Below are 57,671 nucleotides of genomic sequence, written 5' to 3' on the forward strand. Positions count from 1 at the left end.
ATGGTGGGCGATACTGGGTTCGAACCAGTGACCCTCGCCTTGTAAGGGCGATGCTCTCCCAACTGAGCTAATCGCCCACTTCAAGCTTCATAATTTCAGTTCCTATGAAGAACCAGTAATATGGTGGGCGATACTGGGTTCGAACCAGTGACCCTCGCCTTGTAAGGGCGATGCTCTCCCAACTGAGCTAATCGCCCATATTACTTAAAACAACCACTTAACTGCTCTGCCGTTGTTTGTGGGGCGTATTATAGGGATAGCCTTTTTTCAGTCAAGGTCTTTTTTAATAAAATTGTAGTTTTTTGTCTGAACGGTCAAAGGGTAAGCAACAAATGCTTAATATTTGTATTTTGCAACGTTTTAGCAAAGCTAAATTAGTTTGTTAGTAAATAGTTAATGTAATTAGATAGCTTTCCGTTAAAATATGCGCACTACTCTTCAAGCTGTATTATAAGGAAGCTTTTTAATGACTGTTAAAACTCGTTTTGCCCCAAGCCCTACCGGCTACTTGCACGTTGGTGGCGCACGTACCGCGCTATATTCTTGGTTACATGCTAAAAGTAAAGGTGGTCAATTTGTATTACGTATTGAAGATACGGATATCGAGCGCTCTACTCAAGAAGCTGTTGATGCAATATTAGAAGGAATGAAATGGTTGGGTTTAGATTGGGATGAAGGTCCTTACTATCAGACTAAACGTTTCGATCGCTACAATGAGATGGTTGAAAAATTATTAGCGGAAGACAAAGCTTACAAATGTTACGCGCCTAAAACACTATTAGACGAAATTCGTGCTGAACAAGAAGCTAATAAAGAAATGGCACGTTACGATGCCAACCATCCAAAAATTGTTGCAGTAAATGCAGCAGCAACAGAAGATCAAGATTGTGTTATTCGTTTCCGCAATCCAAAACAAGGGACTGTTGTTTTTGAAGATGAGATCCGTGGCAAGATTGAAATTGCTAATGACCAACTAGATGATTTAATTATTCGTCGTAGTGACGGCTCACCGACTTACAACTTCTGTGTAGTCGTTGATGATTGGGATATGGGCATTACAAACGTAGTTCGTGGTGAAGATCATATTAATAACACTCCTCGTCAAATCAACATTTATGAAGCATTGGGTGCACCAGTCCCTTCATTTGCACATTGTTCAATGATTTTAGGTGATGACGGTGCAAAACTATCAAAACGTCATGGTGCGGTTTCAGTAATGCAATATCGCGATGAAGGCTTTTTACCTAATGCACTTAACAATTACTTAGTACGCCTTGGCTGGTCTCACGGTGATCAAGAAGTATTCTCTGAGCAAGAAATGATCGATCTGTTTAGCTTAGACGGTGTCAGCAAATCAGCATCTGCCTTCAATACTGACAAACTATTATGGTTAAACAACCATTATATCAAAACATCAGATCCAGCTTATGTAGTCGAGCACCTTCAATGGCACATGGACCAACAAAATATTGATACAAGCAATGGCCCAGCATTGACTGAAGTTGTTACTGCATTAGCTGAGCGAGCAAAAACATTGGTTGAATTAGCAAGCTCAAGCCGTTATTTCTATGAAGATTATGAAGATTTTGATGCAACAGCTGCGAAAAAACACCTTCGCCCAGTTGCAAAAGAAGCATTAGTACTTGTGCAAAGCAAACTACAAGCTACTGATGACTGGTCAATGGAAAATTTACATAAAATCATTGAAGACACGGCAAGCGAATTAGAAGTAGGTATGGGTAAAGTCGGTATGCCTCTACGTGTTGCAATCACTGGAGCAGGTCAATCACCTTCTCTTGATGTCACATTGGCATTGATTGGACAAGAACGAAGCGTTACTCGTATTTCACGTGCTATTGAATTTATCGAAGCAAGAGAAAATGCTGCTTAAAACAATTTAGAAGCTTAAAGTACAAAGCCCATTGATACTCTGATATCAATGGGCTTTTTATTAGCTATCAGTTTATTTTTGATTAATTAGCTGAGTAATTTTTAAATAAGAATCTTGCCAATTGTCATAATTAATTGCAATAGGGAAGACCTCTCCTCCTACTGTCAAAACTAAAGATGGGAAGCCTTGAATTGGCATCGCCCTACTCACTGATATTTCTTCCATTAATTGCGCATTAATTTCTTGGCTAGTTAACTGAGTAGTAAAGTGCTCGCGATCCAAACCTATTTGTTCTGCTAATTCAATTAACGTACTGCTCAAAGAAGGGTTTTTAGCCTGCAAATAGTAAGCTTGTTGTATAGCGAGAAGCATCTCTTGTTCTTTGCCCTCTTCTCTAGCAATTAAACAAGCACGACATGCAGGGTAAGTTGAACGCTGAGGTTGGCATTCAGTCCAAAAATCAAAATTAAATTCAGTGCCTAACTTCGCATGAATCGTACGCCAAATGCCTTGTAAAGTTTGCTGTAACTCCATTGGCATAATTTGATCACTATCAGGGGCTAAACCTCCTAAGTGATATTTTATCTGAACACCATCTTCAGTTAATGCTTCTGATAGTTGTAACCAGGTTTTCTTAAACCCCCAACACCAACTACACATAGGGTCATAAACATAATGTAAAACAGCTTGATTCATAGTTGCTCCTTATTAACCAATGCAACTTGAAAAAAGCACATCGATCATATTTTTGTGTAAAAGATGAAGCACATAAAAATGATTAGAATAAAAATTCATTTGCTAATGTTATCATGAGCTATTCCCCCTACTATCCATAAAAAACTGTTATTAATCAATCAAGGGGCGAATTTAATTACCTATAGGATCATGTTTTGGCTCAACTATATTTTTATTATTCTGCAATGAATGCAGGGAAATCAACCTCTTTGCTCCAATCTTCTTATAACTATCGCGAGCGAGGAATGAATACCTATGTATTGACTGCTGCCATTGATGACCGGTCTGGTATTGGTAAAATATCGTCGCGGATTGGCATCGAAAGTGATGCACATATTTTTAACGAGAATGACGACCTAGCCGAAATGATAGGTAAAGTACATCAACAAAATAAACAACACTGTATTTTAATAGACGAATCTCAATTCCTGAGTAAAGAACAAGTTAAACAACTAACGTATGTAGTCGATATATTAGATATTCCGGTGTTATGCTACGGCATTAAAACCGACTTTAAAGGAGAGCTATTTCCGGGCAGTCAATACCTACTAGCGTGGGCAGATAAATTAATCGAGTTAAAAACTATTTGTCACTGCGGTCGCAAAGCTAATATGATTTTACGTATGGATGGAAATGGTAACGTATTACATGAAGGAGCACAGGTAGAAATAGGCGGCAATGAAAGCTATGTATCTGTATGTCGTAAACACTTTAGGAAAGAGTTTTGGGATAATAATTCCAATAACTAGCTTATCTATCTTATACCTACAACAATAATTAACTGTTCTATTTTACTTGTTAAAATAACTTATTTCTTCGTTGTAATTTTCGCAAATAGAAAAACTATTTAACTTAATTTACGCCTTGAACTCAGTCATTTTTCCTGCACAAAATTTAGATCAGTTATTTAATGTAATTGGTATTAATTGTTAAAACAGCCTCCCTTCAATATAAATAAAATACCTAACTCCAAGCATAAAAAAAGCGGCTTATGAAAGCCGCTTCTAAATTACTTATTACTATAACTTAGTAATATTACTTATTGACCTGCGTAAGTAATATCAGCCTTATTCAGTAATGAAGTAATTAATGCCTGATAAGTCGCCTCTGATGTACTACGTTGTAACATAGTCGCTAACTGTGTTTCAGTTTCTTCTTCAACTTTACTCTCATCTTGTTCAATCACATCAGATAACTCAACCAGTGCAAAATCACCTTGCGCTGTTGCAACATAGTCACGCGTTACTTGACCAGCTTCAGGTTTTGCTAATTGGAATAAGCGTTGAATGATTTGAGTATCATAATCACGGCTATAACGCGCTAACGTCAATGGTGCAGTGAAAGTTAGGCCTTTGCTAGCTAACTCACTATCGATTGACTCTCCAGCATCTAGCTTGACCATTAGAGATTCTACAAATTGCTGAGCTGCTTCTGCAGATTTTTGCTCTTCTAATTGCATAGTAATTTGTTCAGTTACTTCAGCAAGCGGTTTTGTTGCAGCTTCTTGGTAATCTTTAACACGAACAACAATAGCTTTAGAGTCAGTTAGGTCAATGACTTCAGAGTTAAGACCTTCTGCACGGAAGTTTTCATCAAATACTTGGCTCAATACATCACGAGAATCTAAGTCACTAGGCACATTAGCACTTGAGAATAAACCACTCTCTTGTACTTCAACACCAACTTCAGCAGATGCTTCTTCTAAGCTGTCAGGAGACTCAAAAGCTACTTCGCTTAAGCGTTGATATAAATCATCAAAAATGCCACGCACTTTGTCGTTTTTCAAAGCGACTTCAATTTGTGATTTCACTTCGTTTAATGGGCGAGGTGTATTCTCTTGAGCATCAATTAACTTAATGATGTGGTAACCAAATTCAGATTTCACAACATCAGAAACAGGCGACGCTTTAGTTAAAGAAAAGGCACTTGAATCAAATGCTGGATCCATTACTCCACGTTCAAACCAATCTAACTCGCCATCATTTTTAGCAGAGTAAACATCTTCTGATTTTGTTTTTGCTAGCTCAGCAAAATCAGCACCTGATTTAACTTCTTCTAGAATAGATTCAGCTTTTGCTTTCGCTTCATCAGAATCACCTTCAATAAAGATGTGCGCTACTTTACGGCGCTCTACTTGCTGATAATCAGATTGATGTTGGTCATAGTAATCTTGAATATCTTGCTCTGTTACGTTTACTTCATCAGTTAATGTTGCTGCATCTAATACAAGATATTCTACATCCACTTGCTCAGGACTTTGGAATGCTTGGCTATTATCAGCATAATACGCTTCAATATCTTCGTCAGTTACATTTGCTTCTGCAGTAAAATCAGCACTATCAACATTTAAAATACGCGCCACACGTTGTTGGCCTTGTAATTTGCTTGTTTGTGTTACTTCTGAAGGCAAAACAAACTCACTACCAACTAATGTTTCTAATAACTGAACACGCACTAAATCATTCTTATAATTCGCGCTGAATTGTGCAGGCGAAAGATTGTTATTACGTAACAAAGATAAGTATAAGTTGTTATCAAATTTACCATCAACTTGGAACTCAGGAGTGTTACGAATTGCTTCTTTAACTTGCTCATCGCCAACACGTAATCCCATATCAGCAACTGCTTGTGCAACTAAACGCTCAGTAATCAGAGTTTGTGTTGCTTGAGCACGCACTTGCTGTGCAAAGCTAGGATTAGAAGCTAATAGTTCAAATTGCTCGCCGTATTGTTGTTGTAAACGCGCTCTTTCGTTTTGATAAGCTTGTTCAACACTTTGTTGTGAAATTTCTTCACCATTGACGGTCACAGCCGCATTCACTGATGATGTACCTAAATAGCTACTCACACCAGCTAAAGCAAAAGAGAGGATGATCACAATCAAAATACTTTTTGCGACGACTCCCTGCGAACCTTCGCGCATTCTTTCTAACATAATAATTTACTCTTTAAGACTAAAAACAAAAAAAGCGCATCATAGGACGCGCTTAACACATGGAAAAACTAATAAACGCTTAAGCGTTGATAGCATCTTTCAATGATTTACCCGCTTTGAATGCAGGTACTTTTGCAGCTGCGATTTGGATTGGTTCGTTAGTTTGTGGATTACGACCTGTACGAGCAGCACGTTCTTTAACTGAGAAAGCACCAAAACCGATTAGAGATACGCTGTCGCCTTCAACTAAAGCAGTAGTTACACTTTCGATAAATGCATCTAATGCACGACCAGCAGCCGCTTTAGAAATGTCTGCGCTTTCAGCGATGTTATCGATTAATTGTCCTTTATTCATTTGTAAATCCCCTGTTTATAATAATTGGTGCTATCTTCATCTTGAGTGGCACATTGTAAAAAACTTGAGCTAGGCTACTTCTCTATTCAAATTCAAGCAAGTAAATTTCAATAAAATTAGCGAACTAGCCCGTATTGTATGCGATTAGTCACCTATTTGTCGTTTTTTTCAACAGAAAAGCCGGTGATACTATCTTGTAAGGCAACTTCTAATACTTCATCAATCCAGCGTACAGGCTTGATTTCAAGTTGGTCTTTAATATTATCAGGGATTTCCTCTAAGTCACGCGTATTTTCAAACGGAATTAATACCGTTTTAATACCACCGCGACGTGCCGCTAATAATTTCTCTTTAAGTCCACCAATTGGAAGTACTTCGCCACGTAATGTAATTTCACCTGTCATCGCCACATCAGCACGCACAGGAATACCCGTTAAGCTTGAAATAAGCACAGTACACATTGCTGCACCAGCACTTGGACCATCTTTTGGTGTTGCGCCTTCAGGAACGTGAACATGGATATCACGCTTCTCATGGAAGTCGCTATTAATACGCCACTCTTCTGATTTAGCACGTACAACCGTCATAGCAGCTTGAATCGACTCTTTCATTACATCGCCTAATGAACCGGTATAGGTTAACTTACCTTTACCCGGTACAGACGTTGCTTCAATCGTCAATAAATCACCGCCAACTGATGTCCATGCTAAGCCAGTTACTTGGCCTACTTGGTTAGCAGAGTCTGCTTTACCAAAGTCATAGCGACGCACACCTAAATAATCTTTCAAATTATCAATAGTGACATCTATCTTTTTCAAACTCTTGTCTAATAAGATATCTTTCACTACTTTACGACAGATTTTAGAGATTTCACGCTCTAATGCACGCACACCAGCTTCACGCGTGTAATAACGAACAATGCCAATGATTGCGCTGTCATCAATCGTAATTTCACTTTCTTTTAAGCCATTACGTTTAATCTGCTTGCTTAAAAGATGTTGATTAGCAATATTTAACTTTTCATCTTCTGTGTAACCAGAAAGATTAATAACTTCCATACGGTCCAATAATGGGCCAGGAATATTCATTGAGTTAGAGGTTGCCACAAACATTACGTCAGACAAATCATAATCAACTTCAAGGTAATGGTCATTAAAACTATTATTTTGCTCAGGATCTAACACTTCCAATAATGCTGATGCAGGATCGCCTCGCATATCTGAAGCCATCTTATCGATTTCATCTAATAGGAATAACGGGTTTTTAACACCCACTTTAGTCATTTTTTGAATCAATTTGCCAGGCAATGAACCAATGTATGTACGGCGATGTCCACGGATTTCCGCTTCATCACGTACACCACCTAATGCCATACGCACATACTTACGTCCAGTAGAGCGAGCAATAGATTGGCCTAGTGATGTTTTACCTACACCAGGGGGACCAACAAGGCATAAAATAGGCCCTTTTAGCTTATTAATACGTGTTTGTACTGCCAAGTACTCTAAGATGCGCTCTTTGACCTTCTCAAGCCCATGATGGTCTTGATCTAGGATTTCTTGCGCCTTAGCTAAGTTCTTCTTAACTGGGCTGCGCTTCTTCCAAGGCACATTGACTAAACTTTCGATGTAAGTACGGATCACGCTTGCTTCAGAAGACATTGGTGACATCATTTTTAACTTTTTAAGTTCAGATAATGCCTTTTCTTTTGCTTCTGCTGACATTCCAGCTGATTCAATTTTTTCTGCAAGTTGGTCAAGGTCACTTTGCCCTTCTTCATTGTCACCCAACTCTTTTTGAATCGCTTTCATCTGCTCGTTAAGGTAATACTCACGTTGACTACGTTCCATTTGCTTTTTAACACGGCTACGGATACGTTTTTCAACTTTTAAAATATCTTCTTCGTTTTCCATCATACCCATTAGGTATTCAAAACGTTCAGTGACATTAGTTAACTCTAACGCAGCCTGTTTATCTTCTAAGCTTAATGGCATATGTGCAGCAATCGTATCTGCAAGACGCTCAGGCTCATCAATCCCGTTTACCGACGCTAACACTTCAGGCGGAATTTTTTTGTTTAATTTAATGTATGACTCAAACTGACCAAGTACGCTTCTAACTAGCGCCTCTTCCTCTTTTTCGTCAACACCTTCGCTTTCCAACAGTTCAATTTCAGAAAAGAAGTATTCTTCATTATCGATATTGCGAACGATGTTAGCGCGTTGCACCCCTTCCACTAAAACCTTTACCGTACCGTCAGGTAGTTTTAGTAATTGTAAAATATTCGCCACTGTACCGACTGGGTACAAGTCTTCAATTTTAGGGTCATCTAAGGTTGCTTCAGTTTGTGCAACTAATAGGACTTTTTTGCCCTGTTCCATAGCCGCTTCCAAGCAGCTGATTGATTTTTTTCTACCGACAAATAATGGGATAACCATGTGCGGATAAACGACAACATCACGAAGTGGTAAGACAGGTAATGTCAACAGCTGATCTGTTTCTAATTTCATATTGTCCCCGGAAAAAGTATTGAAAATGGATAGATAAATAATGACAAGTCGAAAATGATGCAGCTCAACTCGCTATAAAAAATCGTAAGTAAGAATAATATTGGGGATGAATTGTTTTTTTTCAAGCATATAAACAAAAAAAGAGAGCTAAAAGCTCTCTTTTTTTAATTTACAGTTACTAACTGCTTATTTATCAGACGAAACGCGTTTAGTTTCATCTTCTGAATAGATTAATAATGGTGCTGAATCACCAACTATCACACCTTCATCAACTACAACTTTAGTAACATTTTCAACCGATGGTAAATCATACATGGTATCTAATAACACAGCTTCTACGATAGAGCGTAAACCACGTGCGCCAGTTTTACGACTCATCGCTTTCTTAGCCATTGCAGTTAATGCTTCAGGACGGAACTCAAGTTCAACATCTTCTAAACCAAATAAAGCAGCGTATTGTTTAGTAATTGCATTTTTAGGTGCAGTTAAAATTTCAACTAATGCTTCTTCATCTAACTCTGTTAACGTTGCTACTACTGGTAAACGACCGATGAACTCAGGAATAAGACCGTATTTCGCTAAATCTTGAGGCTCAACTTTCTTGAAAGTATCGCTTAATGATTCTCTGTTGTCTTTATCTTTAACAGTTGCACCAAAACCAATGCCAGCACCCGTATCCATACGTTGCTCGATAATGCCATCTAAACCAGAGAATGCACCACCACAGATGAACAGGATCTTAGAAGTATCCACTTGGATAAATTCTTGGTTTGGATGCTTACGACCGCCTTGAGGAGGAATAGAAGCTACCGTACCTTCAATCAATTTCAATAACGCTTGCTGAACACCTTCACCAGACACATCACGTGTGATTGATGGGTTCTCAGATTTACGAGTGATCTTATCGATTTCATCGATGTAAATAATACCGCGCTGCGCTTTCTCAGGGTCGTAATCACATTTCTGTAATAACTTCTGAATAATGTTTTCAACATCTTCACCAACATAACCCGCTTCAGTTAATGTTGTTGCATCAGCCATAGTGAAAGGTACATCTAATAAACGCGCCATGGTTTCAGCCAATAGTGTTTTACCACTACCAGTTGGACCAATTAGCAAAATATTTGATTTACTTAATTCAACACCATCTGCAATATCACCGTGTTTTAAACGTTTGTAATGGTTGTAAACAGCCACAGAAAGTACTTTCTTAGCTAGGTCTTGACCAATAACATAATCGTCTAAAGAGGCACGAATTTCATGCGGTGTTGGTAATTTTTTATTACTGTTATCTGTATTAGTAGTACTTGTTAACTCTGCAATCTCTTCCTTAATGATGTCATCACAAAGGTCAACACATTCATTACAGATGTACACAGAAGGTCCAGCAATCAGTTTTTTAACTTCATGTTGGCTTTTACCACAGAACGAACAATACAATAGACTGCTATTGTTAGCGTCATTGTTATTTTTATCCGACATAGTTATCAATACCTCTCAATTATTTTCTACGCGTTAAAACAGAGTCTACGATACCGTAGTCCACTGCTTCTTGTGCGCGCATAAAGTTATCACGGTCTGTATCACGCGCAATAACTTCAATATCTTTACCAGTATGGAATGCTAATAATTCATTCATACGTTGTTTAGTTGCAATGATCTCTTTTGCATGGATTTCAAAATCAGATGCTTGACCTTGGAAACCACCTAAAGGCTGATGGATCATTACTTTAGCGTTAGGTAATACATGACGCTTACCTTCTGCACCACTTGCTAATAGGAATGCGCCCATACTTGCCGCCATACCCATACAAATAGTACTTACGTCAGGCTTTATAAATTGCATCGTATCGTAAATCGCCATACCTGCACTAATTGAACCACCTGGAGAATTAATGTAGATGTAAATATCTTTCTCTGTGCTTTCTGACTCTAAAAATAGTAACTGTGCAGAGATCAAGTTTGCCATGTGATCTTCAACAGGGCCTGTTAAAAAGATAACACGCTCTTTTAATAGTCGAGAATAGATATCATATGAACGCTCACCTTTTGCCGTTTGTTCAACAACCATAGGGATAAGTGCGTTACTAATTTGTTCCGTATTTCCAGCAAATGGGTTAGTCATATTCCATCCTAAATTATTTTTATTTATTGTGTCTACCAAAATGAAAATGGCCCGAGTGAAATCACTCGAGCCATTGAAATTCATAACCAATTGAAATAATAGTTTAAACTATTAAGCAGCAGGTTTGTTCATCACTTCATCAAACGATTTTTTCACTTCGCTTACTTTAGCTTTTTCAATGATAAAATCAACTGCTTGCTCTTCTAATGCTACATTTTCCATGTTTTGCATTAGCTCTTTGTTGTTTTTGTAGTACTCAACAACTTCAGCAGGGTTTTCGTAAGCAGATGCTGCGTTTTCAATTAATGCAGAAACTTTATCTTGGTCAACTTTTAATTCGTTAACTTTGATTACTTCACCTAGTAATAAACCAACTTTAACACGCTTCTCAGCTTGCTCAGCAAATAATTCTGCTGGTAGTTCAGGTAAGTTGTTTGGATCCATTTCTTTACCGTAACGCTCCATAGCTTGCTTACGTAATACGTTAACTTCGCTATCGATTAATGCTTTTGGCACTTCAACTTCGTTATTTTCAACTAATGCAGTTAATACGTTGTCTTTAGCAGTATTTTTAACTACTTGGTCAAGTTCACGTTGCATGTTTTTCTTAACGTCAGCTTTTAGAACTTCTAAGTCACCGCTCTCAACGCCAAATTTCTTAACGAATTCTTCAGTTAGTTCTGGAAGAATTTGCTCTTCAACTTTAGTTAGGTTGATTGCGAATTGTGCAACTTTACCTTTTAACTGTTCAGCGTGGTAATCTTCTGGGAAAGTTACGTCGATTGAGAACTCTTCACCAGCTTTGTGGCCAAGAATACCAGACTCAAAACCAGGGATCATACGGTCACTACCTAGTACGATTTGGAAACCTTCAGCTTTACCGCCTTCGAATAATTCACCGTCGATAGAACCTTCAAAGTCAACCGTTACTTGGTCATCTTTCTTAGATTTACGTTTAACTTCTTTCCACTCAGCGTGTTGCTTTTGTAGCGTTACTAGCATGTTATCTAGATCAGCATCTTCGATTGAAGTAGATACAGTTTCAACTGCTAGCTCTTCCAATGCATTAAGTGCTACTTCTGGGTAAACTTCGAATGTAGCAGTGAAAACAAAGTCTTCGCCTTTTTTACGAGGTTGTGGTGCAACAGCAGGTGCGCCAGCTGGGTTTAATTTTTCAGCTACGATTGCTTCGTAAAAGTTACGTTGCATTACTTCGCCACCAACTTCTTGCTCGATAGCAGCACCGAAACGCTTAGCGATTACTGATGCAGGTACTTTACCTGGGCGGAAGCCATCAACACGTTGTGTTTTAGATAGGTGACGGATACGACCATCAAACTCTTTATCATATGCTTCAGCGGCAACAGTAATTGTTAATACGCGCTCTAGACCTTGTGTAGATTCAACAGAAACTTGCATTGTATTTCCTTTATCTTTTACATTAAAAATTGTTTTTACTGACGAAAATTTTAACTGGCTTTCATCACTAAGGTGTATTTGCGTGGACTACCGCATTATAAAAATGACACCTTAATTAAAAATTAGTTTGTAATTTCTATGGTGAAATTTAAGACGCGCCATTATAGACACTGTTATAGCGATAGTCGATAGGCAGTCCATAGGAAAAATGACATGCACCCCCTATTTTTCGTAGATCCGCACTTATTTCACACAATTTTAAATGATTTAATAAGATTAACGGATTAAATTGATGTTTATCAGCACTTAACAACTGTTCAATAGTTATACAGAGCCGCTCATTTTGACGTTAGTAAAACGGGAAAATGCTAGCTAAAACAGTTCGAATATTGATGATAAGAAAGGTTTTTAAAGAGAATTGATAAGTACTGTTTAACCAATAAAAAAGATGTGATTATCGCGCAGTGATATATTAATAAAATAAACAAGATTTAATCGATTTAGATTAAATCTTGTTAAGACTCAATAAAAGTGAAGAGCTTAGTGTAATAAAAGCGAATCAACAAAGAAGCCTTTTACACCAGAAAAGACAATTTGAGCCCCGATTGCAGATACAAATAACCCAGTGATTTTAGGCAATACTTCTAAGCCTTGTTGACCTAATATTCGTTGAATTTTATTAGAAAAAAGCAACACAGCAGCAATGGATAACACAGCAGCAATAAGTGAAGCAGTGACGCTCACGAAGTCCATAAAGCTTTCTAACTCTGCGCCAATAACCATTAAAATACCAATCACACCAGGGCCAATAGCAACCGGAATAGCTAATGGCACTATCGCGAAATCACCACCACGTTTGTTGGTTCCTTCTGGCATTTCAGTATCACCTTTAATCATTTCCAAGGCACTTAAAAACAACACAGTACCCGCACCAATTTTAAAGGCATCCAAGGTAATACCAAATAAGCTGAATATATATTGACCAAAGATTAAAAAGACTAGGCTGATCACCAATACCGTAATACTCAGTTTTAAAATTACCCGCTTCTTCTCACTTGAGTTAAGACTCTTACTCAAGATCAAAAATACCGACAACACAAAGAAAGGTGTCATCATAAAAAATAGTTTTAAATATAGGGTAATAAACTGTTCCATTTCGGCTCTCATTAACAAATAAACAATAGATCAAGACTTTTCAGCGCGATGCTAACACAGAGTGATTTAGAAGATCTTTAACTATTTAAAAGAAAGTGAATAGAAGTGATTAAACCCAAGTTGAAGGCACAGATTGCAAAAACAGCAATGATTAAGCGAAGCTTGATTTTGGGGCGAAGACTTTAGCCTTCACCGTATGCGAGTCATCGCATGCAAGTATGAGCCAGGATGGGTAAAGCGAACCAGCATGTTACACAAAACATAAAAATTCAAAACAAGCAGGCTGAAGCCAGCGCCCCGTAAAAGATGTTTCGTTTAATTGTATTGAGTTAACTGAAACAGGCTGAGAGGAAACCACAGAGTACTTCCGTTCATTACATTAGTCTGTCGGCTAATTTTACCCAGCGTCCCTTAAAAACTATTTCTTTTAATTACATTGAGTTAACTATGTTAAAGCGACAAAACTAGCTGATAGTATCGATGCTAGGTCTTCTGCGTTTAATTGGATCTCTAAACCGCGTTTTCCTGCACTGACATAAATATCAGAATACGACTTTGCTGTTTCGTCGATCACTGTGGTGAGTTGTTTCTTCTGTCCTAAAGGGCTTACGCCTCCCAGTACATACCCTGATGAGCGTAAGACATCATTTTTATTCGCCATTTGTGCCTTCTTGCCTTTTAAAGCATTAGCAACGGCTTTTAGATTCAACTGTTCAGTCACAGGCAAGATAGCAACCACCAGCTGCTTATCCAAATCCACCACTAGCGTTTTAAATACTTGTTTAGGATCGACATTCATCTTCTCTGCGGCTTCTAATCCATAAGACTCATGCTTCTTATCATGTTTGTATTGGTGAACTTGAAAGGCTATTTTATGTTTTTCTGCCACTTTAATTGCTGGAGTCATGTTGTTTCCTATCTATATTTCATTTTACTGTACCAATAAACCCCGTTTGATTGGCACATTACGTGATTAGTTTGCAGATAACCTTTCTGTTAGGCGACTGTTTCGACTTGCTCGGTTTCTGACTGAACTAGCGACTAAAGCCAGATCGGCAATCAAGGTTAATCGCTTTTTAGCACGCGTGATCCCAGTATAAATTAACTCTCGATTCATCACGGGTAGCGCATAATCGGGTAAGGCTAACAGCGTATGTTTAAATTCAGACCCTTGACTCTTATGAACTGTCATCGCAAATACCGTTTGATGAGCAGGTAAACGACTAGGTTGAAAATCAGAAATACTGCCATCTGGCATCACAAAATAAACTCTTAATTGCCCATGTTCATCCTCTAAACATAAACCAATATCTCCATTGAATAAACCAAGGTGATAACTGTTTTCAGTCACCATGACTGGGCGGCCCACATACCAAGTTTGTGTCATATCAAAACGACGTACCAATAAACCTGCTTTTTGTAATAGCTTTTCACAGCGATGATTTAATGCATCAACGCCCCACTCTTGTTCCCGTGTGGCGCACAATATTTTGAAATCATTAAATGCACTTAGAAGTGATTTAGCCTTATCACGGTTGCCTTGATTAATCACACATAATTGAGATAAATACGGAGCATACCCCTCTACCACTAAACGATCAAAATCAGCAGCATTATCTGCATCATTCGCATAATAAGCAAGGTCATCATATTGTTCACATAATGCTGATAATTTAGCGGCGGTGACACCACCTTTATTCACTGCGCTGGCTAAATACCCAATACCAGAAAATTGATCGAAGCGATAACTCTTCCTCAATAAACATAAATTATCAGACATAGTCGCTTGTGAATGCGTACCTTGTGATAATAAACAATCAAACCCTGTTAACTCAGCTAACTGCTGTGCTTTTTGCTGACTGTAACCAGATTCAATAAATGAACAAATATCCCCCAGTACCGCACCAGCTTCAACTGAGGCGAGTTGGTCTTTATCACCTAATAAAATTAAGCGCGCATGGTCGGGTAACGCACTCAGCAATTTAGCCATTAGCGGTAAATCAACCATAGAAGCTTCATCCACCAGCAATAAATCTAAAGTTAATTGATTCCTAGCATGGTGACGAAAATGTGCACTGTTATTTCTCACACCTAATAAGCGATGAATAGTACTCGCATCAGTTGGAATGTTTGGTGCTGCTTGCTCCTCTGCCGAATGGCCTAAATCTAACTCATCTAATGCATTGGTAATTGACTCAGTAAGTCGTGCTGCAGCCTTACCCGTAGGAGCCACCATCTTGATAATCAAATCAGGTTGAGCATTTAATAACAACGCTAAAAGTTTAACCACTGTTGTTGTTTTACCTGTTCCAGGACCACCTGAAATAATACAACGAGCAGAAGTTAACGCTAAAGCAGCACTGATTTTTTGCCAGTCACAGCGTACTTTATTCGGTATTAATGATTCTAATAACACTAAATCTTTTGATGAACCTGCATGATGAAAGCATTGTGTAACCGCAGACCAATCAACAGATGCGCTATCAATAACATCCAAGTATTTTTCACATAACATTTGAATGGATTGATGGGTATCGGTTTGCCATGCATCCCATATAAATCCATATTGTGGCGTAAATAGTTTTTCTAAATAACCTTTACTTGCGACATCCATTTGAACAGGAATTGGTTGCAGTAATTTATCGGAAATTAATTGTTCAAATTCTGCATAACGTGCCATGAATAATGCTGAATATTGCAACCTTAATGGCGCGTCATCTCCACAACACAGACTCTCGTTTAATTGATAATGGGCTTGTTGTTGATCATGAAAAATACAGGACACATTTAAACGCTCACTTTCTTGTTGCGAGTCCAAACCTAATTGCAAACAGTGTTGATGAAATAAGCCACCAATCTTATCAATAGGTAGGCAGATATGACCGCCACCAAGTTGTTGGCTGGTTAATGCTGCCGCTAATTGCATCAAATTATCAGCGCCTAATTCGGCCATAAATTTTGCAAAATGAAAATCGATTGGTCGAATTTGTTGATTCAACTGACATTGCTTTAACAGTGTTAACATACTGTTTTCTGTTGAGTTAGCGATTATTGACTCCGGGCTCAATGGTATTGATTTATCTAACATGAGAACGCCTCCTGCAACATTTCAGCCGTTAATTCGCCGCTTAATAACTTATCCAACTTATCAATTAACTCGAATTTAGGTTTAGTGAAATAAACGCCTGCTTCTTTAGTACCTTGCATGCCACGTAAGAAAGTATAAAACACCCCACCCACATGTTGCTCATAATCGTAATCAGCTAAACGTGAACGTAATAATCGATGTAATGCTAAGGTGTAAAGCTGATATTGGAAGTCATAGCGATGTTCGATAATCGCTTCTGACATAGCTTGTTGACTATAATCAGCCAACTCATCACCTAAATAATTAGATTTATAATCCAGTACAAAATATTGGCCTTGGTATTCGAAAGTTAAATCGATAAACCCTTTTAACATCCCTTGTACTTGATTAAATTGTAATGAACCTGCTTGCGCAGACAAGGGATCATAATAGGCAATTAAACGATTAACCGATGTGGCTTCGATGGGTTGCATTGGAATAAAGAACTGCATCTCGACCTTTTTCTGCGCTTCACTCAACTGAGATAAGGATAAATCTGGGTAAAGATCCGGCGTTAAAGGATGCGCTAAAATATCATTTATCCATTCATTGACAATGGGCGCCCACTCATCAGGATCTTCGTAATTATTCACAGTCAGCCGATCAAGTAGCCATGGAATCAACTGCTCAGATGGACTGTCTTGAAAATCAATTTCTTCAAACAGTTCATGCAAAAACGTACCGTGTTTTGCGCCTCTTGGGAAACTGAACACACTTTTTGTTGGTACTTCATGACTTAACAATTGCGGTTCATTACTGACGACAGCTAATTCAGCGCTATCTTCTGGAATCTTCTTGGTTTGCTTATCTTCCAAGGTTGGTGCCGTATGAAAACGTGATAAAGCAGAGTAACTGGTTACCCACCAATTTTTTTCAATCACACCTGAAAACTGTTTCGGCGCGATTAATTGATCCGGCGAAGGTGTTGCAACTTGATAAGTCTCACTTGGTAAATCAGGTGCATGACGAATACCAATATTATCGGATTGCTCACACACACCTTGTAATAAACGTACTAAATTTTGGTCATCGCCAGCTTGTAACTCCTCGCCTGCTTTAATGGTTAAATAACCTAAAGCACTTTTAGTTAATGGTGTGGCTTTGGCACGGCCTTTTTTATAAGGTCCAATTCCCAAGTAACAACGATACACACTGCGTGTTAAGCCTACATATAACAAACGAATATCTTCTGCTAATAACTCTTTCTCAGTTTTCTCTTTACTAGTATCACTACCATCAAGGTCAAACACTAAACGCTGTTTTGTGTCATGAAATAAGTATTCTTTGGGTTCACGATATAAGCCACTGAAAGGAATAAATACAATATCGTATTCCAAGCCTTTAGATTTATGCAACGTACTCACTTGCACCAAAGACTTTTCACTCTCTAAACGTTGTTTCTGTTCACCCTGCTCATTTTTAGCATGGCTAATTTGTTCACTAAACCAACGTACTAACGCAAAAGCACCTTCAAAAACCATGCTATTTTTTTGTAATAGCTCAGCGAGATGTAATAGATCCGTTAACGATCGTTCACCTTGGCTTTGTGTTAGCAGGTGCGCACTAATCCCTTGCTCATGAAAACATTGTTGCAGCATCACCAATATGCCACTTTCTTCCCAAATAGTTTTATAACGTGCAAAATCTGCAATTTTACTTTCCCAACTCGCAGTATCAGAAAAGGTATTATGTACTTCTAAAGGTGTCAGTGAAAAAAGCTTACAAGCAATTGCTGAACGAAGATAACGTTCATTGCTCGGATGTAAACAAGCATTCAACAATCGCAATAAATCCTGCGCTAAAATGCTGGCAAACACACTCTCTTTAAGCGATAAATACACGCTATTTATATTTTCTTCTAACAACGCTTTACGAATAATATTCGCTTCATTACCGGTTCTCACTAGCACTGAAATATTGTTAGCATGAATAGGATGATGGTTACCGTCGGTGTCTTCTAAATACGCTTCATTTTGTTGAGATAACAACAATAGTGTTTTAATTTCATTTACCGTCGCTTGCGCGCTTTCATGACGAAAAGCATCACTACTTAACGCACCTTTCACATGCAAAAACTGTAAAGCAGTTTGTTGCTCATCTTCAGGATTATTCACCACTAACTTTTTACGTTTAATCGGCGGCGCTTGTACTGGGTGAAAAGGAATATCCTGATCATAAATAAACGGCGCAATTTTATGTTTGAAAAAGCCATTAACGGCATCAATCATTTCTGCGCTAGAACGGTAGTTATTATCCAAGCTATAGTGAGCTGATACTGCATTACGCGCCTTCATATAAGTAAATATATCTGCACCACGGAAACTGTAAATCGCCTGTTTTGGATCACCAATCATAAATAAACCAGAGGCAGTTGATGAGCTAGTTACCTCAGACGCTTCATCACTCTCAGATTCACCTTGCTGATAAATAGTATCAAAAATTCGGTACTGTACTGGGTCGGTATCTTGGAACTCATCAATCAACGCAATCGGATATTGCTGTTTGATTTGCTCACCTAAATGCCCTTCAGGCGAATGCTGTAAGGCAATATCCAATCGCGTCAGCAAGTCATCAAAGCCTAATAACATATGCTGCTGTTTAGTTTTTTGAAGGTTGTCTCTCACCCAATGCGTTGCTTTAATCAACAGCGTATTTTTAAGGGAAATATCCTTTGCTAACAAAGACTCTATTAAGGCAAAAGTTGAGTGTGTCGGTGGCTCACCTTTTTTAGTTTTAGTTATCAATTCTGATTGAGAAAACTTCAATAGGTTTTTAGGTAAGGTTAAATCTAAACTATCCGAAGCTGCCCATGCACAAACGTCCTCAAACCATTTCGGTAAATAACGTTTACTGTAACTGCGTTTATCAATACCTGAATACTCAATAATATCTAAGTAATCATCTTTATCGGCATTCCAAGCTTGTTTAACGTCATTAATCGCTTGTAAACCTTGTTCATATTTTGTTTCAAAATCAAAGTCAGTGATTTCTGGTATAAAAGTTAAGTCGGGACGAGACAACCACTGCTGTAGCTCTTTTTTAAGCGCTTCAGGATGCGCCCAATAACTGTAAATAATAGCGGTTAATGGCGTTGATAATTGATAAAAATGCGCACGCCAAAAATCATTACAAGCTTGACTCAAAATTTCCCCATCGTCTTCTAGTAACGTCTGCTGGAATAAGCTACCGGACTCAAAAGCATTTTGTTGCAACATACGCTGACAAAAACCATGAATCGTAAAAATAGATGCTTCATCCATTTGTAGCTCAGCAAAGCGTAATAAACGGATATCATGCTCAAGGTTGCTACTATCATCAATTAATTGCTGGCAATACTCATCTTTACTACTACCGCGCACAAAAGCTAAACGCGTTTCCCGAATACGGTCGCGAATACGACTTCTCAACTCTGCTGTGGCAGCTTCAGTAAAAGTCACCACTAAGATCTTATCTACCGTTAAGGGAATTTGGTGCGCTGTTTGCCCAGTTAAATCTGCATCATTAGCATCAGCCTGTATGCCATGACCTAATAACAAACGGATAAATAGACTGGCAATCGTATAGGTTTTGCCCGTTCCCGCAGAGGCCTCTATTAAACGACGCCCAAACAACGGAAAAGTCAGTGCTTGTAACGGGGTAACAGCAATCTCTCCAACAGGTGAACTGGTATTATCCTGTAATGACATGGGTGCTGATAGGTTATTAGCTTCAATCAATGATAATTGTGTTTCTTCGGTCATGATTATGCCTCTCCCCATTGTTCGTAAATTAAGTCATTTAAATTGCACAATAATGGCATAAATACTTGTAATGCAGTGCTCTCAAACTGTTGCCAGTGATCTTCAATATTCTCATAGACACGATTAATATACGGATCACTCGCTTCTGAATAGCCTCGATTATTATTGAAGGTTTTTAACGCCGCTTGTTGACCCGCTGCACGCGTTTCAAAATTCAGCTCTTCTAACAAGTAAACTCTTGGTTGTAATTTACACACTGCTTCACACCATTGAAATGCACTTTCAATAAAGAAAGGTAAAGCTTGTTGTAAGCCTTGTTGGTATAGAGCAATCAATTCCGATAAACGTTGATGTGCATAATCCGCAGGTATTTCTTCAAAATAATGGCCTTTGGTTTGTCCAAATAATGTGGCATTCAGATGTTGTCCGTGGACAATACAATAACTCAAATGCTCGACCCATAATTTCAGGAGATCTTTGCCTTTGATGTTACCTGGTTTAATGCGTACCAATCCATTTTCACAATGGTCATCTAATGCACCTACTAAGCGTTTATCGTCAAAGGGAATATCCACTGCAATTTGTTCAATGTCACCAATAAAGTAACTACTGTAAATGCTCGCTAAATCCACCATCACTTGTAAATCTTTATTGAAAATAAGTGTCGCAAACTCACCAACAGGTAATTTACCTTGCGCTTGTAAATCAACATATAAACGAGTGAGAGCTTGGTCGTCTAAACCATGTTTGAACTGCTCAGCTTTTAATAAATACTGCTGTAGGTTATCTAACGCAAAAGGTTCATCATTCTCTTGCTCAAATTCATCCATTTCAAAATAAACATTTAAACCTTGATTGAAAAAAGCACGGCAAGGATTTTGTAAAAAACGAATTAAAGCAGTTAATTCTATCTGCTCACTTTGGATCAAAGGCAATGGCGTAAACTGTTCATCTTCACTGCTCACAGGTTTGTTAATCGCCTCCCACCAGCCTTGCTGATAAGTGACTTGCTTACCTTGAAAGTATTGTTCACTGAAACTTTGCATTGGGTAATGATGAGTAAAGGCTGACAATAGATCCTTCTCTAATTGCCCATCATCTAAAGCCAAATCCAACTGACTGGTTAACCTAAAGCTTTGCTGAATATAATTAAGTAACTCACTGACTAGTACACTGGGCATTTTTTCACTGTTATCACTGATATCTTTACCAATGTAACTAATATAAAACTGCGACTGCGCTGATAGCATGGCCTCTAAGAATAAATAACGATCTTCATCTCGGCGCGAACGGTCACCACGTTTTCGATGACCGACCATTAAATCAAAGCCCATTGGCAACAATGAACGAGGATACAAACCATCATTCATGCCTAACAAACAGACCACTTTAAATGGAATAGAACGCATCGGCATTAAGGTACAAAAATTCACCTGTCCCGCTAAAAAGCGTTGGCTATTAGACTGACTTGATAAATGCTCCTGTAAATATTCAACCAACACCAATAATGATAAAGGTTGCTCAAATTTAGCTTGTTCAGTTTGCTCCACCAGCGTTTGCATTTGTTGACGAATTTGACTGAACAACACACTGTTATCTTCATCTTCTAAATAAAAATCATCAATCAGTTGATTGATAAACAGTTGCCAATCCGCACAGCTTAAATCTTGTTGTAAGTTAGACTCTAAAATAATCAGCGTATCGATAAACTCAATAAACCGCCCTAGCAAATCACCTTGCAAACCTTGCACTTCATCATAAGGCGCAATCCCTTCAAACAATTCATCATTCATGGCATAACCAAGCAACATACGTTTCAAACCAAACAACCAGTTATTTTGGGTTAACTTAGGTAGCTCCCACTTTGTCGCAGACTCATTATTTAATCCCCAACGAATGCCACTTTCAGTGATCCAATGTTGTAACAAATCAAACTCAACTTGTTTAATACCAAAACGATTTAAAATCGCAGGTACTTCTAACAAGGCGAGAATATCTTCACGGGTATAGCGGCTTTGATGTAAATTTAATAACTGCAAAAAGCTCGCTAAAATAGGATTCTCTTGCTGCGCACTCACATCGGAAATAGAAAATGGAATCGACACATGACTGCCAGTGCGACTAAATACCGCTTCAACATAAGGAGCGTAGGCATCAATATTCGGCACCATCACAATAATATCTTTCGGTGTTAAGCTAGGATCTTGCTCAAACATCCCTAACAAATTATCGTGCAGCACCTCTACTTCACGCATCACACTGTGGCATACATGCAAGCTAATCGAATTATCATCATTCATTACTTCAATACGCTGCGACACATCATTCAAGGTGCTTAGCGAGCTATCACTTAACTCTAAAATATCGGCTTGAATATTATGCAACAAACTATCGCGGTCAATATCCACAAAGGCATCAATCTCTTGCTGCTCTAAACTGTATAATTGATATAAAAAGTCACGCCCCATTTTCCCCATGGACGCCAATAACGGATTACCGACTTCACTTTCCACATCCCCACTACTCGCCCAAGCTAGATGCTGCTCATCCTTCTGCCAACTCGTTGGGTTTAATGTATTCACTTCACCAGCCAGTACATTTACTTTAGGGCGAGACTGTGCAAAACGTTTCGCCAATAGTTTAGGGTCAACAATATCACCCCAATAAAAACGACAAGGATTAGTTAATAGAAAATGCACGTCACAATGTTCGCCTAAGCCTTGTAACGCCTGTAAATAAGACTCAGGTAACGAGGAAATGCCAAACACAAAAATACGTTTAGGTAAGTGAGTTAATTGGTCAGTGGTTTTAGTCGCTAACGTACTTAAAAAGTCTTGGTATAAGCCCGCACGGTGATAAGCCTTACCCTGCGATTGAAAACCTTGTTTAATGCTCGCCACCAATAAGCGCCAAAGCTTGGCCTGCCAAAGGTGTGTATTTAGCCATTCTGGTTGTAAGTTTTCTAAGCTCACTTGACTGTCTTGCAGGGTTTCCCAGTTGTCAATCCACTCTGGGCGATATACTAAATATTGGTCAAAAATATCGGCAATTTTTCCGCTTAGCTGAAAGCGCTTTCGCAAGTGCGTGTCATCCTGCAGATAATCTTTTAAGGCACTAAAGTCTTCATCTTCCAAACAATCTGGCAATAACTTCATAATCTGCCAAGTCATCGACAGCTTATTGAATGGGCTATTATCCGGTACATCATCTAAAACATGTTTGAATTGCTGCCAAATAAAACTCGCCGGCAATGGGAAATCAATATTCGCCGCAATACCTGTAGATTGTGCAATCTCTAACTGCAGCCATTGCGCCATACCAGGGCTTTGTACTAATACCGTTTCATTTTCAAAAGGATTACTTAATGGAGATTGATTGATCAGCGCCAGCAATAAGTCTTTAAGCAAGCTAATTTGATTAGAGTGATAAACTTGAAACACACGCACCACCTTTTGAGAAAGTTGTTTTTATTTGTTCTTCTAAACTGATATTTCTTAATCTGGTTTTTCTTAATACCCCTAAAATAGCATAACTATGATTAGAGTAATTAATAGAGTGATGAAAAAAGTAAATTTAATCATTGGGTTGGGGTTATAGCCAGCCTTACAATGCACTCTACAATATGAATTAATGCTCAATATATTTATAGAGTGAACCAGTCTGATTTAAACATCATAGAGATGTGGCATTAATTAAATTCTTGAAAGTTCTATTTTGAATAAAATATCAAAAAATATGGAAATGCCTTTTGCAAAGTATATTTATGTTGAGTGTTAGCAAAATATTTATTGGGTAGTGCTTCTGATTTTTCTAAAATCCTTACCTGTTAAGAAAGATAGGTAAGATTTCTACATTAGCGGGTAACATTAAGACTTTTCATGTAATCGATTAGTTACTTCCAAGTCTATTTTTCTAAACCCTGAAACTCTACATAATGTTAAATGCAATAGAGCAAGTGCAGTTTCATCGACTTTTCTTTATCAGGATCCAAAACAAACTATCGAAAAATCAATGCCATCAACTATATTTACTTGTTAAGTGGCTATGATTCGATACTCTGTTTTAGACATTTTAGCTCTTACTACTTCTATATTTTTACCATTTTTATGGTTTAATTGTTTCACCAGCTTCTTAAGCTCATCAAAACTGGCTTTTGGCATCTTCACACCAGCTATTACCCTAGAAATTAGTTGCTGATCAAATTTATGAATTCCTGGACCTTTATACATCGATAAAACCCGATACTCAGCTTCGTATTTCCAGTCAGGAGACTTCATCAGAAAAACATCTTTAACTGCATTGAAATCTCTTTCTTCAGTACTGATTACAGGCATACTTTCAGTATATTCGACATCCCAACCAAATAGTTTATTTTCAACATTGCCCATGTGTATATTTTCAGAGTTATTATCAATTGTAAATTCAATTACAAGGCCTTTATGGTTATCAGCATAATGCGACCACATTAATATATTGTCTGGTTTTTTCGTTAAACAGCATATTCCAACCTCTCCGATCATTCCTGTGTGAAATTCCCCACTCTCCAATGAACGTCTAAGACCATGCTCCATTTGTTTTCTTTTACTTACCCTTTGAGCTGGAGATAGTTTTAGTTGCCTGCCAGCTTCCTTAAATAAATCAGAACAAGATTTTAGGTACGTCATAGATTTTTCAATATCGTATGCAGTTTTACAGTCAAATGGATCGTTAAATTCAGAGTGGTGACTAAATTTCATAGTTCCATCAGTAAGAATACATTTGGAACCATCTGTGAACGGTAGATACTTATAAATCTTCAATACGGATATCCTAATAATTACAAGATCGGCTTAACTAGACTGTAGAATCTTTCATTCTCAGACCACACTTTAATTATAACAATGACTAAATAGCTGAGAATATATGGTGTTAGCGGCCCAAAATATTTGCTTTATTATAGCCGTTTCTCCATAGCTATCAGCTGCCAAACCTTCCCTTCAAACTCCAGTTCTCTCACGTGATTTGAAGTAGTTTTGAACCCAAGTTTTTCATAGCATTTTAATGCGGGTTTGTTATGACTAAAAACATTTAGTGTCAATAAGTTAGCATTAAACTCAATTTTAGCTTTTTGCATTGCTAATAACACCATCTCTTGCGCCTTACCTTGTCCACGAAACTCGTTTGAAATGAACACACGACACACTCGAAACTCTGATGCTGAAACCTCATATAGCTCAATGAAACCAACAAGCTGTCCTTCATCTTTTACAAGAAAAGGAAATACCGACTCTTGCGCACAATGATATTTGATTTTTTTATGTGAAAGTGGAAATTCATAAGCTGGACCACCCCATAAGTAGTTCAGTTCCTTCGAATCAATCCAGTCGATCAACTGATCATAGTCAGGTTCTTCAAATGCGGTAAATTCCATTATCCCTCGTTAAGCTGTAGCCACCTTATAAAGGGCCGAACGTATTGGACGCGTTTTTTGCGGTCATTGAATTTAAGCAAAAAATCGGACAATGTGTGACGTCAGATTTAATATGCTTGTTACATGCCCTTGATTAAACTATTTACATCAACTTCTTCACGAGTATCAATAACTATTAAACATGGTTCTTTATAATATTTACCCATTGGACGATATGACACACCAAGATCGAATAATGATTTTTCTATTTTTATACGCTTAGTAATTTGATTATTATATTGTTTTCTAGCATTAAGAAAATATATAATTGCACTAATAAAAATTATTGGTAATGAGCCAACGCCTAAAGTACCGATACACTCTTGTATTTCATAATTGCCAGATAAAACACCAAGAAACAACATTCCACTTGCAAATATGGCAAAGCCAACTTTTACTTTTGCAGAATCATATACCTCAAAGCATTTATCATAATCACCTTGTAAAGCATCTAGCTTCCGAATCGAAGATACAACTATTCGCTTTTGTTCAGTAGTGAATTCCATAATGACCTCTCACTGGCCATGTAACGTGGCTGTAGAATTTCTCTATTTAAGTGAAAATACAGCCAATTATTAAAAGTAATGGGCTGGAAAAACAATAAGTTAAAAATTACAATTTTACATTATTTTGTAATAAACGAGTTATTCTACAACCTCAACGCCGCATTAAGCGAACTAAAATTGTAGGTTATGCTGTGTAACGAAGCAGAACCTAACCAAATGCTTTAGTTCCATTTAAATGCATTGTTAACTGTAAATACTTATAACACAATACTTTGAGTTACCATCGATTACTTGCCATTTTGCAATTTAACTTCCGTTTATTAAAACAGAAGAATCTTTTGCTCCAGTAGGCTTATTTATTAATCCGGTAATTGGTTGCCCATTTCTAAACAAACCATAAATTCCACCTGTTTGCCCTTCGTAAAACAAGTGTTCGTCTACTAAAGCTATGAAATGTGCTGATTCAAATCCAGCCATAACAAGTTGCTCTAAGAATAATATGTCTTTACAAAAACTAAACATAGTCTCTGGGACTTGACCATTTCTAGGAAACTTCAGCTCAATTGCACACTTCAAGTTAGAATCACTAAATATACAAATATTAATTTCTTTTTTTTCAAATTGACACTTATCTAGATCAAAATGGGATACATTGCGTTCAAATTGAACTTTGTCATTTGGGAAAAAGTACTGGACAGCCACTCATTGAAATAAGCAATATCAAATAGTTACAATAAAACCTTGCTCAATATGGCTGCAACTTCCCCACCATTGAACTTTCCTAAATCCTTCATTACTTTTAGCAAAACCAAACAGGATGTTTGGGTTAAGCTCGTTCTGGCCATGGATGGCTAGCAAGAGCCGCTGCGTTATAAAAGCAATGAAGGATTTGGATAATTCGGTGGCCAGTCTTTTTGCCTACTTTCTTCTTTTGGTTAGAAAAAGTAGGTCGCCGACAGCGCAAAAATATTGCTAATAATAATCATAATACCTCGATGAACACAGACGAACGACCACCTTATTAATCATTAAAACTTTAAAGAAATAGAAATCCCCCTATCAATAAACATCCAATGCGAAACAGAACATTGTGAACTTATCTTATTGGGTGTTGCCTAGAGACGATAATTAACGCTCTAAAAAGGAAAGCCTTCAATGAAATTTTCAACTTTAATCATGGTATGTGGATTAGTGTTTACCCAACAAGCATTCGCACAAAATAACGGGAAAAACACCTCTGATTGTCATTCAAACAATACTAAAGGTTGTACAACAACAAACAATAATAATGCAAAACAGCAAGGTTCAAAAACGGTTGTACAGACAACGACTAAGACGACTGTAACAACACAGCAGAAATCTGGTAATGCTTCAAAGACTGTTGTACAAACTTCTAAGAAAACCAACCAAGCATCAAAAGCGTCAGTAAAAACGCCGCAAAAAGTACAACAAAAATCGGTAACAACAACGCACAAAACGACTACAAAAGCAGTCTCAGGACGTTCTTTAATATTACAAACACAACAGCAATTAAACCGTCTTGGTTATAAAGCGGGTAGCGCTGATGGCTTAATGGGTAAAAATACACGAGAAGCGATTAAACGCTTTCAAAAGCAACACAACATTCGTGTTGACGGGAAGAGCACTTCAGCACTGTTAGCTTTATTGAAAAAAGCGAATAAAAAGTAATTTAATATTTAAATTTGAATACAAAAATATAGCAAATAGGTAAGTTGATAGACTCATCGGCACCAGTAAACGGGTTCGCTGTATTATTAGTATTAAACCACCTACCGTCAATTTTATAACGGTAGGTGGTTACGAATAATCAGCTATTACCAACCAATATAACGTTGTGCTGAATCATATCGCTCGCTTGTATGCTCAATCAATGTTTCAACTGCTTCTTCAAATTCCTCTTCAGAAGTAAAGGTATAATCATTGCCTTCACTTGCAACGTAATCCTCTATCAAACTTTCAAAGGTAGTAAATTCATCATTAATATTATATTCGGTGGAACTGTCATCATTAAAATAGCTTTTAGCAAATGTTTCTAAGTAGGTTTGATATTGAGCTTCGTAGGTTGCTTGGTCAAGAATATAACCTATCAATGGCCATTCATCTTCATCTACTGAGGTCATTGTAAGTGATAGTGCTCGGTTGTTATCAACTAATGCTTCATTGTTGTCCCACGGTATCCACTCAAAGGTTCCGGTATCAGGATTATGATATAAAAAGAAGTTGTGCGGCATTACGCCATAAGTGTCCCAGTTCTGCATAACACTATTTGCGGCAAGCCATTTTAAGAAAGTATCGACATCAAAAACGGCTTCTAAACTAGCTTGCCATGCTTCGTCGTCGCTACTAGTTCGTGAACTGTCATTAATAACATCATAAAGTGCAGCTATATCCTCATAAGTCTCGTCATCATCAGTTTTTAAGCCATATTCGTCTTCATCATAAGTGCCGCTTGCAAACGTTGCTGCATCGTCTTCTGGTTTGTATAAGTTACCATCATCATTATCGTAATATTGAGTTTCGATAACTGTGTCATCAACTTCTTCAACGAGTGTATAAAGTCCATAATAAATATCATTTTCTTCATCACCGCTACCATCCACATTAAGGTATAAGGCGTAAAAAGTAGAATGTGCACTGGCTAAACCGAAGTCTCTAAAAATATCATTAGCGACTACTTCATGCATTTCTGATTGATCATCGTAGTTATTTTTTAGGTTTAATTGCTTGAATCCATAAAAGCGTTGATTTTTTATTGCTGGGTATTCGTCTTCAAATTCATCGAAATCAAGTTTAAACGGTAATTTACTATTGCCGGCATTATATAGGCTTGAGTTTCCTTTAAATCTCACACCTACTTTATACCATTCCGTCCAGCTATCATCTTCTTCCGAGTAATAGAATACTTCAGAAGGTACGAAGATTGGGTTATCAAGGTCGCTAAAATCTGTTGACCCATTAAGTTCTTCGGTTAACTCTTCAAGGTCGTCATTCATCACAGTCCAGTTTTCAGACTCAATAACAATGCGTAGTTTCTGTACTTCACTGGTATTAAAAACAACATCTATGTTTTCAATAATTTCATCTGTTGTTAGCTTTTCATGAGTGGCTTCCGACCAGTCATCAGTATTATCTAATTCACTATAAACAATATCTGACTCATCGGTAGAGCTTGTTGTCACTGAGTCTGAATCGTCTGATTCTGTACAAGCAATGAGTAAAAATAATGAGAGTACAATAGTCATTATTTTTAAATAACTAAGGGTATGTTTTATCAACATCATATAAGTCCTTTTGTGACAATGATTTCAATGGAAGTATGTAGGTGCTTCCAATGACATTAAGTTTGCTATTAAGATGAAATCAACAATCATCTTCTATGAATGTTAAATATAACGATCAAATGAGCAAACAATGTGCAAATCGATATTGATTTAATGAGTAGGTTGAAAACAGTAAATAAATTGATATGGGAAGCTTTAAAGTACAGGTTACCAGGCTATGAAACCTGTACTTTAATGGATTGGTTCATAAATTTTTAATGGTTTTGTAATGCCTTTTCTAAATAATTAACAAAGGCTTTTAATTGGCTAGGGATAAACTTAGACTGCGGATATTGTGCAATAATTCCGCCTTGATAATTACCTAATGTTCTCCACTCTGGCAGCAATTGCACGAGTTGCTTTGAGTTAATTTCATTTGCCACTGAGAAATCAGGAAATAATGCAATACCAATACCTTGAAGTACTGCCTCTCTTCGGATTTCACTATGATTTACAGTAAATGTGCCTTGAACGTTTATTTCACATACCTGTTTTTCATGCTGAAATTTCCATTGACGATCTTTAGTCACCTCGCCAAGTACGATGCAGTTATGATCTTTTAACTCGTTCGGATGTTCCGGTGCTCCATGCTCTACTAAATAAGCGGGCGTTGCACATAACAGCTGTTTACAATTACCTAATTTTTTAGCTACCAGCCCTTCTATTGGGCTATCTGTAATGCGGATGACTAAATCTACTTCATCACCAATTGGGTCGATGATGTGATCGGCCACTTTAAAATGAAAGGATACTTTTGGATACAGTTTTAAAAAGTCCATCACCATCGGCATCAACACTTGTCGTGAAAGAGCTTTAGGCGCTGCTATACGGAGCGATCCTGTAATGTCAGTTTCATTAGATTGCGCCGCTGAAACAGCCATTTTAGCAGAGGCAAGCATGTCTCTACATTGTATAAAGACTTGCTCACCTGTTGGGGTTAAACGCATTTTCCTAGTGGTTCTTTCTAGCAGCTTTTCTTCAATGGCGAGTTCTAAACGAGCAATGCTGCGACTGATCGATGAAGGCGATACGCCAATCATTTGTGCAGCTTGAGATAAGCTGCCAGATTCAACCACTTTCACAAAAATTGCCATCTCAGAAAGCAGAGGAATTAATTTATTAATGTCCACAGCGCAAATATCCTTTCCATTTATTAGTATTGTTTCATCTAAGTTAATTATTAATACTCTGCTTGTCAAAATCATTATTTTAAATTCAAGTAATAAGAGTACTTATGAACACATTAAACAATACAGCAAACCATACAGCGGATAAGCGCTCAGGTTTCACTTTTAGCAATCGATTACCGAAATTACCATTAACAGAAATGCTGTTGCTTTTAGTCGCTATTTTTTGGGGAACAAGTTACGGGCTGACTAAGGAAGCGCTTATCTTTACTAGCGTATTATTGTTTATTGGCATCCGATTTTCGCTAACCACTTTATGTATGGTACCGGTTGTGTTTAAAGAGTGTCGAGCTGGTAGAAATAAAGACTGGAAGGTAGCTGTTCCAAGCGGACTAATTTTGTCTGCTATTTTCTTATTTGAAGTTTATGGTATTTCAAAAACATCTGCCTCTAATGCGGCTTTTTTGATTAGTTTATCGGTAATTTTAACGGCTTTTTTTGAGCCTTTAATTAACCGTTCTAAGATCTCCCCTTCGTTAATCTGGTTGGCAGTCTGCTCTATTGTGGGAGTTTATTGTTTAACTCATTCTGGCTCAGCAACAATAACGCTCAACACAGGAGACTATTTTATTTTAGGTGCAGCAACTTTACGTGCTGTAATGGTGACTGTGACTAAGCGTCTATCTGAAGGTAAGGATATTACGACCTCTACGCTGACTGCAATTCAATCATTTATTGTTGCAATCAGTGCCCTTACCTTATGTTTTATAACGCAGCCTTTTAGTGATATTCACTTACCTACTGCCATGTCATTTTGGTTAACCATGGCTTACCTTGTTTTGTGTTGTACTTTATTTGCTTTTTGTATTCAAAACTACGCAATCAGAAAAATATCTCCTACTAAGGTGTCTTTATTGATGGGTAGCGAACCGTTATTCGGCGCTTTATTTGCAGTCGTTTGGTTGAATGAGTCATTTACTGTGTTGCAGATGATTGGCGGTGGGTTAATTCTTGCCAGTGTTTTGGTGACTTCAATGAAGGCCAATAAATAGAAGTAAGTACGACATAGCCATTTACACTATAGAGATTATGTCATTGCAAAGCAGCATTAAAAAATGATCGTACTTATCGGTTAATCAATGCCTTGGTTAGCTAGTTTAGATTAGATAAGTACGATGAAATTGATGCAATCGCTAATTAGTTGAGCGAAGCTGTCAGCGCTTTATCTACATTGCTTTGTTCCAACATAATTTTATGTGTATTGAGTTGCTCATTGGCAAATCTTGGACCATGGCCTGGACCACCATGAAATAAAGGAGCACAAGCTGACATCCCTACTGTAGTTAGCAGCGTGACACTTAACACTAATAATTTTGAATTCTTCATAAATACTCCCGTTATAAAAATCGCATCATATGACTCTACGTAATACTCATCGCATGGATTAAGTCTGTTAATCTCAGCTCTGGTTAATGAAAGCGAAACATTATATAAAATGAAATGGTTATTACTGCTAGCTGTGCGTATTTCAAGGCAAATTATTGAAAAATAATTTAACGCAGAAATCCGTATAAATGGCAGTGTTGACTCACTTTTCTTATCCAGTATCAAGATTATACCAATTATATTGAATAAGTGATCTAAACTTTGCGTAGGAAAAATGACTTAGTTTAAGGCGTAAATTAAGCCTATCGATGATTAACTTCGTTAATCATCTGTCGGAGAATGAACGAAAAGATATTCATTCTTTAATGACTATTCCCTTTACGAAATTTACAACAAAAAAATAAATTATTTTAACAAGTAAAATAGATCAGTTAATTAGTATGATTGGTATTATTAATGATACGCCTGCCCTTTTCATCTATCAATACAGATACGCAGTATATTGAGTTAGACAAATTGAAGGCAAAAAAAATCCGCGTTTGCTAAACAAACACGGATTCTTTAAAGCAGTTAATTAACTATTATGCGTACACAGGGTGTGCGCCACAGAACTTAGCTACTTTCACTTTAACTACTTCGATAGTTGCAGCTAGTTTTTCTTCGTCTTTAATTGCATCAAGCACGTCACAAATCCAACCAGCTAATTCAGCTGCATCTTCAGTATTTGCACCACGACGAGTGAATGCTGGTGTACCGATACGTAAACCAGATGTAACAAATGGAGAACGTGGATCATTTGGTACAGAGTTCATGTTCACAGTGATGTGAGCAAGACCTAAAGCTGCATCAGCTTCTTTACCTGTGATGTCTTGAGCAATCAAGTCAACTAGGAAAAGGTGGTTTTCAGTACCGTTAGATACGATTTTGTAACCACGATCTTGGAATACTTTAACCATTGATTTAGCATTTGCTAAAACAGACTCTTGGTATGATTTAAATGCTGGCTCAGCACATTCTTTAAATGCAACCGCTTTTGCTGCGATAACGTGCATTAATGGACCACCTTGACCGCCTGGGAATACAGCTGAGTTTAATTTTTTCTCAAGTGCTTCGTTAGCTTTAGCAAGGATAAGACCACCACGTGGGCCGCCTAATGTTTTGTGTGTTGTAGTTGTTACAACGTCAGCAAATGGTACAGGGTTAGGGTAAAGACCCGCAGCTACTAGACCAGCAACGTGTGCCATATCAACGAATAGGTAAGCACCTACTTTGTCAGCAATTTCACGGAATTTAGCCCAATCTACGATACCTGAGTATGCAGAGAAACCAGCAACGATCATTTTTGGTTTGTGTTCAAGTGCTAGACGCTCAACTTCAGCGTAATCTAAAACACCTGTATCTGGGTTGATACCGTATTGAACAGCGTTGTAAACTTTACCAGAGAAGCTAACAGATGCACCGTGTGTTAAGTGACCACCGTGAGCAAGGCTCATACCTAAAACAGTATCGCCAGGCGCACATAATGCAGCGTAAACAGCACTGTTTGCTTGAGAACCAGCATGTGGTTGTACGTTTGCGTAGTCAGCACCAAATAAAGATTTAGCACGTTCGATTGCTAAAGATTCAGCAACGTCAACGTATTCACAACCGCCGTAATAACGCTTACCTGGGTAACCTTCAGCATATTTGTTTGTTAATTGACTACCTTGCGCTTCCATCACGCGTGGACTTGTGTAGTTTTCAGACGCAATCAGCTCAATGTGATCTTCTTGGCGTTGAACTTCATCAGTCATTGATTTCCATAATTCTGGATCGTAATCAGCAATATTCATATCTCGGTTAAACATGTGCATCTCCTGGTAGGAATTTAAAGTATAAGTCAATTTGATGGTGCGCATTTTACGCAATCTTTAGGCTATTGCATAGAGCAATGACGTGAAATATATCGTTACTCAACATGAAGATTGGTAATAATTAAAAACAAATGCTTGGTTATTAATAAAAAGGTTAATAACCAAGCAGTTTTTAGCACAATATAAAGATTATACGATGCGTTCAGGAACGGGATCATGTGCAGGCGTGATGACAATAGCTATCGATTTTGAATTTGGCGTAAATGTATAATCACCATGGTTAGCCAATGCCACTAGTGGGTTGGTTTCAGGATAGTAAGCCGCAGCATTACCCATTGGAATATCGTATGCTAATACCGTAAAGTTAGTCACTTTCCTGACCACTTCATCGCCCCATAACGCTTCAATATCAACTTTATCACCTGAAGTTAAGCCAATTGCGCTAATGTCTTTTTCATTCAATAACACAATATGACGATCACCACTTAAACCTCGATATCTATCACTGAAGCCATAAATAGTGGTGTTGTATTGGTCGTGTGAGCGAAGAGTCTGTAGTACAAACACCGGATTTTTACTTAATGCTCGTTGTGAGGCTGGCACGATTGCTTCAGGCAAAGGAGCACGATGGAATTGTGCTTTTTGATCACTGGTATTCCATTTGTATTCCGCTGCTGAGTTACCCAAATAAAAACCACCTGGGTTTGCAAGTCGTTTGTTCATATCAGTAAAGCCAGGAATAGTTTGGCTAATTAAATCACGAATACGATCATAATCGTCTACCAAAGCTAACCAATCTACAGGTTCATTACCCAATGTAGCATGAGCAATGCCTGCTATAATTGCAGGCTCTGACCGCATTTTTCTGATATCACTTTTCACTACACCTTGAGAGGCGTGCACCATTGAGAATGAATCTTCAACTGTGATTTTTTGTGGTTTACCCTGTTGTAAATCGATATCTGTTCGACCTAAGCAAGGTAGAATTAGCGCGTTTTTACCTGGATATAAATGTGTTCGATTTAATTTAGTCGCGATATTAACGGTTAAATTACAACGACTCATCGCTTGTCTAGTCACTTCTGTATCTGGCATCGCTGCAGCAAAGTTGCCGCCTAAACCAATAAACACTTTACTGTCACCACGTAACATCGCTTCCACCGCTTGTACGGCATTATGACCGTGATCCTGTGGTGGTTTGAAATCAAACACATTTTCAATATTATCTAATAAGGTTTGAGGTGGTTTTTCATCAATGCCCATGGTGCGATCACCCTGTACATTTGAATGGCCACGCACTGGGCATAAACCCGCCCCTTTTTTACCAATATGACCGAATAACAGTTGTAAATTAGCTAACTCATTAACCGTAGCCACTGAGTGTTTATGTTGGGTAATACCCATCGCCCACGTGATAATCACGCGTTTAGCCTCTTGAAAAACAGTCGCCGCTGATTTTATTTGGTCTTTAGATAAACCAGATTGCTCTGTAATTAACGACCAAGGTGTTGCTTTAACTTCTGCTAAATATTCCTCTAAGCCACTGGTATGTTTTTCAATGAATTTCAGATTAAAGACTCGGTCACCATTTTCAACCGCCTGTTCATGGCGTTTTAATAACACCTTAACCATGCCTCGTACCGCTGCCATGTCACCACCTAAATTAGGCGTAAAGTATAGGCTGGTTAGCTTAGTTGAACTACCAAACATCATATCCACTGGTGATTGTGGATTAGCGAACCGCTCCAACCCACGTTCTTTTAAGGTATTAAAAGTGACAATATTAGCGCCGCGATGTGCAGCATGGTTCAAGGTATGTAACATGCGAGGGTGATTAGTACCGGGATTTTGACCAAATACAAAAATAGCATCTGCATGTTCAAAGTCATTCAGTGTAACCGTGCCTTTGCCAATCCCAATGGCTTGCTTAAGACCTATACCACTTGCCTCATGACACATATTTGAACAGTCAGGAAAGTTGTTTGTGCCAAATTTTCTTACAAATAACTGGTATAAAAAGGCAGCTTCATTACTTGCACGACCCGAAGTGTAAAACTCAGCTTGATCAGGACTTTCTAAACCATTTAAATGTTTAGCAATTAATTCAAAGGCTCCTTCCCAAGTTATTTCTGTATATTTGTCGGTTTCTGCATCGTACATTAAAGGTACTGATAAACGACCTTGATCTTCTAAAAAGTAGTCTGTTTGAGTACGTAGTGTTGACACTGAATATTGGTCAAAAAATACTGGCGTTAAACGACGAGATGTAGCTTCCCAATTAACTGCTTTTGCGCCATTTTCGCAGAACTTAAAGCGGTCTTTTTTACCTTCTTCACCCCAGGCACAACCCGGGCAATCAAACCCGTGGTCTTGATTGGTCTTTAATAAATTTAATACATTTTTTGCAACATTTTCACTGTGTAATAAGTGTTTACCGGTACTAACAAGTGAACCCCAACCACCAGCGGCACCTTTATATTTTTTAACGGTCATTACTGCCTACCTATTGTTTTAATTAGTCTTTTTTAAACGAAAATCACCATGGTAGACGTTGCAAGTATGATCGCTCACAAACCCTATTAAGGTGATATTAAATTGTTTTGCAACGGCCACCGCTAAACTCGATGGCGCGCCAATCGCCACTACCACCGCCATTTTAGCGGCAACCGCTTTTTGCATTAATTCGAAACTAACTCGTCCGCTGAGCATTAATATATTTTGTTTGCCTAGTAAGTCTTTAGTCACTAATTCACCGATCACTTTATCCACCGCATTATGGCGACCTACATCTTCATGCACAGCCAAACATTGCTCTAAAGTAAATACACCAGCGCTATGAACGCCGCCAGTTGCAGAAAATAACGATTGTTGTTCTCTTAATTGAGAGGAAAACGTCAGTACTTTTTGAATGGGTAACCATTCAGTGTTTTGATCAATATTGAAGTCGAAAGTATGTGCTAATTTCTTAACATCATTTGCGCCGCAAATACCACAACCGGAGTGGCTAACAAACTGACGAGTTAGTGATGGCCAATCCAATACAACATCATCATTTAATATGACATCACATTGATTAAACTCTTCGCTTTTAATCGCTTTGATTTGGCTGCGCTCTGTAATGATCGCATAGGAAAATAGTAAGCCTGTTACTAATAAGGAATCTTGGCCAGGCGTTCTCATGGTCACCATGAAAGTTTTTTCTAATTGTTGCTGAGTTTGTTTACAAGTCCAATGTAATACGATGTTTAACGGTTCTTCACTGATCACGACATCTTTACTCAAGCGCACGTCAATATTTCCCTCGGGCATTAATCGATAACGTTGTCGATTAACATACTGATAGGACTTTGCACTCATTACTAACCCTTGATACTGTGATTTTTAAGAAGAAGATTCAGGCTGATACTGATTATTAACAACCAGTAGGAGGATGATTCATGGTATTCAGCTTTATAACATATTATTCACAATTTTTTTAGGGGGTATGAAGAATTTTATTAAAAATAATGATTGAAATTAATCAACAGCCTTCGCAATCTATTTTTACAGAAGATTATCTGACCTCTATCAAAATATGCAGCTGATATTGAGTATCAAAGATGTGAAAGCATCTGCACGCTTGGTTAACAAAATGCACTTTGAACTTATGTAAAAGTGCATACAAATTTTATAATGTTTTCTGAACCAGGTAAAAAACGAATAGAATTAAGTAACCTTGATTTACTATCAATATCTATTGTCTCAGTCGAATACCTTATAAAAATAAACTCTACATTTATACGCCATGAGAGAAGATCGTGACTTTCGATTATTTACACTATCAATCGATAATTATTATCTGTATTCAATTTCTAAATAAGCGTTATTTTTCTGTTTCTATTCCAATGCTTGTCTCTTTTCGCATTTTTGCTCACCTAAGCCATACCACTCTGTTGCTTGTTGTTCGGTAGATACTTACAATAGCTGACAATTAATTTATTCATTATAAAGGATTCCCCATGGCTCAAGCATTGCCTGATAAGTTCATTTATTCTATGTCTCGCGTTTCTAAGGTGGTTCCACCTAAGCGTACGATTTTAAAAGATATTTCATTAAGCTTTTTCCCTGGCGCTAAGATTGGTGTACTTGGTCTAAATGGCGCGGGTAAATCGACCCTATTACGCATTATGGCAGGTATCGACCAAGAGTTTGAAGGTGAAGCGCGTGCATTAACTGGCACTAAAATCGGTTACTTACCGCAAGAGCCTGTATTAGATCTTGAAAAAAATGTCCGAGAAGTGGTTGAAGAAGCCGTTTCTGAAGTGAAGTCTGCATTAACTGAATTAGATGCTGTTTATGCAGCGTACGCTGAAGAAGACGCAGACTTTGATGCATTGGCAAAACGCCAGGGTCAATTGGAAGATATTATCCAAGCTCATGATGGTCATAACCTTGATAACCAACTAGAGCGTGCTGCTGATGCACTGCGTCTTCCAGCTTGGGATCAACCAGTAAAAGTATTATCTGGTGGTGAACGACGTCGTGTAGCGTTATGTCGTCTATTACTTGAAAAACCAGATATGTTACTACTAGACGAACCAACTAACCACTTGGATGCTGAATCTGTGGCTTGGTTGGAGCGTTTCCTACATGACTATGAAGGTACTGTTGTGGCTATTACCCATGACCGTTACTTCTTAGATAATGTGGCAGGTTGGATCTTAGAGTTAGACCGTGGTTACGGTATTCCATGGGAAGGTAACTACTCTTCTTGGTTAGAGCAAAAAGATGAGCGTTTAAAACAAGAAGCATCGCAAGAGAAAGCCCGTCAACGTCAAATTGAACAAGAACTTGAATGGGTTCGTTCAAACGCTAAAGGTCGTCAATCTAAGAGTAAGGCACGTTTATCTCGCTTTGAAGAACTTAATAATCAAGACTTCCAAAAACGTAATGAAACGAATGAGCTGTTTATCCCTACTGGTCAACGTTTAGGTGATCAAGTTATCGACGTCAATAACTTAACTAAGTCTTTTGATGGTCGAGTCTTAATCGATGATTTAAGCTTTAGTATTCCTAAAGGTGCGATTGTCGGTATTATCGGTGCCAATGGTGCGGGTAAATCGACGTTATTTAAAATGTTAGGCGGCACTGAACAACCTGACTCAGGTGAAATTATTGTTGGTGAATCAGTTAAAATGGCCAGCGTTGACCAATTCCGTGATCACATGGATGACAAGTTAACTGTATTTGAAGAAGTATCTGGCGGCAGTGATATTATCCAAGTGGGTAACATTGAAATTCCAAGCCGTGCTTACTTAGGTCGTTTCAACTTTAAAGGTTCTGACCAATCTAAGATTGTTGGTGATTTATCAGGTGGTGAGCGCGGTCGTTTACACTTAGCTAAACTGCTTAAATCTGGCGGTAACTTATTACTACTGGATGAGCCAACCAATGATTTAGATATTGAAACTTTACGTGCACTTGAAGATGCCCTTTTAGGCTTTGCGGGTTGTGCTATGGTTATTTCGCATGACCGTTGGTTCTTAGACCGTATTGCGACGCATATCATCGATTACCGCGATGAAGGTCAAGTTAACTTCTATGAAGGTAACTACACGGATTATGAAGCATGGTTGAAGAAAACCTTAGGTGCTGCTGCAGTTGAACCAACACGTGTGAAGTACAAACGTATTAGTTAAGCAGAAAGTAATAAGCCAAAAACAAAAAAACCATTCAAATTGAATGGTTTTTTTATGTGCGAAGCTTTATCTATATAGAGGTTAGCTAACCTTTTTTACGGCGACTAACAGAAAAACCTAGTACCGCTAAAGCAAAAAGTCCCAACATAGCTGGTGCAGGAACTGCAACTGGAGCTGACACTGAAAAATTATTAACGATTAATTTTGATTTGACAGTATCATCATTAACATTGAACACACCAACTGTATAAGTTAATAAACCTGATTCGGTAGCTTCCCATTCAAAAGACCCCGTTGTCCAATCTGGTGTTGATGTATCTGCAATCCAACTAAGGTCACCTAAGCTTAAGTTAACAAAAGCAAAATCATTATAAGGTGAATTTGAAGTTTCTGAACTAAACCATAGCCAATCAAATGAAAACACTGAGCCTGTATCCACTGTTACACTGTTTTGGTATGCAGAGCCTGATATTGCGTTGCCTGTTGAAAGGTTATCAAAAGTCCCCTGATCTACACCAGTAAAAGCACTCACTTTACTATCACTTTTACCGTCAATTGAATATATGTATAAACTATCTTGGTATGTTTTTACAGTACCGATCGTATCAGCGCCGGATGCATATTGCCCACTCGCTTTATAATTAATGACTGTTGCTTGTGTTGCCATTGAAAATAACAATGGCACTAATATTGAGATGATTTTTCTCATCAATCTTTCCTTTATAATTAACTAGGCAAAATCTACCTACAAAGGGCGATAGAGCAATAAGTAAGCCAAAAACATAAAGCATTGAATTTAAATACAATAGTTGTAAACAAAAAAATAAATGCGATAAAGTGTTAAGTAATTCGACACAATAAAGGGGGAAATCGACTATAAATTTAATAATTTATAGTCGTTATTCTGAGGTTATTATCTGCCAGTATCGACTGACAGATAATAAAGGTAATTAGTGAGCAGCTTGTTTCGCTTTCTCAAGCTTTTCTTGCTTTTCCAATAACGGCTCAAATCGTTTATCCGTTAATGTTTTCATAAAAGCAATCAATGCATCAATCTTGCGGTCTGTTAATACTTGAGCCTTTAAATCCTCTAAATCAACCGTTGCAGATACTTCGGGTGCACGCCAAGGTTTGCCAGTTTCTGGATTAATAGTGCGCTTAGGGTTATTAAAGTGATCATAAAACTCCATCACTGTACGTAGCTCTTTGAATACACCATTATGCATATAAGGGGCTGTAACTGCTACATTACGTAATGATGGATTTTTAAATTTACCATCGTATTTAGGATCTTCCACCGCTGGATTTTCTAATAAACCATGGTCAATAAAATCATCTTTTACATGGCCTAATGCAATCAACTGAGCGTTAGAAGGAACACCAATATTACGATATTGATGGTTGGTGAAAGGCTCTTTTTCACTATCTTCTGTTTTCAACATATGGCAACTATTACAGCTCACATTGTTATTAGAGAAGAATAAAGTACGACCTAAATCTTCCAGCACTGTTAACTCATACTCGCCTTTTAAGAATCGGTCATACTTACTGTCATAAGTTGCAAACTCATCAGTTTGTTCAAATGCTTGAATAGCACGAGCAAAACCATTGAAAGCAGGTAAAACACCGTCTTTTTTAGCTTGCTGCTCAAAGACTGTTTCACCATAAATACGTTTAAAGTTATCAATATAAAATGGATTTTCTTGAATTCGCTGTACGACCGTTTCAGCATCAGGAAAGCCCATTTCAACAGGGTTTAATGGCGGCCCCATTGCTTGGTCAGCTAAGGTATTAGCACGACCATCCCAGAACTGCCCACCAACATATTCATTGAGTTCTTCGTTAAAATGAAATGAAGGTGATGTATTGGCATAAGCGGCCATTGGCGTATTCCGTGTACCAAGAGACTTGCTATCGTCACCCAGTGAAACCATGTTCAAACCAATATTTTCACGGTGATCACTAAAGCTTGTTGAAGGCTCATGACAAGTTGCACAAGACATAGTTCTGTTAACAGAAAAGCTCGGGTCGAGAAACAAGATCTGCCCTAACTGGGCCTCTGTTAGTTGAGCAGCATGCGCTTGAGAAAAGCTCATACCAATGAAGAATAAATAGATAATTTTTTTCACTTAAGTGTCCGTTTTATACTTGTCATTATATTAAAAAAGGGGCGAACCATAATTTTGCTCACACTATCAAAATCTTGTCTTTTACCTTCCCCTAAACCAAATTTTTGCACTGTAGCCGCATCCTTGGTTAGTCTTAACGATCCAAACAGCCAATCCCATAAGGCTAATACGCTACCGTAATTTTTCCGCATACTCTCTTGTTGATGATGCACTTGATGCTGGGCTGGAGAAATTAATAATCGCTCCATCCAACGTCCATAAGTTAGACGAATATGGCTATGTCTTAGGTTTCCAGTAAAGGAAAATAAGGCAACCACAAACAAGTTACCACCTAACACCGTATATAAATCAACACGCGCACCAAAGCAAAAGATGAAAATACCTGTCACTGCACCTGCAACAATCGCGTTGCGGAGTGCGAATAGCAATATTTCAACCGGATGCAAACGATAGAAGGTTAACGGGTTTAATGATTCAGCACTATGATGTACCTCATGAAACTTCCATAACCAACGATTTGTATGCATTAAACGATGTAGCCAATAACGGCTTAAATCACCTAATACAAATAAACAAAGTGTATAAGTCAAGATGATATCGCGATAATACCAAGACAGAAACAGCGGTTCATAGTGTGAGTTTAGATAATTTAACACCCACAATGCCACCGTTTGACCTGACAATAATAATGGAATAATCAACAGTTTTTTTAATAGCCAATTAACCAAAAAATACCGATAGTCAAGTTTAGCATCAGCATTCAACCAATAGGCTTTCATATTGGTGACAGAAAGCTTACGCCCTTGCCACACATACCATATAGTTGCGATTAACGCGCTAGCAATTAGGTAGCCCCAAAAAATACGTTGGCTACCATTTAAGAACAGCGCTAACGGAGTATCAATCGCCATCGGCATCGATTAAGTTTGCAGACACACCAATACGACTTACTAGTTCTCTATAAAATGCTTTTTGAACATCTAATAAACCTTGAAATAATGGGATCATGTCATTCAAGTTAAAATTATGGTCAGCAGGTGTATTGTTATAAGCTTCTACCGAAGCAGTTAATGCATTTTGTACCGCTTTAATACCTTCACTGCCGTGTTTCTCGTAAGCAATTGTAGCAACATTAGGTTGTTTATCTTCAGCTAATAATTGCTGATTGGTTTCTAATACGCCGCCGATAAATGCCCACGAAGCTTCACTGTATGGAAATTGCTGATGTTCAGGTTTTGTTTCACCTAGATTAGCTTTTGTTAACCCGCTAACTTGAGCAATACGCCAGTCTCGTGTTTTGTAGATATGTTCAATTTGAGCATTAACAACTAGTGATAAGCCTTTATCGACATCAAATAGGAATGCATCACGGTTTGCTTTATAGCCGTCACTGATTTGTGTAAATCGTTTACAAACGTTAGCAACCATTACTTCTGCAAACTCTTTTCTACGTTCAGACCATTCACCACTAAACATCACTGAATCGATTGCGGTCATGGTTTTATAAGAGTTTTTGTATAATGCAGTCTGTGGTTTTGAGTCACGACCAATTAAACGCTCAATACTGGCATGAATATCTTCATTACCACTATGGAAAAAATCCACCATCAATGGATAATCCATGGCATTCATGTCATAACCGCCAAGTATGTAGCTGGCTTGTACTTGTCCCCAGCCTTTTGCTAGTTGCTCAAATGCTTGATGACGAACTTCCCCTGAATCACTGTCTAAAGCACCCTGTAAATCGGAACAATATTGCACTGCATTATCAGCATTTTGCTGAATGACGTTATCGTAAATAGAGGCATAAGGGTCTTTTTGCTCTGCATGGCTTAGCATTGGTATGCTAAGTAAACAAATGAATGGCAAGTGTTTAAAAGTGTTCATAATTGCTCCAAAAAGTGTAGCAAGGCCAAGCGTTGTTCTTGGTCTAATTTAATAAATGTTGATTTGGCAGTCTCTGCTTCACCGCCATGCCAAAGAATTGCTTCTTCTGGTGTTTTAGCTCGAGCATCGTGTAAAAAACGATGTTTCGCTCGTAATCGAGCCCCAACACCCCATAAAGGTGCTGTACGATACTCTCTTTCAGTCGCCAAAAATTCAGGACGACCATCTTCTAGCCCTTCTCCCATGTCATGCAGTAACAAGTCACTGTAAGGATGGAAGGTAATACCTTTAGGCGTGGTAAATGTAGTACGGTGGCAAGCAGCACAACCGATCTCTTTAAACAATTTTTTACCTTCACGCCCTTGCTCGTCTAAACGCACAGTTTGAGGTGCTTTATGGTCTCGTATAAATGCACTAATCGCCTGTAAACGTAACATCGGTAGGTCTAAACGACCAAGCGGCGTATTATCCCCTTTAGGCGCAGCTAAACAATCTTTTTGTGCAGGTTGGCAACGTTCTTCGATAAAAAAGGGATTAGTTAAGCCTAAATCATGTGCAGCTGCATTTGCTGTTTGATTAACAATGCCTGATGCACTACTTTTCCAATTAAGACGCCCTAATATTTTTTCATCTTGTTCTGGTGAATTTAGCCAGTTGGCACGGCCACTAATACCATCTTGATTTTTATCTGTTGGATCTTCCCAAGCCAGAATATCTTCGTTTGAGACTTGTTCAATTAATCTCAAACCAGCCAATGTCGGCGGTTGCCTTAAAGAGATCGTTGTCTCTTTTGCTAATGAACCATAAGCTAGTTTTTCTAAATAAGGCTTAAATTTTGTTAAGGTCAATGACTGGCCATCTGGGTAAGTAAACGGTACAGACTCCACTTTTAGTCGTGTTTGTGCTTCTGGTTTTACTTTGCCGTTACCTCTAATTGATACTTGTGCACCGTAAACCGGATCAGGTACGTTGTCATGGGCGGGTGTATCAATGTTATTAATTAACCAACGTGCATCATGTTTGCTAGGCTGAGTTAATTTAAATACTAATGCTCTTAGCGGCTGGTTTTTACTACTTAATGTTGCTGCACTGCCGTTACTTTCATGACAGCTAACACAGGTATTGGAACTAAAATGTGGGCCTAAACCATCTCGAGCAGTAGTTGCACTTGGTGCCTCTACCCAAGGGATAGTAAAAAATGAACGGCCAAGTATATATTGATCAAACTCTTCATCATTCATTTTAATCGGATGTGAAAAAGGCTTGCTGCCACTCGCGTTACTAAATTCATTTGTGTTGAACTGGCTAGTTTCACCATGTGCAATATTATTGAATCCTAAAAACAAAAAAATGCCGCGAAGAATATGCTTCGAGACCTTGGAATAATTATTTTTCATAGTTCACTTTCAAAATGAGTGGTATGCCCTAAGGTGTACAGATAACGCAAAACGCCACCGACCGAATACGGTAAGTGGCGTTTGATCTTTCATGACTGCACTACATTACTGTCATGCAGTAACGGAAGTACTTACAGCTGAGTTTCTTCAGCATCCGTTACATCGTTTGTTGTTAACGAAATACCGTAAGCTTTAGACACAACAACCATTTGATCACCTAAACGGCGTAATTGGTTTTTAAGCGTTACAATATTTTGAACACTTTCTTCGTTTTCTGGACGAATTTGGTAGTCAAAATGCATTGTTGTTGTTGCTAACGTGTTGATTGTAGCAATACGCGCTTCAATGTCTGTCATTAACTCAGTGATAGCAGCTTGTTCTTCATCTGATACATTATCGATGAATGCAGGACCTACTTTCTTACCTTTGTATTCACCTAGTAATACGTTTTTAATGCCTTGGTAGTTCAACGCAATATCACGGTGTGTATTGTCAGAGAAACATGAATGCTCATCTTCTTCACTTGGAGTTAGTACTGCAACTGCAATACGTTCATTCGCTAATTCTGATTTAGAGAATACGCCAACACCAGCAAAGATTTGTTTAAGTGCAGTCGGTAGTTCAATATTTTTAGACGCTTGATCGCCAGTTAACTGCTCTAATAAAGCTGCGCGGTAAAGACCTTTATCGCCCTCTACTTTATCTTCCCAAGCACTTGCTACAATTGTTAAATCATCAACCATTTTTTCAGCAACTGCACCAAGATAAGCCAGACGACGCTCAGCTAATTTATCAGTAGTGAAATCAGTTAATGGACGTTGACCAGCAGTCATTGCACCATTGCTGATAGTGTCTTCAATCATGTTATTGTAATCTTGATCTTGACCCCAAAGCATGAATTCAATTGCATGGTAACCAGCAGCTACGTTAGCATCGCCACCATTAGTATTTAGCTCACCTAATACTTCAGGTGTGATCGTCGTTACATCAACAGCTGTTACGTCTTCGCCACCTGGTGTAAACGTACCTTGAGTATCAATAATATTACCACTTGTACGCTCATTATTTGCGTTCACAGTGTAATCGATCATGTTTTCATCTAGTGGCCATGAGTTAAGCTCACCTTCAACACCACCGTAAGTTTCAGCTACCCAACCGTCTTCAGCATCGATTGGACCGTTAGAAAGACGGAAAATTTCTGTTGTGCCGTAGCTTTCACGTGATACTAACCATGCATCTTTTGCTGCTTGTAATGTCGCGTCAGTTGGCTCAGCTACAAAAGCACTAATTGCTTCTTGTAACGCTTTTGCATCTTTTACTGCATCAGAGTAGTTCGCAGACGCAATGCTTGCATAAGTTGATAAGGTTGCTAGTTTATCGCTAGTTGATAAACCTGTTGTCGCTGCTTCAGCTTCACTCGGAGCAACTGCTTCTACTGTTGCTGGTGCTTCAGTTTGCGCTGCAACTGGTGTTTCAGTTTCTGAGTTACAAGCAGAAACCAATAGAGCTCCTGCAATCACTGTGCTTAACATTGTCTTTTTCACTTTAATACTCCTGGATGTACCATAAAAACGTTAGTGAGTTTTACCATCATTAATAAAACTCATTGTGTTAATTGCTTCCTGCAACTGTGTTAATTGTGTTCTGCAATTTATTTATAAAAATCTTTTACTATTTAAGCTTGCTCTACGGTGACTTGAGCAATAGGTGCTACTTTTGCTTTCATTTGCCACTTAAGAATAATCGTAACGGTTACCCAATAAGCGCCTAACACTGCTAAGTCCCACCCTATTGGTTGTGAGCGGTAAGCAAACAAAGATGCTAGTAAATTACCAAATACTGAGCTATCACTTAGTACACTACTCATATCCCAAACATTGCTATATAACCAAGCTGGTAAATCGGTTGCGGCTAGCGGCCCGCCTAATAATTTTTCCGAAGCAGCTAGGAACAATGCAGAACCAAGGAATAACAACATGATTTCCGTGACCTTAAAGAACCATTTCCACGAAATGAACTTACCACCAAGCTGTAAGGCATAAAACAGCACCATGGCTAAGGCTAAACCAATAGCGACAGCACTAAAAAAGCTCACATAAGAAGCTAAAGTACCCAATTGTAAAAGCGAACCATATAGGAACATCACTGTTTCAGAACCTTCACGGCCAACAGCAATCATTGCGAGGAAAAAGACTCCCCACCAGCTTTTCTTGCCTTGTAAGCTTTTTTCCAAGCCTGCTTCTAATTCTTTCTTTAATGTTCGACCGTGAACTCTCATCCACAGCACCATTTGTACAATCAAGGCACTGGCAAAGGTCAACATACCAATTTCAAACCAAGCGCGACTTTCACCGCCTAATAAATCTGAAACACCAATTAACGTTAACGTTAATAACGCAGCTAAACCAAAGCCAGCTACTACACCTGCAAACAACCATTTCTTACCTGTTGCTGCATCCGCTCTTCCATCCATCCAAGCATAAAGAATTCCGATCACTAAGAGTGCTTCAATGCTCTCTCTACAGACGACAAATATTGTTTGTCCCATCTTTTAATCCTTAGCTTTTACTACTATTTTACCGTGTGTTGTTGGTGCGAAATCATCAAAATAATCATAAGTACCGGCATCAAGCGGGATAATTACTAACGTTGTTTCCGCATTCATGAACAATACTTTCTCTTGACGTAATTGGTTGCTTTCAAATTCAGCAGGTTTATTACCAAGATTACGTACTACCAGACGAAATTTAGTTTTTTCTGGTACCACTAATTCAGCGGGAGTCAGCACGCCATCCTTCATCTCGACAAGATAGGTTTTTAATTTTGTATAACGGGGGTCATTCATCTCTACACTGAAACCATCGGCACCTAGTTGTGCAGTATTTTCTGCTTCGCTAGCAAAAGCTAATGCATTGAATGTCATGAGAGCAATAAATGAGGAAAGGGAAAAAATACGGGTAAGCTTCATTAATAAAATCCAAAAAATATTAAGTTAAAATTGACTTGGTATAAATGTACTAGTGAAATAAATAACATTTCAAATGATAATTATTTAGATTCGTATTGTGATTTATTTAACCAAGTGATGTCAAGTAAATAGTACAAAGCCGCATATTTAATACGTCTTATCTATTATTGTCTTCTCTTGAAATAAAAAAAATACGGCGTGTTTTGCTATATTTAATGAGTCATTAAGTATGTAAATGCTCAATAAATGAAACACAAAGAAACGGTAAAAGCGATAGGTAAGACAGAAGTTTAGTAGGCGGTAATGTAGAAGGTTTCTTAAAAAATATACTTATTTTAATATCATAGCTTTTGCTTGTTATAAAAAAGGCCAGATACATAACGCATCTAGCCTACTTTAATAATCACTATTTTATATAACAGTCTTATTAATACGATTACAAAAAATTAAAAAGCAAAAGTTACATTTGCAAGGAAATCTTTATCATCGTTAACACTTGCACTGATACCAAACACATCAGAAATTTGAACACCAGCGTCTAATGTTGCAGTCCATTCATTTAAATCTTCTCCTTTAAACCCATATGCATAAGTTGGCGTTACACCGACCCAATACATGTGGTCAAATCGGTAACGCGTCGTTGCATCGAATTTAACGTAAGTTGTATCACTGAAGTCATCGCCCCAAATAAAACCGACACTTACTTTAGGGTGGAATCTTACTTTATCTTCCATAAATGGTAGTTTAGCGAAGAAACCGATTGAGTTGTCATTTAGGTCATCATAATCAGTGTGATCAACACGAATATCTTCACTCCAGCTATTATCAAATGCCACACCTGAATTAGACGCAGAGTTTAAGATAAAGTAGTTGGTTTCGTAATGTTCTAGATCTTCACGAGCAGCCAATGTAAAGCTATGTTTATAAACACCGCTTAAGTAGCCACCGTAAGTAGCTGATAAATCAACACCTTGATTACCACCACCAATACTTGCATGAGAGTAGATAGCTGTTGGGTCACTCATATCTACCCAAGAGCTAGGATCAGATTCAGATAATGGTGCAGATTGAGCTGACTCTGTTAACGGAGCAACAGATTCACTTACTGCAGGAGTATCATCAGAGAAAGTAACATCTTCATCTGCTGCGTATACCGATAAAGCAGAAAGACTTAATAATGAACCAACCGAAGCGGTTAAAACACATTTTTTTAAAATCATATGATTCTCTTTTATTTCCAAATAAATAGATTAAATAAACGTTTACCACGTTTAATTAACGTGTAGCGTGAGAATAATGCATCAGCTTTCGAAATTGTCGCTTCAGTATCAGTTATTTTCTCACCATTTACCATCACTGCGCCATTGTTAACAAATTCACGAGCCATTTTGTTTGATGCCGCTAATTCACAACTTGTTAATAGCTCAACAATTGAAGCACTATCATTATTCACATCCGTCGCTGGTAAACCATCTTGTGCTAATTGCGCTAAGTCAGACTCACTTAGGTTACTTAAGTTCCCAGAGAATAATGCTTCAGTAATACGCTCTGCTGACGCTAAACCTTCTTCACCATGCACTAAACGTGTTACTTCACGTGCTAAGATGCCTTGAGCTTGTGGGCGTCCTTTAATATTTTTATCTGTTTCTTCTATTTCTGCAATCTCTTCGATTGTTAAGAAAGTAAAGTAACGTAAGAACTTATAAACATCCGCATCTAATGTAGTGATCCAAAATTGGAAAAAAGCATAAGGAGATGTTTTTGTAGGGTCTAACCAAATTGTACCTGATTCTGTTTTACCAAACTTAGTGCCATCAGCTTTAGTTACTAACGGCATAGTTAAACCAAACACTTTCTCTTGATTCATACGACGAGTAAGATCAATACCGCCAGTGATATTACCCCATTGATCAGAACCACCGATTTGTAACGTACAGTTTTTCTCTTTATTTAACGCGGCAAAATCATAAGACTGTAGCAACATGTAGCTGAATTCAGTAAACGAAATACCAGCACCTTCTCGGTCAATACGTTGTTTAACAGACTCTTTTTGAATCATCGCGTTAACACTAAAGTGTTTACCAACATCACGTAAAAATGAAATGCTATCCATTTTACTGATCCAATCAAGATTATTAACGACTTCAGCGGCATTACCCTGTTCACCAAATTCAATAAAAGCACTGACTTGCTTTTTGATCGAGTCAACCCAATTCGCAACAATGTCATCACTGTTTAATTTACGTTCAGCAGCTTTAAAACTTGGATCACCAATTAACCCTGTTGCTCCACCGACTAATGCTAATGGCTTGTGGCCAGCTTCTTGAAAACGCTTTAAAATTAATAGTGGTACTAGGCTACCAATGTGTAAACTATCAGCTGTAGGATCAAAGCCACAATATAATGTACGACTTCCACTAGATAAATGTGCGTGTAACTCTTCATCAGCGGTTGTTTGAGCGATTAAGCCACGGGCTTTTAAATCTTCTATTAAGGCATTCATTTACTTTTCCTGGTTTACTAGCAATAATTGGCTAGGATTTTACACAGTTACTCACCACAAAAAAACCTTAGAGTGAAGATATCGTCAACAATATGATAGCATTGCACTTTTATTGGTATAACAAAGAGAAAAACAGATGAAAATAGGCATTATTGGTGCAATGGATGAAGAAGTTAGCATCTTAAAATCAGCGATGGATAACGTTACTACAAGCAAAGTCGCAGGTTGCGAATTTTACCAAGGTGACCTTAACGGCAAGCAAGTGATTTTAACTAAATCAGGTATTGGCAAAGTTGCAGCTGCTGTTGCAACGACATTATTACTAGACCAGTTCGCTCCAGATGTAGTCATTAACACAGGTTCAGCTGGCGGATATGACACGGCATTAAATGTAGGTGATATCGTTATTTCTACGGAAGTTAGATTCCACGATGTAGACTTAACGGCTTTTGGTTATGAAATTGGTCAAATGGCACAACTACCTGCTGCTTTTGAAGCCACTACTTCTTTAGTTGATATTGCAGAGGATGCAGCTAAAACATTAGATGGTTTAAATATCATCAAAGGCTTAATCTGTACTGGTGATATTTTTATGGCAGATCTTGTAAAAGCAGAAGTCGCACGCAACAACTTCCCAACTATGGCTGCGTGTGAAATGGAAGCAGCTGCAATTGCACAAGTTTGTTACCAATTCTCTGTTCCATTTGTCATTATTCGCTCTCTATCTGATATTGCTGGTAAAAAATCTGAACTCTCTTTTGATGAGTTTTTACCTGTTGCTGCAAAAAATGCTTCTGTATTAGTAGAAGCCATTGTAGATAGATTGAATTAATGCAAGGCCTTTTAATGTTAATAGAACAGCATGCGGCTTTTTTCAGTTTTCTAACTGCGGCTTTGTGCTCGTTCTGTTTTTCATTACCTAAAGATCTCAACCCTCTTTCAGCCTTTGCACTTATTTTTCAACGTATCGCACTCAAAGTGAACCTACCTGAACGCAGTGATGGCTATAAACGTCTAGCGAGTATGTTAGCCTTCTCGTTGATTTTTCTCCCTATTGTACTAATCATTAGCCAACTTTACGTGGTGGCTTTCAAGCCTTTTATCATCGATTTAGTCGCGATTTATTTGCTCTTATCTTGGCATGAAAAAATGCACGTTTATAAACAGATAGATAATGATTTACAATATGAAAGCTTGGCCACTGCTAAGTTGTTATTAGATAAGCTTACCCTTAGAGAGACGAAACCTTTATCACAACTAGGCACACATAAAGCTGCTATTGAGTCGTTAGTATTACAACTAACTAACGGTTGGTTTGCAGTAGTATTTTGGTATTTAGCGACAGGCATTTATGGCGCATTGTTTTATCAACTAATGCATATTTGCGCACAACAATGGAACTGCAAATTACCGAAATATAATGCACTAGGAAAGCTGCCCTCTCTGATTACTAGTTTGCTACAAATCCCTGTTCATATCATCGTAAGCTTCACTTTTGCTTTGTATGATAAGCCAATAAAAAACCTATTTAAAAAGTTTAGGCAAGGTGCTGATTGGCATCATTTTTCATCAGGATTGTTATTAAGCAGTTTCGGTTTAAGCACGGAAACACAATTAGGTGGCGTACGTTTATATGAAGAGCAAAAAGTTACCTATGCTAATATCGGCTTTGATCAACAGCCAAGTGCACAAAAAGTGAGCCTAGCTATTCAGCGTATCAGCTTAAGTGCTTGGTTTTGGTTAGTGTGTATTAGTGGTTATGAATTTTTTCCTTTGATCTTGGAGCACTTTAGTCAGTAACGAATAAGGTTAAAGGCTAAAGGTTAAAGGTTAAAGGTTAAAGGTTAAAGGTTAAAGGTTAAAGCAAAATAGCACGTCTCTAAAACCTATTTCATCTTTTTCATCGATAAAAGAATTCCAAAGCGAAGCTACTATCACCCTGAAAAACATAAAATCAACACAAGCAGGCTAAAGCCTGCCCCCCTTAAAAGATGTTTTGTAAACTTATAATCACATAATCAAACACGTCGGCTGAAATAAATCACCAAGCATAAAAAAACCTTCTCTGTTACCAGAGAAGGTTTATCAATTAAAACCAATTAAATGGAATTATTTAATTGCTAAAAGCTCAACTTCAAATACTAATGTAGCATGTGGACCGATTGCAGCACCTGCGCCACGCTCGCCGTATGCAAGACCAGCTGGGATAGCTAGTTTGTATTTAGCACCTGGAGACATTAATTGTAGTGCTTCAGTCCAACCAGCGATAACACCGCCAACTGGGAATTCAGCTGGTTGACCACGTTCAACAGAACTGTCAAATACAGTACCGTCGATTAAAGAACCGTGGTAATGCACACTTACTGTAGATTCAGCAGTTGGTTTCTCGCCTTCACCTTCAGAGATAACTTCGTATTGAAGACCAGACTCAGTAACTGTAACGCCATCTTTTTTAGCATTTTCAGCTAGGAATGCTTCACCAGCTGCACCTAAAATTTTAGCTTGTTCAGCAGCTGCGGCTTGCATACGCTCAGAAATTACTTGGAAAGCAGCTTGAAGATCTTGTTGAGAAACCTTGCTTTCAGCGCCAGCGAAAGAATCAGCAATACCAGCAGAAACAGCAGAGATATCTAAACCCTCAAAAGGATTAGAAGCAAGTTGCTCACCCATTTGTAAACCGATACCGTAACTTGCTTGTTGCTCTTGAGTAGTATATTCAGACATAATTATTCTCTTATATAATTGAATTTTTGGGTTTCCCCATCGATGTTATTAATTATATGGGGAACAAAAATAAGATTTAAAGGGAAAAACCTGAAAAAATTACATTTTATTTAAATAAATTAAAAAAGCCTTTATAAAACAAGATACTGCACTATAAATTCTTTATTTTAGTTGCTGCTTTAATCCAGCAGTTAGTAAATAGACCTGATCAGATAAAGCAGCTACTTTCTGATTTAATTTACCTAATTGATCCGCATAGCGTCGTTGTAACGGAGTTTCTCCAATCAAACCACACCCTACTTCCCCAGTTACTATGATGACATGGCATTTTGCATCTTTTAAGAATGACAATAACATCTTTTGTTGCTCAGCCATCACTGCTAGATTTTCTTGAAGTGTATTATCCATTGATAGATACCAGCCAACCCAAGTAGATAAACATTCAATTAAAACAATATTCTCGGCTTTATCTAAAGACTGTAAAACAGATAACAAATCTAATTCTTGATAGTTCAACTCATAAGTAGTGATTGGTTGCCCAAAACGCAACTCACGATTTTTTTTATGTAGTTTAATACGCTCAATCGTCTCATCGCCAAAGGCAACACTCGTGGCAACATAGGCAGGCTTCAATAGATTTTTTTTACACAATGCTAATAATAAATCTTCCGCAGCATCACTTTTTCCACTTCGCACTCCGCCTATAAATAATTGAATCATGTTTACCCTTTAATATTGATATAGCTATTTAACTTATAGTACAGAATATACCGTTAAATTAATGGTTTAAATAAACTGTTCTGCCTCAGCCACAAATAGATCAGCATCATTCCCATTATATACAAAACCTTGAATCTGTTTCGCTAAAAGCCCTGTTTATCAAAAAAATCAATTGTAATAAATTAACTTCAACGCCAACACGGGCGACATAAATATTGGAGTAAACATTATGTTAGTAACTCAACTACAAAAAGCACAAGCACTTAAATTACCTTCTCAAGCAGCAATGTTATATAGAGAATCTTCAGTACAACATTTCTGGGATACTAATAAATCAACCTTAGTTGATGCTTGGGTAGAGTGGGAAAAAAAGCAAGAAAGTTCATTCCTATTAAACGGTAGTCTTTTTGATAAAAGGTTACGTGAAGCGGTAACTCAAGCTTGGCAAGATCCTAGCAAAGAGTTAGCGGTTCAAGACCTACTGACAGAAGTCGCACCAGACGTGTACCAATTTCAATTGTTTAATCCTACCAAATTAATTGAATTGAGAACGTATCTAGAAAACGCCTGGAATGTGAAAGTTCCACTACGACCACCTTACGGTATCGCATTAAACCGTGGCGGTGCAATGTTGGATAAGCGCTCTGAAGGCTACTTAGCTGCACCTAGCTTTCAAGCTTTTTATCAAGAGATATTAGATATTTATATGCGACCAATATCGCGTCTATTATTTTCAGAGATAATCGGGTTTGATTCGCAAACCTTTGGTTTTTCTATTAACTATAAACCAACGACTGATAACTCACTTCGCCCACATACGGATGCATCAGCAGTGACATTAAACGTTAATTTAAACCTGCCAGGGGAAGAGTTTACTGGTTCGAATATGAATTTTTTTGACCAAAGCAGTGGACAAATGATCCCACTAAAATTTACACCTGGTAGCGCAATGTTGCACCGAGGCTCTGTTGTTCACTCAGCACAGCCAATTCAAAGTGGTGAACGTACTAACTTTGTGTTGTGGTTATTTGGTGATCGAGGGCAGATTCCGCTATCAAACACTGAAAGACCAACAATTCCAGCCTGTGAGCGTTGGACAAAAACACAAAGCCATACAGATAACTACGCGCCGTTTTAATCAAAATAAACCAAGTGCATCTACCCTTTCTTGATATATTCAATAAAGTAGTAGATGTGCTTCTTTCATATCTGACCAATTACCCACTAAAAATACACATACGAAAAATTCGAATGTTAGTTGTTTTGATTTTTAGGCAAACACATAATTAGTTTTAAAACGATAAAAACAAAAGCTTGCCAAAATATAACCACAAACCCCCAGCCCAAAATGGTTAATTCACAAATCCCTGCTCCACATAATCCATTATTCTCAAGTAACCAAGGCAACCCTAACGCATCAAGAATAAAGATAGGTCCGTAAATCATAAAGAAGCTAACAATTTGAAAAGCTTCCCACCCTACAGGTACAAAGCCGAGCCCCAATAAACCATAGATGATTAAAGTCATAATAAAGTAAGGTTTAATCACTATTCCTCCTTAACTTTTTAATTAAAGTTCTAACAGAAACGGCAGCTTTAATAAAGTGTTACAGAAATGGTTTTTTGTATGAAACAAGCAATACTAATATAAAAGTTAAGTGTGTAAGTAACTAGTTGAAGTAAACAAAGGTAGGAAAAATAAATTGACTGAAACGAAAAAGGGCTTCTCAATTGAGAAGCCCTTTTTCTTAATGTGGCGGAGGAGGAGAGATTTGAACTCTCGGAGAGCTATTAACCCTCGCTGGTTTTCAAGACCAGTGCATTCAGCCGCTCTGCCACCCCTCCGCAGAACGAGACGAATAATACAGAGTTTAGGCCTTGTTTGTAAAGGAACTTTTTACAAAAAAAAACTGTTTGTCGAATAATCCAACAAACAGTTTAAATAAAAAACATTGTGATTATTTCTTATACTAAAAAATTAAAGCAATGTATCAATGTGATTAAAATAATTTATTTAAAACGATTAATATGCGCTTCAGGATGTTGCTCTGCATGACATTTAAATAAATACTCTGTTAACGAAGATAACATATTGTCATCCCCTTCTTTACCCAATGAGTACGCAACAGTATGTTGGTCGATACGTCTAATTTGAGAGCCTGAAATAGCTAAGCGTTCCTGATCTGGTAACTGTAGGTAAATATTATTAAGTTCTTTAGGTAACGTTTCACATTCAGGATCATCAATCAGCAACGAAATACCTGAAGCCGATAAGTCTTTCACGCGATAAGGTAACACTTCACCTTTTTCGTTCACAATACTCATTGCAGTATTGTTTGATAAACGCCATGCACGAAGTTGATCACCGGTTTCGAAAATCTTAGGTGATTTAAGGCTCATACTAAAATTGCTAAAATCGCCCATTTGCATCTGCACAGGGAACACTAAATGATGGTTCCCGTAATTCGCAACTAATTGCAAGTCATCTGCTAAGCCAAGTTGAAACAATAATGCCTCATGACCAGATTTGCCTGAAATATCATAAACCAGTTCTTTATTTTCCGCTTTTTCAGTTTCTGCTAACATTTCAGACAGTAGGTCTAATTCCTGGTCGTTGATTAATAATTCTTCATGTAATTTAGCCATCTGCACTTCGCCCTTCGTCACTTATAATTATATATAGTAATACTTTACTGCAATTTTTGCTTTTTATGTTTAAAAAAATTCACTTTTTATGTAGTTCTTCATCTCAATAATTCATATTTCTTAAAAAATAGCCTTTGATTCTTCATAAATATTGTTGCAAAGCAACTGCTACTGTATCCTACAGCCCTTATTATTTCATTTTTCATTGCAGGCAGACCGAATATGCAAGAGTTATACAATCCTAAAGAGATTGAAGCAAAGTTCCAAAAATATTGGGATGACAATCAATCATTTAAAGCGACAGAAGATCCATCAAAAGAGAAATACTACTGCCTCTCTATGTTCCCTTACCCAAGTGGCAAGTTACACATGGGTCACGTGCGTAACTACACTATTGGTGATGTTGTTTCTCGTTTCCAACGCATGCAAGGCAAAAATGTAATGCAACCTATGGGTTGGGATGCATTTGGTCTACCAGCTGAAAATGCAGCAATTAAAAACAATACTGCACCAGCAGGTTGGACTTACGAAAATATTGCTTACATGAAAACACAGCTTAAGCAGTTAGGTTTTGGTTATGACTGGAGTCGAGAACTAGCAACTTGCCAACCAGAATATTACCGTTGGGAACAATGGTTTTTTACTAAATTATTAGAAAAAGATTTAGTATACAAAAAAATGGCAACAGTAAACTGGGATCCAGTTGACCAAACGGTATTAGCTAATGAACAGGTAATTGACGGACGTGGATGGCGTTCAGGTGCTGTTGTTGAGCAAAAAGAGATCCCACAGTGGTTCATTAAAATCTCAGCTTACGCACAAGAATTATTAGATGATTTAGATCAGTTAGAAGAGTGGCCTGAGCAAGTACGTACCATGCAGAAGAACTGGATAGGTCGTTCTGAAGGCATCGAGATGGACTTTAAAGTGGCAAACAGCGATGAAACTTTCTCTGTTTACACTACTCGCCCAGATACGGTAATGGGAGTGACATATGTTGCTGTTGCAGCACAGCATCCATTGGCGCTTGAAGCAGCAAAATCAAACCCTACATTAGCAGCATTCTGTGAAAGCTGTAAAAATGTAAAATTAGCAGAAGCTGATTTAGCAACTATGCCTAAAGAAGGTGTGGATACAGGGCTTAAAGCTATCCACCCTATTACCGGTAAAGAAGTGCCAATCTGGACTGCTAACTTTGTATTAATGGGTTACGGCTCTGGTGCGGTTATGTCAGTTCCAGCACATGACCAACGTGATTTTGAGTTTGCGAAGCAATACGGTTTAGATATTAAAGCGGTCATCAAACCTGCAGATGCTGAAGTTGATGTAAGCACTGAAGCATACACTGAAAAAGGTGTTTGTTTTA

At 37.9% G+C, this 57,671-nt stretch carries 45 protein-coding genes and 3 tRNA genes (1 of these 48 running past the window's edge); 9 read left to right on the forward strand and 39 right to left on the reverse strand.

Annotated elements, in window-relative coordinates:
• Position 1: 1 nt before the first annotated feature.
• Both V5290_RS04060 and V5290_RS04065 read right to left on the reverse strand, forming a co-directional pair.
• Positions 2 to 77 (reverse strand) — tRNA-Val (locus tag V5290_RS04060).
• 44 nt (positions 78 to 121) lie between these two features.
• Positions 122 to 197: transfer RNA gene (locus V5290_RS04065), tRNA-Val, on the reverse strand.
• Between the two features lie 269 nt (positions 198 to 466).
• Here V5290_RS04065 and gltX point away from each other — a divergent pair.
• Positions 467 to 1,891 (forward strand): glutamate--tRNA ligase, encoded by a 1,425-nt coding sequence (gene gltX / locus V5290_RS04070; RefSeq protein ID WP_333382162.1) that lies wholly within the window; start codon positions 467 to 469, stop codon positions 1,889 to 1,891.
• 72 nt (positions 1,892 to 1,963) lie between these two features.
• On the opposite strand, the gene V5290_RS04075 is transcribed toward gltX, so the two are convergent.
• Positions 1,964 to 2,587 (reverse strand): DsbA family protein, encoded by a 624-nt coding sequence (locus V5290_RS04075; protein ID WP_333382163.1) that lies wholly within the window; start codon positions 2,585 to 2,587, stop codon positions 1,964 to 1,966.
• A gap of 194 nt (positions 2,588 to 2,781) precedes the next feature.
• On the opposite strand from V5290_RS04075, the gene V5290_RS04080 reads away from it, so the two are divergent.
• Positions 2,782 to 3,375 carry a thymidine kinase gene (locus V5290_RS04080; RefSeq protein WP_333382165.1) on the forward strand — a complete coding sequence of 198 codons (594 nt, stop codon included), beginning with the start codon at positions 2,782 to 2,784 and terminating at the stop codon, positions 3,373 to 3,375.
• Between the two features lie 290 nt (positions 3,376 to 3,665).
• On the opposite strand, the gene ppiD is transcribed toward V5290_RS04080, so the two are convergent.
• The 15 genes from ppiD to V5290_RS04155 all read right to left on the reverse strand — a co-directional run bounded on the left by ppiD (position 3,666) and on the right by V5290_RS04155 (position 26,649).
• The gene (gene ppiD / locus V5290_RS04085) at positions 3,666 to 5,561 is read right to left on the reverse strand and encodes a peptidylprolyl isomerase (RefSeq protein ID WP_333382167.1); all 1,896 of its coding nucleotides are present in this window, start codon (positions 5,559 to 5,561) and stop codon (positions 3,666 to 3,668) included.
• 79 nt (positions 5,562 to 5,640) lie between these two features.
• Positions 5,641 to 5,916 (reverse strand): HU family DNA-binding protein, encoded by a 276-nt coding sequence (locus V5290_RS04090; RefSeq protein WP_290038352.1) that lies wholly within the window; start codon positions 5,914 to 5,916, stop codon positions 5,641 to 5,643.
• A gap of 152 nt (positions 5,917 to 6,068) precedes the next feature.
• Positions 6,069 to 8,426 (reverse strand): endopeptidase La, encoded by a 2,358-nt coding sequence (gene lon / locus V5290_RS04095; protein ID WP_333382170.1) that lies wholly within the window; start codon positions 8,424 to 8,426, stop codon positions 6,069 to 6,071.
• 186 nt (positions 8,427 to 8,612) lie between these two features.
• Positions 8,613 to 9,908 carry an ATP-dependent protease ATP-binding subunit ClpX gene (clpX, locus tag V5290_RS04100; protein WP_333382171.1) on the reverse strand — a complete coding sequence of 432 codons (1,296 nt, stop codon included), beginning with the start codon at positions 9,906 to 9,908 and terminating at the stop codon, positions 8,613 to 8,615.
• Between the two features lie 19 nt (positions 9,909 to 9,927).
• A complete protein-coding gene (gene clpP, locus V5290_RS04105) occupies positions 9,928 to 10,551 on the reverse strand; it encodes an ATP-dependent Clp endopeptidase proteolytic subunit ClpP (RefSeq protein WP_290038356.1) in 624 nt (207 codons plus the stop codon).
• Positions 10,552 to 10,662: 111 nt separating this feature from the next.
• Complete coding sequence (tig, locus tag V5290_RS04110) at positions 10,663 to 11,970, reverse strand: trigger factor (RefSeq protein ID WP_333382173.1); 1,308 nt, start codon at positions 11,968 to 11,970, stop codon at positions 10,663 to 10,665.
• Positions 11,971 to 12,510: 540 nt separating this feature from the next.
• Complete coding sequence (locus V5290_RS04115; RefSeq protein ID WP_333382175.1) at positions 12,511 to 13,125, reverse strand: MarC family protein; 615 nt, start codon at positions 13,123 to 13,125, stop codon at positions 12,511 to 12,513.
• 445 nt (positions 13,126 to 13,570) lie between these two features.
• Entirely contained in the window at positions 13,571 to 14,032 is a 462-nt protein-coding gene (ybaK, locus tag V5290_RS04120; RefSeq protein ID WP_333382177.1) for a Cys-tRNA(Pro) deacylase, read from the reverse strand.
• A gap of 66 nt (positions 14,033 to 14,098) precedes the next feature.
• Positions 14,099 to 16,213 (reverse strand): exodeoxyribonuclease V subunit alpha, encoded by a 2,115-nt coding sequence (recD, locus tag V5290_RS04125; RefSeq protein ID WP_333382179.1) that lies wholly within the window; start codon positions 16,211 to 16,213, stop codon positions 14,099 to 14,101.
• Complete coding sequence (recB, locus tag V5290_RS04130; protein WP_333382181.1) at positions 16,207 to 19,992, reverse strand: exodeoxyribonuclease V subunit beta; 3,786 nt, start codon at positions 19,990 to 19,992, stop codon at positions 16,207 to 16,209. Before recB ends, recD begins: the two co-directional genes overlap by 7 nt.
• 2 nt (positions 19,993 to 19,994) lie before the next feature.
• Positions 19,995 to 23,432 (reverse strand): exodeoxyribonuclease V subunit gamma, encoded by a 3,438-nt coding sequence (gene recC / locus V5290_RS04135; protein ID WP_333382183.1) that lies wholly within the window; start codon positions 23,430 to 23,432, stop codon positions 19,995 to 19,997.
• A gap of 594 nt (positions 23,433 to 24,026) precedes the next feature.
• The gene (locus V5290_RS04140) at positions 24,027 to 24,728 is read right to left on the reverse strand and encodes a DUF2971 domain-containing protein (RefSeq protein ID WP_333382185.1); all 702 of its coding nucleotides are present in this window, start codon (positions 24,726 to 24,728) and stop codon (positions 24,027 to 24,029) included.
• Positions 24,729 to 24,925: 197 nt separating this feature from the next.
• A complete protein-coding gene (locus V5290_RS04145; RefSeq protein WP_333382187.1) occupies positions 24,926 to 25,402 on the reverse strand; it encodes a GNAT family N-acetyltransferase in 477 nt (158 codons plus the stop codon).
• A 119-nt stretch (positions 25,403 to 25,521) separates the two neighbouring features.
• Entirely contained in the window at positions 25,522 to 25,947 is a 426-nt protein-coding gene (locus V5290_RS04150; protein ID WP_333382189.1) for a hypothetical protein, read from the reverse strand.
• Positions 25,948 to 26,253: 306 nt separating this feature from the next.
• Positions 26,254 to 26,649 carry a hypothetical protein gene (locus V5290_RS04155; protein WP_333382191.1) on the reverse strand — a complete coding sequence of 132 codons (396 nt, stop codon included), beginning with the start codon at positions 26,647 to 26,649 and terminating at the stop codon, positions 26,254 to 26,256.
• A gap of 453 nt (positions 26,650 to 27,102) precedes the next feature.
• Between V5290_RS04155 and V5290_RS04160 the strand changes: the two genes are divergently transcribed.
• Positions 27,103 to 27,636 (forward strand): peptidoglycan-binding domain-containing protein, encoded by a 534-nt coding sequence (locus tag V5290_RS04160; protein ID WP_333382193.1) that lies wholly within the window; start codon positions 27,103 to 27,105, stop codon positions 27,634 to 27,636.
• A gap of 146 nt (positions 27,637 to 27,782) precedes the next feature.
• Here the strand turns inward: V5290_RS04160 and V5290_RS04165 are convergent, their stop codons facing one another.
• Positions 27,783 to 29,249 carry a CotH kinase family protein gene (locus V5290_RS04165; RefSeq protein ID WP_333382195.1) on the reverse strand — a complete coding sequence of 489 codons (1,467 nt, stop codon included), beginning with the start codon at positions 29,247 to 29,249 and terminating at the stop codon, positions 27,783 to 27,785.
• 254 nt (positions 29,250 to 29,503) lie between these two features.
• Positions 29,504 to 30,418 (reverse strand): LysR family transcriptional regulator, encoded by a 915-nt coding sequence (locus V5290_RS04170; RefSeq protein WP_333382197.1) that lies wholly within the window; start codon positions 30,416 to 30,418, stop codon positions 29,504 to 29,506.
• A 104-nt stretch (positions 30,419 to 30,522) separates the two neighbouring features.
• Between V5290_RS04170 and V5290_RS04175 the strand changes: the two genes are divergently transcribed.
• Entirely contained in the window at positions 30,523 to 31,467 is a 945-nt protein-coding gene (locus tag V5290_RS04175) for a DMT family transporter (protein ID WP_333382199.1), read from the forward strand.
• 145 nt (positions 31,468 to 31,612) lie between these two features.
• Here V5290_RS04175 and V5290_RS04180 read toward each other — a convergent pair whose 3' ends face one another.
• From V5290_RS04180 to V5290_RS04195, 4 genes are all read right to left on the reverse strand, one after another.
• On the reverse strand, positions 31,613 to 31,801 hold the full coding sequence (locus V5290_RS04180; RefSeq protein WP_333382201.1) for a hypothetical protein: 189 nt from the start codon (positions 31,799 to 31,801) through the stop codon (positions 31,613 to 31,615).
• A 581-nt stretch (positions 31,802 to 32,382) separates the two neighbouring features.
• Positions 32,383 to 33,648, reverse strand: coding sequence for a serine hydroxymethyltransferase (gene glyA / locus V5290_RS04185; RefSeq protein ID WP_333382203.1), 1,266 nt, complete (start codon positions 33,646 to 33,648; stop codon positions 32,383 to 32,385).
• Between the two features lie 195 nt (positions 33,649 to 33,843).
• Positions 33,844 to 36,147 carry an FdhF/YdeP family oxidoreductase gene (locus tag V5290_RS04190; protein ID WP_333382204.1) on the reverse strand — a complete coding sequence of 768 codons (2,304 nt, stop codon included), beginning with the start codon at positions 36,145 to 36,147 and terminating at the stop codon, positions 33,844 to 33,846.
• Between the two features lie 18 nt (positions 36,148 to 36,165).
• A complete protein-coding gene (locus V5290_RS04195) occupies positions 36,166 to 37,011 on the reverse strand; it encodes a formate dehydrogenase accessory sulfurtransferase FdhD (protein WP_333382206.1) in 846 nt (281 codons plus the stop codon).
• Positions 37,012 to 37,652: 641 nt separating this feature from the next.
• On the opposite strand from V5290_RS04195, the gene ettA reads away from it, so the two are divergent.
• A complete protein-coding gene (ettA, locus tag V5290_RS04200) occupies positions 37,653 to 39,332 on the forward strand; it encodes an energy-dependent translational throttle protein EttA (RefSeq protein WP_333382208.1) in 1,680 nt (559 codons plus the stop codon).
• Between the two features lie 85 nt (positions 39,333 to 39,417).
• On the opposite strand, the gene V5290_RS04205 is transcribed toward ettA, so the two are convergent.
• From V5290_RS04205 to tyrS, 10 genes are all read right to left on the reverse strand, one after another.
• A complete protein-coding gene (locus V5290_RS04205; protein WP_333382210.1) occupies positions 39,418 to 40,041 on the reverse strand; it encodes a PEP-CTERM sorting domain-containing protein in 624 nt (207 codons plus the stop codon).
• A 241-nt stretch (positions 40,042 to 40,282) separates the two neighbouring features.
• Positions 40,283 to 41,461: a cytochrome-c peroxidase gene (locus V5290_RS04210; protein ID WP_333382212.1), complete on the reverse strand. Its 1,179-nt coding sequence runs from the start codon at positions 41,459 to 41,461 to the stop codon at positions 40,283 to 40,285.
• A complete protein-coding gene (locus tag V5290_RS04215) occupies positions 41,458 to 42,372 on the reverse strand; it encodes a sterol desaturase family protein (protein WP_333382214.1) in 915 nt (304 codons plus the stop codon). The genes V5290_RS04210 and V5290_RS04215 overlap by 4 nt, the downstream gene beginning before the upstream one ends.
• Positions 42,362 to 43,348 (reverse strand): imelysin family protein, encoded by a 987-nt coding sequence (locus V5290_RS04220; RefSeq protein ID WP_333382216.1) that lies wholly within the window; start codon positions 43,346 to 43,348, stop codon positions 42,362 to 42,364. The genes V5290_RS04215 and V5290_RS04220 overlap by 11 nt, the downstream gene beginning before the upstream one ends.
• Complete coding sequence (locus V5290_RS04225) at positions 43,345 to 44,745, reverse strand: di-heme oxidoredictase family protein (protein WP_333382218.1); 1,401 nt, start codon at positions 44,743 to 44,745, stop codon at positions 43,345 to 43,347. The genes V5290_RS04220 and V5290_RS04225 overlap by 4 nt, the downstream gene beginning before the upstream one ends.
• 131 nt (positions 44,746 to 44,876) lie before the next feature.
• Positions 44,877 to 46,289, reverse strand: a complete 1,413-nt coding sequence (locus V5290_RS04230) for an imelysin family protein (RefSeq protein ID WP_333382220.1) — start codon at positions 46,287 to 46,289, stop codon at positions 44,877 to 44,879.
• 131 nt (positions 46,290 to 46,420) lie between these two features.
• On the reverse strand, positions 46,421 to 47,293 hold the full coding sequence (locus V5290_RS04235) for an FTR1 family iron permease (protein WP_333382222.1): 873 nt from the start codon (positions 47,291 to 47,293) through the stop codon (positions 46,421 to 46,423).
• 3 nt (positions 47,294 to 47,296) lie between these two features.
• Positions 47,297 to 47,713, reverse strand: coding sequence for a cupredoxin domain-containing protein (locus tag V5290_RS04240; RefSeq protein ID WP_333382223.1), 417 nt, complete (start codon positions 47,711 to 47,713; stop codon positions 47,297 to 47,299).
• 446 nt (positions 47,714 to 48,159) lie between these two features.
• Positions 48,160 to 48,933, reverse strand: a complete 774-nt coding sequence (locus tag V5290_RS04245) for a hypothetical protein (protein WP_333382225.1) — start codon at positions 48,931 to 48,933, stop codon at positions 48,160 to 48,162.
• Positions 48,934 to 48,944: 11 nt separating this feature from the next.
• A complete protein-coding gene (gene tyrS / locus V5290_RS04250) occupies positions 48,945 to 50,216 on the reverse strand; it encodes a tyrosine--tRNA ligase (protein WP_333382227.1) in 1,272 nt (423 codons plus the stop codon).
• A gap of 136 nt (positions 50,217 to 50,352) precedes the next feature.
• On the opposite strand from tyrS, the gene mtnN reads away from it, so the two are divergent.
• Entirely contained in the window at positions 50,353 to 51,048 is a 696-nt protein-coding gene (gene mtnN, locus V5290_RS04255; protein ID WP_333382229.1) for a 5'-methylthioadenosine/S-adenosylhomocysteine nucleosidase, read from the forward strand.
• Between the two features lie 14 nt (positions 51,049 to 51,062).
• Positions 51,063 to 52,016, forward strand: a complete 954-nt coding sequence (locus V5290_RS04260; RefSeq protein ID WP_333382231.1) for a cobalamin biosynthesis protein — start codon at positions 51,063 to 51,065, stop codon at positions 52,014 to 52,016.
• A gap of 309 nt (positions 52,017 to 52,325) precedes the next feature.
• Here the strand turns inward: V5290_RS04260 and V5290_RS04265 are convergent, their stop codons facing one another.
• Together V5290_RS04265 and V5290_RS04270 are read right to left on the reverse strand one after the other, a co-directional pair.
• The gene (locus V5290_RS04265) at positions 52,326 to 52,940 is read right to left on the reverse strand and encodes an FKBP-type peptidyl-prolyl cis-trans isomerase (protein ID WP_333382233.1); all 615 of its coding nucleotides are present in this window, start codon (positions 52,938 to 52,940) and stop codon (positions 52,326 to 52,328) included.
• A gap of 162 nt (positions 52,941 to 53,102) precedes the next feature.
• The gene (locus V5290_RS04270; protein ID WP_333382234.1) at positions 53,103 to 53,660 is read right to left on the reverse strand and encodes a bifunctional adenosylcobinamide kinase/adenosylcobinamide-phosphate guanylyltransferase; all 558 of its coding nucleotides are present in this window, start codon (positions 53,658 to 53,660) and stop codon (positions 53,103 to 53,105) included.
• Between the two features lie 229 nt (positions 53,661 to 53,889).
• Between V5290_RS04270 and V5290_RS04275 the strand changes: the two genes are divergently transcribed.
• Positions 53,890 to 54,798, forward strand: coding sequence for a 2OG-Fe(II) oxygenase family protein (locus tag V5290_RS04275; RefSeq protein ID WP_333382236.1), 909 nt, complete (start codon positions 53,890 to 53,892; stop codon positions 54,796 to 54,798).
• Positions 54,799 to 54,914: 116 nt separating this feature from the next.
• On the opposite strand, the gene V5290_RS04280 is transcribed toward V5290_RS04275, so the two are convergent.
• The 3 genes from V5290_RS04280 to V5290_RS04290 form a co-directional block, all read right to left on the reverse strand.
• Entirely contained in the window at positions 54,915 to 55,208 is a 294-nt protein-coding gene (locus V5290_RS04280; RefSeq protein WP_333382238.1) for a hypothetical protein, read from the reverse strand.
• A gap of 205 nt (positions 55,209 to 55,413) precedes the next feature.
• Positions 55,414 to 55,504, reverse strand: a tRNA-Ser gene (locus tag V5290_RS04285).
• A 165-nt stretch (positions 55,505 to 55,669) separates the two neighbouring features.
• Entirely contained in the window at positions 55,670 to 56,305 is a 636-nt protein-coding gene (locus tag V5290_RS04290; RefSeq protein WP_333382240.1) for a PilZ domain-containing protein, read from the reverse strand.
• A gap of 222 nt (positions 56,306 to 56,527) precedes the next feature.
• On the opposite strand from V5290_RS04290, the gene leuS reads away from it, so the two are divergent.
• Positions 56,528 to 57,671, forward strand: partial view of a leucine--tRNA ligase gene (gene leuS, locus V5290_RS04295; RefSeq protein WP_333382242.1) — the beginning only. The gene runs 1,445 nt beyond the window's last position; 1,144 of the gene's 2,589 nt are visible here — the first part of the coding sequence; the start codon lies at positions 56,528 to 56,530; its stop codon lies off the right edge, out of view.

This window comes from Psychromonas arctica, from assembly GCF_036697365.1.
Taxonomy (GTDB): Bacteria; Pseudomonadota; Gammaproteobacteria; order Enterobacterales; family Psychromonadaceae; genus Psychromonas; species Psychromonas arctica_A.

Bases quoted from the DNA above. Each gene is read 5' to 3' on its own strand.
- V5290_RS04190 (WP_333382204.1), bottom strand. From the start codon at position 36,147: ATGACCGTTAAAAAATATAAAGGTGCCGCTGGTGGTTGGGGTTCACTT.
- ybaK (WP_333382177.1), bottom strand. From the start codon at position 14,032: ATGACTCCAGCAATTAAAGTGGCAGAAAAACATAAAATAGCCTTTCAA.
- V5290_RS04265 (WP_333382233.1), bottom strand. From the start codon at position 52,940: ATGTCTGAATATACTACTCAAGAGCAACAAGCAAGTTACGGTATCGGT.
- V5290_RS04115 (WP_333382175.1), bottom strand. From the start codon at position 13,125: ATGGAACAGTTTATTACCCTATATTTAAAACTATTTTTTATGATGACA.
- V5290_RS04180 (WP_333382201.1), bottom strand. From the start codon at position 31,801: ATGAAGAATTCAAAATTATTAGTGTTAAGTGTCACGCTGCTAACTACA.
- gltX (WP_333382162.1), top strand. From the start codon at position 467: ATGACTGTTAAAACTCGTTTTGCCCCAAGCCCTACCGGCTACTTGCAC.
- V5290_RS04140 (WP_333382185.1), bottom strand. From the start codon at position 24,728: ATGAAATTTAGTCACCACTCTGAATTTAACGATCCATTTGACTGTAAA.
- V5290_RS04195 (WP_333382206.1), bottom strand. From the start codon at position 37,011: ATGAGTGCAAAGTCCTATCAGTATGTTAATCGACAACGTTATCGATTA.
- V5290_RS04165 (WP_333382195.1), bottom strand. From the start codon at position 29,249: ATGATGTTGATAAAACATACCCTTAGTTATTTAAAAATAATGACTATT.
- V5290_RS04245 (WP_333382225.1), bottom strand. From the start codon at position 48,933: ATGATTTTAAAAAAATGTGTTTTAACCGCTTCGGTTGGTTCATTATTA.
- V5290_RS04205 (WP_333382210.1), bottom strand. From the start codon at position 40,041: ATGAGAAAAATCATCTCAATATTAGTGCCATTGTTATTTTCAATGGCA.
- V5290_RS04145 (WP_333382187.1), bottom strand. From the start codon at position 25,402: ATGGAATTTACCGCATTTGAAGAACCTGACTATGATCAGTTGATCGAC.
- V5290_RS04150 (WP_333382189.1), bottom strand. From the start codon at position 25,947: ATGGAATTCACTACTGAACAAAAGCGAATAGTTGTATCTTCGATTCGG.
- V5290_RS04260 (WP_333382231.1), top strand. From the start codon at position 51,063: ATGTTAATAGAACAGCATGCGGCTTTTTTCAGTTTTCTAACTGCGGCT.
- tyrS (WP_333382227.1), bottom strand. From the start codon at position 50,216: ATGAATGCCTTAATAGAAGATTTAAAAGCCCGTGGCTTAATCGCTCAA.
- V5290_RS04215 (WP_333382214.1), bottom strand. From the start codon at position 42,372: ATGGCGATTGATACTCCGTTAGCGCTGTTCTTAAATGGTAGCCAACGT.
- mtnN (WP_333382229.1), top strand. From the start codon at position 50,353: ATGAAAATAGGCATTATTGGTGCAATGGATGAAGAAGTTAGCATCTTA.
- glyA (WP_333382203.1), bottom strand. From the start codon at position 33,648: ATGTTTAACCGAGATATGAATATTGCTGATTACGATCCAGAATTATGG.
- V5290_RS04175 (WP_333382199.1), top strand. From the start codon at position 30,523: ATGAACACATTAAACAATACAGCAAACCATACAGCGGATAAGCGCTCA.
- recB (WP_333382181.1), bottom strand. From the start codon at position 19,992: ATGACCGAAGAAACACAATTATCATTGATTGAAGCTAATAACCTATCA.
- V5290_RS04225 (WP_333382218.1), bottom strand. From the start codon at position 44,745: ATGAAAAATAATTATTCCAAGGTCTCGAAGCATATTCTTCGCGGCATT.
- V5290_RS04270 (WP_333382234.1), bottom strand. From the start codon at position 53,660: ATGATTCAATTATTTATAGGCGGAGTGCGAAGTGGAAAAAGTGATGCT.
- clpX (WP_333382171.1), bottom strand. From the start codon at position 9,908: ATGTCGGATAAAAATAACAATGACGCTAACAATAGCAGTCTATTGTAT.
- clpP (WP_290038356.1), bottom strand. From the start codon at position 10,551: ATGACTAACCCATTTGCTGGAAATACGGAACAAATTAGTAACGCACTT.
- V5290_RS04075 (WP_333382163.1), bottom strand. From the start codon at position 2,587: ATGAATCAAGCTGTTTTACATTATGTTTATGACCCTATGTGTAGTTGG.
- V5290_RS04220 (WP_333382216.1), bottom strand. From the start codon at position 43,348: ATGAACACTTTTAAACACTTGCCATTCATTTGTTTACTTAGCATACCA.
- ettA (WP_333382208.1), top strand. From the start codon at position 37,653: ATGGCTCAAGCATTGCCTGATAAGTTCATTTATTCTATGTCTCGCGTT.
- ppiD (WP_333382167.1), bottom strand. From the start codon at position 5,561: ATGTTAGAAAGAATGCGCGAAGGTTCGCAGGGAGTCGTCGCAAAAAGT.
- V5290_RS04240 (WP_333382223.1), bottom strand. From the start codon at position 47,713: ATGAAGCTTACCCGTATTTTTTCCCTTTCCTCATTTATTGCTCTCATG.
- recD (WP_333382179.1), bottom strand. From the start codon at position 16,213: ATGTTAGATAAATCAATACCATTGAGCCCGGAGTCAATAATCGCTAAC.
- V5290_RS04090 (WP_290038352.1), bottom strand. From the start codon at position 5,916: ATGAATAAAGGACAATTAATCGATAACATCGCTGAAAGCGCAGACATT.
- V5290_RS04275 (WP_333382236.1), top strand. From the start codon at position 53,890: ATGTTAGTAACTCAACTACAAAAAGCACAAGCACTTAAATTACCTTCT.
- V5290_RS04290 (WP_333382240.1), bottom strand. From the start codon at position 56,305: ATGGCTAAATTACATGAAGAATTATTAATCAACGACCAGGAATTAGAC.
- tig (WP_333382173.1), bottom strand. From the start codon at position 11,970: ATGCAAGTTTCTGTTGAATCTACACAAGGTCTAGAGCGCGTATTAACA.
- V5290_RS04235 (WP_333382222.1), bottom strand. From the start codon at position 47,293: ATGGGACAAACAATATTTGTCGTCTGTAGAGAGAGCATTGAAGCACTC.
- lon (WP_333382170.1), bottom strand. From the start codon at position 8,426: ATGAAATTAGAAACAGATCAGCTGTTGACATTACCTGTCTTACCACTT.
- V5290_RS04160 (WP_333382193.1), top strand. From the start codon at position 27,103: ATGAAATTTTCAACTTTAATCATGGTATGTGGATTAGTGTTTACCCAA.